Here is a 56,253-nt window from a genome sequence, read left to right on the forward strand (position 1 = left end):
TATTTTTCACAATTTGTTGAGGAGTCTCAGGGGCGGTACAGTTGCGATAAGGAGTGGAAGGACTCCTTTATTATATCAACCTCAATATGCAACATTTTGAATACTAAGATATCTGATCTTTGGGGATTGACTGATAAGGACGTAATGGCTTCTGATTTGCGTGATTATATAAAGAGTTATATTTCAAATGATATGGGTGAGAGTTCAGAGTTGTGTATGTTGTCCGACATAAATTATGAGCTCAGCAACGCATGTGAAAAAATTGACCATTTAGAAGACTATGCCTACCGCCCAAATATTTCTTGGGCAGCATCAAGGCTAGCAGCTTATAGTGCAGAAAAGGTAATGAAAAAAGGTGACTTATATGATGAAATAACTAGCAGGCTGATGGAAACGAAGCGAAAAAATATCATGCATGTAGAGAGATAGCTGTGTTCTGGTGTGGGGAAACAATCAAGGTATGGGGTCCAAAATTTAAGTTGGTTACCCCTTTCGATGATGGGCAAATTGATTGCGCCGCCTACACACTGCGCGTTGGGCCTGAGTGTTATGTAACGCCTGATCATTACAATAAAAGGGATGCAGGTAAGAAAATTTACCTAAAATATAATGATGATGAAGATAGGGCCGAGTCTGTAACTATACCATCAAATCAATTTGCATGGATTATGACTGAGGAATGCATAAACATTCCAAAGCATTTGATCGGTTTTATTTCTTTAAAGGCGGGAAAAAATTTGAAGGTTTAATTAACGTTTCCGGGTTTCATGTTGATCCTGGCTGGAATGGGCATCTAGTTTATGCGGTATACAACGCCGGTCCACGAGCTATTAGCCTGTCTCGCGGGGAAGATTTATTTTTGATATGGTTTGCTGAATTAGACCAATGTGAATATGATCCAAAGTATGTCAGGAAAGACGGAAAGATACAAAAAGGGCTTAAAAGTGAACTAATATCTGGAGTTTCTGACCCTACGTACTCTATGCAGCGTTTGTCTAGAGAAATAGACAAAGCACATAACAAAATTACGACAGTCTATGCGATTGGCGCGTTGTTCATTGTATTCATAACGATACTAAATGTTGTTATAATAAACTGGAATAAGATTCGCGGATTATTTAATGCCTGACTTACATATTCGGCACCACCGGGGCGCTAGCTTCTCATTCTGATCGAATCCTTAATGACGCGCTTTTCGGACACTCCTCAGAAGTTACCGCACTCAAACCACGTCCCCCAGAACCTCGGCCTGTTCCAGTTTCTTGATCTGGTCGCGGTATTTCGCGGCGTCTTCGAATTCGAGGTTTGAGGCGGCTTCGCGCATTTTCTTCTCGAGGTCCTTGATGACGGCCTGGAGGTTGTCGCCGGGTTTGTAGGCCTCGGCGTCCTCGGCCATGCCGGGGAGGGATTTTTTGACGGTGACGGAATCCTTCTCATAGACGCTGTCCATGATGTCGGCGATGTTGCGCTTGATGGATTGCGGGGTGATGCCGTGTTCGGCGTTGAATTCCTCCTGCTTCTCGCGCCGGCGCCCCGTTTCGGCCATGGCGCGCTCCATCGAGCCGGTGATGTTATCCGCGTAGAGGATGACCTTTGAGTCCACGTTGCGGGCGGCGCGGCCGATGGTCTGGACGAGGCTCGTCTCGGAGCGCAGGAAGCCCTCCTTGTCCGCGTCCAGGATGGCGACGAGGGCGCATTCGGGGATATCCAGCCCCTCGCGCAGCAGGTTGATGCCGACCAGCACGTCGAACGTGCCAAGGCGCAGGTCGCGGATGATCTCGATCCGCTCCACCGTATCGATGTCGGAGTGCATGTAGCGGACCTTCACGCCCTGCTCATGCATGTACTCGGTCAGGTCCTCGGCCATTTTCTTGGTGAGGACGGTGATGAGGGTGCGGTAGCCCTTCTCCGTGGTCTCCTTCACCTCCGCGATGACGTCGTCCACCTGTGAGAAGCCGTCCTTGGAGACGGGGCGGACCTCCACGGGCGGGTCGATGAGGCCGGTGGGGCGGATGACCTGTTCGGTGAAGACGCCGCCGGTCTGTTCCAGCTCCCACTTGCCCGGGGTGGCGGAGACCGAGAGGGTCTGCGGGCGCATGGCGTCCCACTCCTCGAATTTGAGCGGGCGGTTGTCGAGGCAGACGGGGAGGCGGAAGCCGTAATCGGCCAGCGTCTTCTTGCGGTTGAAGTCGCCCCGGTACATGGCGCCGATCTGCGGGATGGCGACGTGGGATTCGTCAACGAAAACCAGCGCGTCCTCCGGCAGATATTCGAAGAAGGTGGGGGGCGGCTCGCCCGGCTGGCGGCCGGTGAGATAGCGGGAATAGTTCTCGATGCCGGGGCAGGAGCCTGTGGCCTCGATCATCTCGATATCGAACTCGGTGCGTTGCTGAAGGCGCTGGGCCTCCAGCAGCTGGCCGTGCTGTTCGAACCAGGCGAGGCGCTCCTTCAGGTCGCGCTTCATCTGCTGGACGGCCTGGTTCAGGGTGGGGCGCGGGGTGACATAGTGGGAGTTGGCGTAGAGCTTCACGCCCTCCAGCTCCGTATACGCGCGGCCGGTCAGGGGGTCGAACTCGGAGATCTTGTCGATCTCGTCGCCGAAGAAATCGATGCGCCAGGCGCGGTCGTCCATATGGGCGGGCCAGACCTCCACCACGTCGCCGCGCACGCGGAAGGTGCCGCGGCCGAAGGCGGCGTCGTTGCGGGTGAATTGCAGGGCGACGAGGTGCTGGATCAGTTCGCGGGGGTCGATGCGGTCGCCCGCCTTCACCGTGCGCGCCATGCCGGCATATGTCTCCACCGCGCCGATGCCGTAGATGCAGGAGACCGAGGCGACGACGATGACGTCGTCCCGCTCCAGTATGGCGCGGGTGGCGGAGTGGCGCATGCGGTCGATGGCGTCGTTCCGGCTGGAGTCCTTCTCGATATAGGTGTCGGTGCGGGGGACGTAGGCTTCCGGCTGGTAATAGTCGTAATAGGAGACGAAATACTCGACCGCGTTGTCCGGGAAGAAGGACTTGAACTCGCCATAGAGCTGGGCGGCGAGGGTCTTGTTGGGGGCGAGGATGATGGCCGGGCGCTGCACCGCCTCGATCACCTTGGCCATGGTGAAGGTCTTGCCCGAGCCGGTGACGCCGAGGAGGACCTGGTCCTGCTCATGGGCGTTCACGCCGTCCACCAGCTCCTTGATGGCGGCGGGCTGGTCGCCCTTGGGCTCGAACTCGCTGACCACCTTGAAGCGCTTGCCGCCCTCCGATTTCTCGGGACGGGCGGGCTTGTGCGGGACCCAGCGGGCGGCCGGGTCGTCGAGCTGAAAGTCTTCGGACATGGCGGTGAAATTAAGGGCTGCGGGCCCGAATTTCGAGACTCCATCCTGCGCTTTGGTGTAAAATGCACGGCATCGGGAGCGTGGACGCCGCGCCATCCCGGCGCCGCGCCGCCCTCCCACGATAAAAGAGTGGGGAGTGAAGACATGATGCGTATTGCACTTTATGCGGGCGCCGCCGCCCTTTTGGCCGCCCCGGCAATGGCCAATCCGGAAGAGATGAAAGAGGACAAGGCCGCCGGCTGGACCGAGGCCGACGCCGAAACCTGGGCCGGCGACATCCTTGGCGAATGGGACGGCGAATATTCGCGCCTGGACAAGGAGTCCGGCGAGTGGGTGGACGGGACGGAGTCCGTATCCGTCGTCGACGCCGATGACGGCCTGGTCACGGTCACCGTGCACGCCGACGGCGCCGAGGCGCCGATGGGCAGCTGGACCATGAGCTACCACGAAGACGGCATGACGGTGGTCGATTCCGAAGGCGAGGAATCCATGTCCTGGCTACAGAGCTGGGATGTCAGCGAGGACGGCTGGACGATGGTCACCAAGGACAAGGGCGAAGAGTATTACTCCAAGGTCTGGCACGCCAAGACCGGCGATACGATGGAGCGGAAAGTGAAAGTCCGCCCGGCCGGGGACGAGGACGCCGAGTGGACGGAAGTCTACAAGGCCAGCTACACGCCCGCCGAATAGGCGCGGCAGACAGCGGGATCGGGCCGGGGCTTTTGAAAAGGCGCCGGCCCTTTTCTTTTGCGATATTGTGCGTGCGCCGCAACTTCGCGTTATGATCGGCGTTAACGGGGTGTTGATCATGAAGCGCGCGGCCACGCGCGCGGCAAGGGCGGGGACAAATGGCGACCAAGACTTTCATCACCATCATGGCCGCGGCCGGGGCGCTGGGCGCCTCCCAGGCGCCGGAGCTGGGCCAGCAATACACGCAGCGCGTCGGCGGGGCCGCGGACGAGCTGGAGGCCGTGGTGCAACGGTTCGACGCGGACGCCGCGCAGGGCGGGCTGGACCGCAACCAGGCGCTGGACGAATACAATACCGGCAGCAATTTCGTGCAGGGGCAGGGCGGCCGGATGCGGGAGACCGTGGCGCGCTACGAGTATCTGCGGAACCTCTATGCCGAGCTGCGCAATGCCGGACCGTTCGAGCGCACCTGGATCATCATGCGCCACCCGGACCGGGAGATCCTTGGCCGCACGGTGGAGGACTACAAGCCCGCCGTGCCGACCACCACGGACGGCGCGGCGCATGCCGGCGCCGGGGCGGGCGTGTTCGGCGCGATCGGGGCGTTTATCGCCTTCCTGTTCGGCGGGATGGGGCGTCGCAAACGCTACGCCTGACGCTGCGCCTTCAGATGGCGGCCAGCGGGGTCTCCCGCACCACGGTCTGATTGACCCGCCACCAGGCGGCGACGGCCAGGCGCGGATGGCGCGTCTCGGCGACTTCGTGCTCGGTCTCCTCCGACAGCATCAGCACGGCCGAGGCGAAGGCGGGGTCCACGGAGGCGGGCGTTTCGCCCTCATAGACAATCAGCTGGCCGCCCCAGTCCGTATCCCATTCCGGGTTCAGATAGAGGACCAGGGAGACGACGCGGTTGCGGGCGCCGCGGAAACTGTCGCGGTGGCGGCCATAATAGCCGCCCTCCGGATAGAAGGCGTAGCAGGCCTCGAACTCCAGCAGGCCCAGATAGAGGCGGCGGTTCAGCTCCAGCCGCAGGGCTTCGGCGCGGGAGAGGAAGGCGGATTGCGCCGGATCCCCGCCGTCAAGCCAGGCGAGGCGGCATTGGCGGACCGAGCGGTCGAGGGTGAAATCGCCCTCCCGCCCGACGCCGGCGGGCGCATCCTCTTCCGCCATGAAGCGGGCCAGCGCGTCTTCGCGAAGGGCGGCGCAAAGCTCCGCCCCGAACCAGCCATCGGCGCGCGCCCAGCCTTTTCCGGCCAGATCGTCGGCCATGGCGGCGAGGGCGTTATCGCCCGGCGGAATGGGTGCAATCGCGTTCATCGGCGCGCGGCTATGCGCCCGAACACGCCCCCGCGCAAGCGGTTTCAGCCTTCGCCGCCGCCCGATTTCCCGCCATCGGTCACCGGCATGGAGCCGGAATTGGCAGCGGAAGCGCCAAATTCCCGCGGATCCACGCCCGAGCCGTCCGGCGCGGAGAAATGGATGGTGCGGGTCGGGAAGGCGAAATCCAGGCCTTCATCGGCGAATTTCCGGAACAGCTTGAACGTGATCGCCTGATGCGTATTGCGGTATTTCACGAAGTCGGGGGAGAGCACGTAATAGACCGCCTGATAGATCAGGGCGCTGTCGCCGAAATCGATGAAGTGGGCGCGGTCGAACCGCACGTCTTCCTGAGACTCGATGGCCTCTTTCAGCATTTCCGGGATTTTCTCCGCCTTGTCGGGCGGGGTCTGATAGGTGACGCCGACATTGAAGAAAATGCGCCGTTCGCTCATCTGCCGGTAATTGCGGATCATGGTGTCGAGCAGTTTGGCGTTGGTGACGATCAGCAATTCCGCCGTCAGGGAGCGGATATGGGTGGTGCGCAGGCCGATCTTCTCGATCGTGCCCTCGGTGCCGTCGAAATCGATGAAGTCGCCGCGTTCGAACGGCTTGTCGAAGATGATCGAGAGCGCGGCGAACAGGTCCGAGAAAATGCCCTGCGCGGCGAGGCCGATGGCGAGGCCGCCGACGCCGAGACCGGCAAGCAGCGGGGTGATCTGGATGCCGGCGTTCTGCAGCAACAGCAGGAAGGTGAAGGCCACCACGACGACATTGATGATGACCGTGACGACCGAAATGGCGTTGGCGAGCGTTGTCGGGTCGCCTTCCTTCCCGACGCCGGCGCGGCGCTGGACAAAGGCCAGCGCGAATTTACGGATCCACAGCGCGGCCTGAATGATCAGGGCGATGCGGAAGATCACGGTCAGCGCGCCGGAGGCCGGGTCCGGCAGGCCAAGGAAGGGCGAGGCGGCGACCAGGCAGGCGATCAGGATGAAAAAGGAATGGGTCGAGTTGAGGACCCGGCCGATGATCTTGCGCCAGGCCAGATCGGGCACTTTCTTGCCGCCCTTCAACAGGCCCGCCACGACGGAGCGCAGCAGCCGAAGGATGACAAACGCCCCGACGGCGACGCCGATCACCAGCAGCTCTTCCTGACCGATGCCGGTCACCCAGTCGGTCAGGGAAACGCCGACTTCCTGAAGGCTTTCCGTGACATCGGTGAAGGTTTCCCCGGCGCTTTCAACCGGTTCGCCTTCCTGTCCGCCGGAATCATCCTGTTGCTGAGTGGGCATGGTCTGCATGGCGGCGTCCCCCGTGGAATAAAAAACGACCGCCAAGCTTGCGCATGGCGGCCGGGAAGTGAACCGTCCGTCCGATAAATTTCAGCGACGAACGGCGGGAAAGGGACGGTGGGAGATCAACCGTCCAAGTCGAAAAGGATACGCGTCTGGACGCCGCGCATCACCACGGGCGCGCCATCACGCACGCCGGGATTGTATTTCCAGCCCTCGACGGCGCGCTCCGCCGATTTTGCAAAGACTGCGTCCGTGCAGGCGGCGCGGATATTCATGGGCGCGCCATTCAGCCCGACATCGAAAACAAGATCGCAATGGCCTTCCTTACCCGCCTGGCTGGCGCGCGGGGGATAGGATGGCGGGATGCGCACTATGGGCTGCGGGTTCTGGTCGATTTGGATCGGGGCGGTCTCCATGCCGTCCAGAGTCATGTTGAAGGCTGGAATAATGCCCCGGACAGGAGCATCGGGCGGCGAAGGCTTTGTAGATGTGGAGACTTCTGCCGGAGCGGGAGCGGGCGGCGGATCTGTTTGCACCGGCGGCTCGCGCGGGCTTACAGGCTCGTCAGGCGGCGGTTTCTGGAAGATATCGACCTTCTCGCGCACTTCCGGTTCCTCCACCGGAATGGCCCCGATGGCGATGAGGCCGCGCATTCCGATGAAAAGGAGAATGGCTATGCCGGCCGCGGCCGGAACGCCCAAGGCGAAACGAAGCATGGCGGGCATAAGCGAATCCTCCCTGACCGGTTGTTGACGCGCACGTTAGCACACGTCATGCGGGAGGTCTTTGTGCGGCGCCGAAGGGTGGTGGCGCCAAATTAAGGGGGTCTATACCCTTCGCATAGGTAATTGACGCATCTTCCCCTTATGGCGATAAATGGCCCAAGGGGGGAAAAATGCCAACATTCGAAAAGGTACGCATTTCGCTCGCAAGGGCCGAGCGAACGCCAATGTATGGCGATCAGGAAAGCCAAAGACGAACACGTACAGAGTTCTTTGTAGACGCCTTCTCGGAGCGTCGCACCTTTCTGCCAAGTCGAGGCAAAACCAGTCTATCGTTTTTTCCGATTGAGGCTCCCGATGGGTATATCGCCGGGTTCTTCGCGCGGGAAATCCATCAAAGAGGTCGCAAAGGCCCCGATGAGGACGTTCGGGAAACCGATCTAGAGTCTTGGGAGATTGCGCTATTCGTCATGGATATAGCGATCGATCAGCAAGTGGCGTGGGTGGAAATCAACGGAGAGCTACCCGCTACAAAATCAATGCTTGAATCGTTCTTCAAGCATTTATCGCGAAATACGCCCTTCGCCGAATGGAAGGCCCATGTAAAATACATGGACTCAAACGGGCAGTACTGGACTGTCATTCGGGAATACAAACCCGCAATAACGCGGCTGTCTTTCACGTTTATTCCGCCCAATGCGCTTAGGGTAAGGCAAAGAGTCGCGGATTTCGTGAAGCTCGTTAACGATCAGGGTCACCCGGACCTACAGGAACACAGATATAAAGCTGGCGCTGGGCAAATGGATCCAGAGTCAGAGGTGTTGGCGGCTAGCGCGGACATTGCGATGGAGGGCGGCGGTGAAGCCAGGGTATATGCTGGTCGAAAGAAGGTTTACGATAGTGACGACGACCGAACGCGGAAGGACGTAGAGGACGACGAAATGCCGACCCCATCAAACCCTACATTCGTTCGGCGCGTGATTAGCCGACTATTCGGATCGTGATACGTTGGGTGATCATAATCGCCGCCGCGACCGTAGTCAGCGTGCTGACGGTTTGCCATCCTTCAGTGTTGGCCGGCAATAAATTTCTTGATGAGTTCGTTTCACATGAGATTCTAGCGCTTCTCATTGTCATTCTGACCATCACTCTGGCATCAATCGGAAATATCCATCTTACGCTTACGAGGATGGTTTCGCGATTTGAGAGCCGGGCCGAAGGCGAATTAGCAGCAAAGCCTGCGCGAGACGAAATCAATTCAAGTGGGTGGTCCCTACTTTACGCATTTGGCCTCTGCACGGTTGCCCTGCTGATAAAGGGTGGCGCGGAGTCCAATATTTACGCCCAGTCCGGCGTGAACGGTGTGGCGTTAGTCATTCTTCTGTTCAACCTGCTTGTGCTGAAAGACATATACGACACGGTATATGACCTAGTGAAAGAAGACGGTGCCGCAAATGAGCACGAAAAGAATGACGCTGCGTGAAGCGATTCAGAAGGATCGGATCAATGAGTTTGTCAATGAATACAAAAACGACCCCAAGGGCGATGCGGCGGCTCTAGAGGCTATTCTGCGTTCAATGGCTGGAAGTTCGTCAGAAGCTCCGAAAACATCGTCTCGGGACGGTTCCGACCATTAAAGCGGAATTCGAATTTCTTGGTATAGACGCCAAGATATTTCGGGCTGACGCTAGTGTGAGTGCCGCTGATTGAGCATGTCAGGTGGTGCCAGAAATTCTCGATAGCGTTCACCGAAACTGTTTCGTCTAGGCGATAACCGAAATACGCATATTCCATCGCGCCGTGGTTCACGCGGGCGTGGCGGTATCCGGCGGCGCTAAGGGCTGCTTAGCTGCGAAGTTCGTCAGTGTGAACGTTGCCGCCAATGCGGACGTTCTTCGTGACAAACGGCTCCAGGGTCGCCCGGCGCTGGTTCGGCACTACGGCAGTAATCAGTTCGCCGCCGCGCTCCAGAGCGCCCACAACGATCGTCTTGGCGGCGCTGCCACGGTTTTCCTTGCCGCGCTTTACACCGCCCACAAGGGTTTCGTCGATTTCGACATTCGTGCCGGGGCCGCCGATAGGGCCTTCGCTGTCAACGTCCGCCATATGTTCGCGGATCAGCCGCGCCATGCGCCAAGCCGTCTTGTAGGTCACGCCAAGCTGGCGCTCCAGCTCCTTGGCACTGACGCCGTGGCGCGTCGTGGTGAACAGGAGAATGGCGTAGAACCACAGTTGCAGGGGCGTGCGCGTCTTCTCGAAGGGCGTCCCGACCGTGGGGTGCAAGTGATGGCCGCACCACTGACAGGAATAAGCGCGTTCCGCCTTGATGCGAAACCACTTGGAAGCCCGCTCACACTTGGGACACTCGAAATCCTGTCCGAAGCGAACTTCGAACAGACGATTGAGGCAGCTTTCATCGTCAGGGAACTGGCGGAAAAACTGGGCGGTCGTAAGGGGCTTCGTGCTCATGCCCCATTGTACAGCAGATTAATTTACGTATGGCAAGGGTATAAACTCCGAAGGATCAACAATCTAACCCACTTTCTAAGAAACCGCCGAAGAATTCCGCAAGAAAATCGCTTCTATAGATGGAGCCCATATAGTGAACTACGAGGGCCGATAGAGGCGATGGGCCTTAATCAGTAAAACAAATCGCCGTCCCGGACGCGTGTGACGTAGGCCTTCACGTCGAAGCGGCGTTTCAGGGCGGCGTCGGTGAAGGGGCGGACCTTGCCGATGACGGCGCGCTCCTGAAACGGGCGGTCGTGGCGGCCGAAGGCCCAGGCGATGTTGGAGAAACTGTTGGGGTCGCGCCCGTCGAGGAAATATTTGTTGTTCAGATAGAGCGCGGTCTCGTGGGCGTATTCCGGCGTGTTGGTCCAGTCCATGATCCGCTTCACCCAGTACATGCGGACGTGATTATTGAGATAGCCGCGCTCCACCATCTCGGTCATCGCCGCGTTCCAGATATCGTCATGGGTGTCGGCGGCCTCCATCTCCTCCCGTGTATAGATATGGGGGCGGTCGTCGGGGCGGTGGGCTTTCAGCGTGGTTTGCGCCCAGTCCGGGACGGCGCCGGAATATTTGTCGTAGTCCGGGCAGTAATTCACGAAATTGATGGAAAGCTCGCGGCGGACGATCATCTCCTCCAGGAAGGATTTCAGGCCTTCGCTCTGCGGGGCGATGGCGTTCTTGCACTTCAGGGCGATCTCGACCGGGGAGAGATTGCCGAAATGGAGATAGGGGGAGAGGCGGGAGGCCGCGCCGTCATGCGGGACGGAGCGGCGGTCGGCGTAATCCTCCAGATTGTCGTCGATGAAGGTGTTGAGGAGGCGCTGGCCGGCTTCCTCGCCCGCGGTGAAATCGCTGACCGGTTTGACGGCGCGGTCGAGCTTGAGTTTCTCCAGCACGCCTTCCCAGTCTGACGCGTCCAGACCCTCCAGCTCGCCCAGCGTGAGGGAGGATTTGGACGGGGAGGGGATGCGCATTTCCTGTATGAAATCGTCGCGCCGGTCATTGATCTTGCGCCGGATGGTGCGGGCCGCGCTTTCCAGCTTGTCGGAGGCGGTCTCGACCGGGACGACAATGTCGGATTCCACCTGAATGGCCTGGACGCCGGCTTTCCCGCCGACCGTGCCGCGCCAGGCTTTCTGGTGCGCGGTGTAGCCGCGGTCACAGATGACGAGACAGGCGTCCTTGGCCAATTCCAGCGCCACATCGGCCGGGTGGCCGTGGCGCAGGACAAAGCGGATGCCCTTGTCCTTCAGGTTCGCGGCGACATCCGCCAGCCCCTGAAGCATGAAGGCGTAATGGCGGGCATTGGCCTCCGGGTAGTCGTCCATGACGCCGAAGCCCACGACCACCGGCTTTTCCAGCTTCTCGGCGCGGGCGACCGCCTCGGCCAGGGCGTGGTTATAGCGGGTGCGCATGGACGCCTGCATCCAGTACAGGACATAGGCGCCGTCCGCGTTCGCGGGCTTGTCGTTCAGGCTCTTGAGGCGTTCGTCTTCAACCATGGAAGGCGAAGATGGGTTTTGCCGCGCGCCTGTCCAGTTCGGAATTTCAGAATTGGCAGGGCTGGCCGATGGCGGCGAGGCCGTTGGCGAGATGATCGCCGAGAAGCGGCTCGTTCAGGAGGTAGTCGATGGTCGAGCCGTCTTCGCGTTCGGCGGCCTGTTTCTTGACCGCTTCGAACTCTTCGCCCTCGAAATCGCCGCGGCCGATCCAGAACAGGGCGACCAGCTCGCGCTGCTCCTCATGGTTCATGGCGCCGATTTCGGAACGGATGACGCTCTCGATGGAATCGGCGGGCGTTTCCTCCAGCGTCTCCTTGTAGGGAACGTCGCCGGCGTCGGTGTCGGAGGGGTTGGAGCCTTCGGTGATCGGCTCCTGCGATTTGCCGTCGAACTGGCGGACCTGAAGAATAAGGCCGCAGACGGTTTCGGGATTGAGTTCCATGATCTTGCCTCTCGCTCTGGCGTATCGGGGAGTTGCCCCCTTCAACGCGCGAGGCGGCGATCAGGTTCGCGCGGCGTCCAGCAGGCCGGCGATTTCGTCCTCCGTGGTCGCCCATGAGCAGACGAAACGGCAGACGCGGTCGCCGCCCAGCGGGTAGAAGGCCGCGCCCTCGCCCTGCAGCCGGTCGATCACCGGCTGCGGCAGGCGGGCGAAGACCAGATTGCCCTCGACCGGGTGGACGATTTCCGCGCCGTCGATGGCGGCAAAGCCCTCGGCGAGCGCCCGGGCGCTGGCGTTGGCGCGGGCGGCGAGGGTCAGCCAGAGGCCGTCCTTCAGCATTGCCAGCGCCTCGGCCGAGGTGAAGCGGGTCTTGGGCGGCATCAGGCCGGCGCGCTTGCGGCGGGCCTCCAGCTCTCCGAATTTCGCGGCGGTCTCACCGAACAGGATGACGATTTCGGCGCTGACGCCGCCATTCTTGGTGAAGCCGAGCGAGAGCGCGTCCACGCCGGCGCGCCAGCTCATCTCCGCCGGGGACGCGCCGGTGAAGGCCAGCGCATTGGCGAAGCGCGCGCCGTCCAGATGAACCGAAAGGCCGTCGGCTTTCGCGGCGTCGGCGCGGGCGGCGACGGCCTCCGCGCTATAGGCCGTGCCGAACTCGGTGAGGTTGGAAACGGAGAGGGCGAAGGCCGGGCACTCATGGACAAAGTCCGGGTTGCGATGATCCAGCGCCGCTTCCAGCGCGGGCATGGCGATGCGTCCATGGTCGCCTTCGAGAAGCTGCAGCTTGGCGCCGCCGGTGAAAAATTCCGGCGCGCCGCGCTCATGCTCGTGAATATGCGCCGCCTCATGGCAAAGCACAGCGCCATGGCCGGGGGTGAGGAGACTGAGCGCGAGCGCGTTGGAGCCGGTGCCGGACGTTACGACCGTGGCGGCGAGATCGCCGGTCTCGAAAATCTCCCGCAGGCGGGCGCGCAGGGCTTCGGTCAGCGCGTCATTGCCGTAGCTGGGCGCGGGACCGGCGTTCGCCTCCGCCATGGCGGCGAGGACATCCGGGTGCGCGGGGGCGGCTGTGTCAGAGGAAAAGTTCATGGGAGATAGAGCGATTTCTGGCTGCGTCGATGCGGCGGTTTCACATAATCCGGAGCGCATCCGGACTGCGTATAGGGACGCGGGTACGGGGGGAAAGCAACCCACCCAAGCAACGGAGTTTGATACAATGAAACGCATCTTCGCAGCCGCCGCCACCGCCGCCCTGCTGAGCGCCGGCGCGGCCCATGCCGACCATCACGGCGGCAAAGACAAGTCCGCCTCCATGGAAGAGAAGCAGAACATCGTCGACACGGCCGCCGCCACCGGCCAGTTCGAGACTCTGCTGGCCGCCGCGCAGGCCGCGGGCCTGGCCGAAACGCTGGCCATGGGCGGCCCGTTCACGGTGTTCGCGCCGACGGACGAGGCGTTCGCCGCGCTGCCGGACGGCACGGTTGAAGACCTGCTGAAGCCGGAGAACCAGGACCAGCTGCAGAGCACCCTTCTGCTGCACGTCGTGGACGGCAAGACGTGGTCCAAGGACCTGGACGGTCAGGAGCTGACGGTGACCGCCAAGAATGGCGGCGACCTGATGATTGACGGCACGGACGGCGTGACGGTCAACGGCATTGATGTCGTGAAGGCCGACGTGAAAGCCTCCAACGGTGTCATCCACGTCATCGACGAAGTGATCCTTCCGTAAGCCTTCCCCAAGCGCTTTTCCGGAAGGGCGCTGAAACGCCCGGGACCGTTAGCATCCCGGGCGTTTCTTTATGTCCGCTCCATCAGGAACCAGGTGAAGTCGTCGGCCGGGAAATTGGGGTCGCGGTGATAGACGAAGCCATAGTCGCGCAGCGCAAATTGCGGGTGCGCCTCCATGAATTCGCCGGCGAAGTCGCGCTTGAACAGGCGCTCCGAATGGCCGCGATAGCTGACCTCGACCGGGGCCGGATTGTAATACTCGCATATCACGGCGTAGCGCCCGGCGGCCTTTGCGATCTGGGCGTAGGCGTCCGGCAGCCGGTCCGGGTTGATGTGGATGAGGACCGTGCAGGTGAAGGCGAGGTCGGCTGGCTGGTCCGGGGCGGTGTCCAGCATGGAGCCTTCCAGCACGCGGGTCCGGTCCAGCTTGCGCAACTCTTCGGCGGCCTTGGCGTTGATTTCGACGCCGTTGAATTGCGCGTTCGGCAGCAGGGTTGAAAGGGCGCGCAGGTTCAGGCCGATATTGGCGCCGAACTCGGTGACGCTTTCCACGCCGGTGGTGGATTTAAGAATGCGGGTCCACAGGGCGGTGCGGGCGGCGACCAGTTCCGCGCCCTTGGAGCGGTCGACATAGGCGTCGCCGAAATCGCCGCGCCAGAAATCTTCCTGTTCGGTGCCCGCCATGACCTGTCCAACCCCGTTTTGATTCGCGTTGCGGTCATGATGCCTTGCGGCGCGCGGCGGGGCGAGCGGTGCGTGCGGGTTCGGGCTCCGGCTCCGCCCACACGATATAGCGCAGCGGGCCGGGCTGCATGGCGCCGAAGGGATAGCAGGTGACCAGCGCCAGACGCGGCGGCCCGCCGTCCGGATGAATGCCGGAGGCCTGATGATCCACCACCTCGAACCCTGTCACCTTGAACGCCTTCTGGCCGTCCCCGGTCTCCAGAACCAGCGTGTCGCCGGTCTTCAGGTCTTTCAGGAAGGCGAAATGGGAATCGCGGTGGGCGGCGATGACGCTGACGCCGGGGGTGCCGGGCTGCGGCGTCTGGCTGAGATGGGCCGGGCCGAACGCCATGGCCTCTCCGCCCGCTTCGGCCAGAACGACCGCGCTTTGTTTCAGGCGCGGAGCGGACAGGCGGGCGACCGGCCATGTATCGGCCCAGGGCCAGGGCTTAGCCGCCGTATGGCTTTGCACGGAGCGGTCCCAGGCCCGGTTCAGGAGCAGTTGTGCGACCTCCGCCTTGGCGGAGAGATACAGCCCCTGCCCGAACAGGGCTGCGCCCGCAGCGGCCAGAGCCGCTGCGAGCGCGAACGGGGCGATGCGCGTCAGGCGCACCGAACCCGTCCCCGCCATGCCGCGCCGGCCGCAAGGAAGGCGGCCAGCGCGATCAGCGCCAGCCCCGCCGTGAGACGAAGCGGGACAAGAAGCGCGCCTTGCGGCAACGGCATCCCGGCGGCCGGGGCGAGGTCAGCTTCCCCGGCTACAGGCGATGGCGCAGGAGGCGGCGCGGCATGAAGGGCGGCGTATTGCGGCGCATTGGCCTGAGCCTTGTACATGCGGCCCTGACCGAGGCTGTCGCCATAGACTTTCTCGAACTCCCAGCCGTCAGGCAGCATGGTCGGGACTTCCGCCGTCGTAAGCGTTTCGCCGTCCGGGCGGGCCGGAGTGACGTCGACCGCGACCAGCGATGTCAGACGGCTGACCAGCGAGTGGGCAAGGGCGGTTTCGAGGACGGCGGCGTCGATCACCTCGTAATCGGCGCGCGGCTCAAACCGCAGTTCCTCAATCGCGGCGATGCGGTCCCGCGCCCAGAGATTGGCGACGCCCTTACCGGGCACGGCCTGCGAGAGATCCAGCGTCTCCACCCAGTCGCGGCCGCGGAAATTGCCCGATACCTTGAGCGGCCCCGTCAGCTCGCCGTCCAGCATGGCCGTGAACGTGACCGGCTCGCCGGCATAGAGGTCCGGCAGCGGCGATGGCGAGATGGCGGTCAGTGCGCCGCCGGCGTCCAGCGCAAGGTCGGTCAGGGCCGGGTTTTCCAGCAGGGTCAGGAGTTCGGTGGTTTTCTCCGCCACTTCGTTCACGTCGCCGATATGCAGGAAGGTCCCGCGCCCGAACCGCGCCGCGCGCGTCATGAAGTAGGAGTTCGGGGCGGAGCCGATGCCGACCGTGAACAGGCGGGAGTTACCAAGGTCCGCCTTGATGGTCTCGAAGAGCTGCGCCTCGTTCCCGATGGCGCCGTCCGTCAGGAAGACGACCTGACGCAGGCGGCCGTCGCGCGGCGTGGTATCGGCGAGGGCCGCCTTGAGGGCCGGCAGCATTTCCGTGCCGCCGTCCGCGGTCAGCCTGTCCACGAAGCGTTGCGCATGGGCGATGGATTCCTCGGTCGCGGGAAGCGGCGCGGGGAAGATCTCCTCGAACGTGTCGTCGAAGCGCACAATGTTGAAGCTGTCGCGATGGGTCAGGCGCTCCAGCGCGAAAGAGAGCGCCTGCTTGGCCTGCGGCATGGACGGACCGGCCATGGAGCCGGAATTGTCGATAACGAAGATGACCTCGCGGGCCGGGGGCTCGGCGGAATGGCGAACGGGCGGGGCAATGACGCCCAGCAGGTAGGTTTCGCCGTCCCGCTCCTCTGTAAACAGCGAGGCCAGCGGGGCGTTGAGGTCCGCCGCGCGCCAGTTCAGCACGAAGTCGCGATTGGCCGGAATGGGGCCGCCGCCGAGCGTGACTTGCGCAGCCTCGCCATCGCGGCGGTCTTCTATCTTCACGTGATGATAGGGGCTGGTTACCTCGCCCAGCGCGAAGCCGGGTTTCAGGTCCACCTCGATATTGACGGGCAGGCGCACCTTGCCGTCCGGTTCGTCGTGCGGGAACAGGAAGGGCGGGGTGATGCGGCCGCGGTCCGGCACGGGATCCGACACTTGGAATTCCGGCGTCCCGTCATAGGAGACGCCGATAAAGGGCGTCGGCTCAGGGATATAGCGCGGACCCACGACCAGCGGCAGACGGAGCGACCAGGCGCCGTTCTTTAGACGGGCCGTGTCCTGATACTCGATCTGGATGACCACGGTTTCGCCCGGACCGATATTGGCGACCGAACTGGTGAATATGTTCGGGCGTTCCTGCTCCACCAGTCCGGCGCGCTGGCCGGCCTCGCGGGCTTCCTCATAGATGCGGCGGGCTTCCCGGCGCTCCTTGATCTTGCCTTCGATGAAGCGGTCGCCGATCTGCATTTTCAGGCGGTCGACGCCGGAATCCTCGGGCAGGGGGAAGACATAGACGCCCTCCACCCATTTGTCGGACGGGTTCTCGAAACGCTGGGTCACGCGGGCGCGGATGATCGGGCCGGTGACGTCAATGAAGACATCGGCGGCGACCTGCGGCGCTTCCAGGTATTCGCCGGGCGTATCGGTCTTGAGCAGGAGGGAGCCTGAGTCCGGGTCCCCCATGCGCACGAAGTCCTGCGCCCGGGCGGTGGGCGATAGCGTGATGAGCCATATGAAAAAAGCCGCGTAGCCCCAGTAAAAGAGCCAGCGGCGCGTTGTGTATTGGGCGGTTTTCATGTCGTCGTCCCCACGATCGTCGCCCCCCGGCGAGTGTTGAACCTGAGCCGGAAAAGGGGCGGGATGCGGAGCGCGCACGGGGCGATTTGTAGACAAATGCGGGCAAAAGGGCGCCGGGACGCGCTGCGGCCACTTCCGTTTTGACGCGGGCGCGGTTAGCGTCCGCGTTTCCTTCGCACCTGCGGAAAGGCGATTCCATGCCCAGCGTTCCGATTTCCGAAGCTCTCAAGCGCGTTCAGCCCTCCGCCACGCTGGCGGTGACCAACAAGGCGCGTGAAATGCGCGCGGCGGGGCATGACGTGATCGGCCTTGGCGCGGGCGAGCCGGACTTCGATACGCCGGATAATATCAAGGACGCAGCGATCGAGGCGATCCGCCGGGGCGAGACGAAATACACCAATACGGACGGCATCATCGAGCTGAAGCGCGCGATCGCCCAGAAATTCCGGCGCGAGAACGATCTGGAATACGGCAATGAACAGATCAGCGTGTCGCCCGGCGGCAAGGCGGTGATCTGGAACGCCTTTCTGGCGACGCTGAATCCGGGGGACGAGGTAATCGTGCCTGCGCCTTACTGGGTCAGCTATCCGGAGATGGCGCGGCTGGCCGGCGGCAAGCCGGTGATCGTATCGGCCGGCATCGAGGCCGGGTTCAAGATCAAGCCGGAGCAACTGGAAAAGGCGATCACCAAGAAGACGCGCTGGGTGGTCATCAATTCGCCGTCCAACCCGACCGGCGCGGCCTATACGCGGGACGAGCTGAAGGCGCTGGGCGACGTGCTGGCCAAGGCGCCGCATGTCTGGGTGATGACCGACGATATGTATGAGCACATCGTCTATGACAATTTCACCTTCGCCTCTCTGGCGGCTGCGTGCCCGGATATCTATGAGCGCACGCTGACCATCAACGGCGTTTCCAAGGCCTATTCCATGACGGGCTGGCGGATCGGCTATGCCGGCGGGCCGGCGGATCTGATCAAGGCGATGGGCAAGGCGCTGAGCCAGACCACGTCCAACGCCGCATCCATCTCGCAATGGGCGGCGGTGGAGGCGCTGACCGGGCCGCAGGACTTCATTCCGGAGCGGGCGGCCATATTCCAGGAACGGCGCGACCTGGTGGTCAACGGCCTGAACGATGCGGACGGGCTGGCCTGCCTGAAGCCGGAAGGGGCGTTCTACGCATTCCCCGACTGTTCATCGGCGCTGGGCAAGAAGGCGCCCAATGGCGATGTGCTGGAGGACGACATCGAGTTCTGCGCGGCGCTGCTGGATATAGAGAAAGTCGCGGCGGTGCCCGGCGCGGCGTTCGGCGCGCCGGGGCATTTCCGCGTTTCCTACGCTACCTCGACAGAGGTGCTGACCGAGGCGCTGGCGCGCATCAAGCGGTTCTGCGCGGCCCTGAAATAAGGGCTATTCCTCGTCCTCGACCGTGACTTCGTCGACATCCACATCGACATCGGGCGTTTCAACCTCCGGCGTTTCAAGCGCCGGGAGCTCGGTGCTGCCCGAAGGCTGGGTGGCGACGACATAGATAACGAAGGCGGCCGCCAGAACGGCGACCAGCGTGACGATGATAATGACGGTCCGGTTATTCATGGGGCGTCTCCCGGGGGTTGATTCCTCGCCTTCAAACGCCTGAGCGCGGGGGGCGTTCCTGCCGCGGAATTGATTCGTTTTTCTTGCGCGCGGCGCAAATGCCTGAAACGATAAATCCTCTTCTTGTGTGTTGGGCCGCGGCGGCCCGCCGCGAGCCCGGTGCGAAAACACGATCACGGGCGAAAGGCGGGTGAACCAATGGCTGACAGACTCTCTGAAACTCCCCGGGTTATTGCACTGACCGGACCTTACGGGTCCGGCAAAACCGCATTGATGGAAGCGATGCTGGCCGCGGCCGGCGCAACGGGGCGCCGGGGCGGCGTCGGCGACCAGAGCGCCGAGGCGAAAGAGCGCGCAATGTCGACGGAGACGAATTTCGCGCGGCTGGACTGGATGGGCGACGCCTACCGCATCATCGACACGCCCGGCTCCATAGAATTTTCCGCGGATGCGGAGCTGGCCCTGCCCGCCGCCGACATGGCGGTGGTGGTGTGCGAGCCGGACGCCGACAAGGCGGCGCTGCTGCATCCCGCGATGAAGCGGCTGGAGCGGCTGGGCGTGCCGCACATGCTGTTCGTGAACAAGATCGACCAGGCGCGGGGCAGCGTGCGCGGCCTGCTGGAATCCCTGCAGGCGGTCAGCGAAGCGCCGCTGGTGGCGCGGCAGATCCCGCTGCGGGACGGCGAATCCATTTCCGGCTTTATCGATCTGGCGCTGGAGCGGGCCTTCATCTATCGCCCCGACGGCCCCTCCGAACAGGCGGAGATTCCGGCAGGCGAGACCGAGCGGGAGGCCGATGCGCGCTTTCACATGCTGGAGCAGCTGGCCGATTTTGACGATCACCTGATGGAGGAATTGCTGAGCGATATCGAACCCTCCCGCGACGAGGTGTTCGGCGACCTGATCAAGGAAACAAGGGCCGGCCAGATTGTGCCGGTCCTTTTTGGTTCGGCGGCCAACGGGTTCGGCGTGCGGCGGCTGATGAAGGCGCTGCGGCACGAGACGCCGGACGTGGCCGAAACCGCCCGGCGCCTGGGCGCGGACGGCGCGGGCGGCGCGGCGGCCTATATCGCCAAGACGCTGCATGCCGGGCAGAGCGGCAAGCTGTCCATCGCGCGGGTTCTGGGCGGCGCGATAAAGGACGGCGCGACCCTGACCGGGCCGGATGGCGAAACCTCCCGCGTGGGCGGGATATTCGCGCTGCAGGGCGCGGAGACGGAGAAACTTTCCGAGGCGGGGACCGGAGACCTGGCCGCGCTGGGGCGGCTGGAGAATCTGAAAACCGGCGATCTGGCGGGCGAGGGGCAATCCCTGCACGCGCCGGCCGGGGAATTGCCGCAGCCGGTCTTCGCCCGCGCCATCGAGGCGGGCAGCCGGGATGACGAGGTGAAGCTGGGCACAGCCCTGAACAAGCTGGCCGAGGAAGACCCGTCCCTGTCCTTTGCGCCGGAGCCCGATACGGGTGAATTCCTGCTGCGCGGGCAGGGCGAGGTGCATCTGGCCGTGGCGGCGGCGCGGCTGAAGCGGAAATTCGGGCTGGAGGCGGTCACCCGGCCGCCGGCGACGCCCTACAAGGAGTCGATCCGCCGGTCCGCGACGATCCGCGGCAAGCACAAGAAGCAATCGGGCGGCCACGGCCAGTATGGCGACGTGGAAATCGCCTTCCGTCCGCTGGGCCGGGGCGAGGGCTTCCGGTTCGACGAAAAGATTTCCGGCGGCGTGGTGCCGAAGGGCTATTTCTCCGCCGTGGAGGCCGGGGTGCGGGACGCGATGGAGCGCGGGCCGCTGGGCTTTCCGGTGGTCGATATGGCGGCGACGCTGACCGACGGATCGCATCACAGCGTGGATTCGTCCGATCTCGCCTTCCGGCTGGCGGCCAGACAGGCCGCGCAGGCGGCGTTCGAGGAGGCGGGGCCTGTGCTGCTGGAGCCGGTCTACAAGGTGACGCTGTCGGCGCCGTCAGCCTCGACATCGCGGCTGACGTCCATCCTGTCGACGCGGCGCGGACAGATCATGGGGTTTGACGCGCGCGAGGGCTGGCCCGGCTGGGACGAGGTTCAGGCCTATCTGCCGCAATCGGAAATGGCCGACCTGATCATCGAGCTGCGCTCGGCGACGCAGGGCGTGGGCGCGTTCGAGGCGGAGTTCGCGCACATGGCGGAGCTGACCGGCAAGCTGGCCGATCAGGTCTCGCACCAGCAGCGGGCGGCCTAGGGCTCCGCGCGGGTCCAGGTCTGGCTTTTGCAGATGACGAAGACGCAGCCTTCCAGCTTCAGCGTCCCGTCGTCCTGCGGCAGGATATTGCCGCGATAGGTCTTGCCTTCGTCGGCCTTGTAGAGCTTGCCATCGCGCCAGTCGCCGTCGTCATCCTGCTCGAAACCCCAGAGCATGGTGATGCCCTCCAGCTTGCGGCTGCGCAGATCGGGGTCCGGGTTTTCGGCATCCAGGACAGGGGTGTCCGACTCCGCCTGCCGCTGCAGCCAGGACAGCTCTCCGCAGAGCTGGGCGTTGTTGTCGCCGCACTGGAAGAAGGTGACTTTCGCTTCGCCGTTTTCGGTCAGCCAAGTGGAGCCGAGCAGGGCGTCCTGGGCTAGAGCGGCGGAGGCGGCGCTGGCGGCGGCGAGAAGGCTGGCGAGCAGGGTTTTCATCATGGTGTTCTCTTTCTGGAACCGAAGCGGGCCAAGTCTAGTATTGTGGAGGCTGGACAGAAAACCGGACGCCGCAGCCACAAGCTTAGCTAACTGAGAATGGCTTGCATCATAAATTGAACTTATGAGCGGCATTCGCGTTTTGAGTCCCTGAAGCGCTTGAAGCGGGCGGCATAACGCCCATTTCAATGCGACGAGACAACGCCCAAGCGAGGAGATTTGAAACATGGATGTTGAGACTGGCATTTCGAAGGACAATCGCGAGAAGATGGCCGAGGCGCTGACCAAGCTGCTGGCCGACACCTATGTCCTTTACCTGAAGACGCACGCCTATCACTGGAACGTGACCGGCCCGCGCTTCAAGACGCTGCACGAGATGTTCGAAGAGCAGTATACGGAGCTGTGGGAAGCCACGGACGAGATCGCCGAGCGTATCCGCGCGCTGGGCTTCAATGCGCCGATGGGCTGGGAAGATTTCGCCAAGCGCACGTCGCTGAAGGAAGACAATGGCGTGCCGAGCGCCGACCAGATGGTGGTCAATCTGACCAAGGGTCATGAGACGGTCGCCAAGACGGCCAAGGACGTGGTCGCGCTGGCGGACGAGCTGGACGATGTGGCGTCCGACGACCTGGTGGCGCCGCGCGTGACCTATCACGAGAAGACCGCCTGGATGCTGCGCGCGACCGCTGAATAGGGCATCGCGCCGCCGGGCAATCATAGAGGGCCGTCCCAGCGGGGCGGCCCTTTTCTTATGCGTGGATTTTCGTCGGGACAAAAAAAGAGCCGGGCCCTGAAGGCCCGGCTCTGGAGTTCTATGCATACCTTGGGATGGGGAGGAGACGGGTATGCATGGTCCGTTACGATGGGGTCGTGAACGGGGCGGCGTGTGTGACGCCGTCGAGGGATCATATAGAGGACGTGATTCATTTTGTGCACCGCCGCATGAGCATATTGCCCATGCGAAAACGCATGGCTTAGCGGAGGCCGAAACGGCGGGCGGCGCGCAGGATGAAATCGCGGAAAACGATGAGCCTTTTCGAGCCTTTAAGCTCCTCCGGGTAGAGGAAATAGACATCGAAGCCGGGGCCTGACACCTCCGGCAGGACACGGGAAAGGCGCGCATCCGTGCGGGCGATATAGTCCGGCAAACCGGCGATTCCCGCGCCTGCGGCCGTGGCTTTCACCACGCCGAGAAGATTGTCGACGGTCAGGCTGGCCTGACGCGGCTTCTCGCCTTCTAGGCGCCCGACATAGGCCGCCCAGTCGGCCTGCTTCATCGGGGAGACGGCGTCCGCGCCATAGAGGATCAGCGGATGGTCATCCAGCGCGTCGATCGAGGAAATGGGGCCGTTGCGCGCGATATAGTCGTTCGAGGCATAGAGGCTCTGGCTGGCCTGGAAGAGTTTGCGCTGGATCAGGTCCGATTGCCGCGCTTCCCACGGGCGCAGGGCGACGTCGGCTTCGAACCGGGTCAGATCCAGCTCCCGGTCGTCCAGGATCAGGTGGAGCTTCACGTCCGGATAGGAGGCGACAAAATCCGGCAATTGTTCGCTGAGCCAGACCGCGCCAAGGCCGATGGTCGTGGTGACGCGCAGATCGCCGGAGGGCTGGTCGCGGGCGTCCCGCACCTTGGCCTCGGCCAGAGCGGCGGAGGCCGCCATGTCGTGCGCGATCTCGAACAGGCGCTCGCCCTGTTCGGTCATCAGCAGACCGCGGGCGTGGCGGTGGAACAGGGCAACGCCCAGATCGTCCTCAAGGGCCGCGATCTGGCGCGAGACGGCGGATTGGGAGACGTGCAGCGCTTCCGCCGCGGCGGTGAGGCTGCCGGCCTCCGCCGCGGCGTGAAACGTCTTCAGCTTGTCCCAGTCGATATGGTCCATGCCCAAGGCATAGCCGAATCGCGGGCCAAGGTCAGCGCCTGACCTAACGATTTACCGAAGCCATGCCCTGACTGTTGTATCGGGCGCCTTTCACGCGGTCCGCCAGCTGCCCCAGACGCGTAATCTCGTCATCGGAAAGACTGACCTTCTGCGCCGCCAGATTGGTTTCGACATGTTTGAATTTCGTCGTGCCCGGAATGGTCACGATGTCATCGCCGCGGGAAAGAACCCAGGCCAGCGCGACCTGCGCGGGCAGGACGCCGTGGCTGTCCGCGACCGCCTTGATCTCGTCGACCAGCTTCAGGTTCGCTTCGTAGTTTTCGGCTTCGAAGCGGGGCTGGGCGAGGGCGCGAAAATCGTCATCCCCCTTCGGTTTCTCCGACTGGTCGTACTTGCCGGTCAGCATGCCGCGTCCCAGCGGCGAATAGGCGACCAGCCCGACGCCCAGATCGCGCATGGCGGGGAGAATTTCGGATTCCAGGTCACGCGTGAAGATGGAATATTCGGACTGCACCGCCGCGATGGGGTGGACCGCATGGGCGCGGCGCAGGGTCTCCGCGGAGCATTCGGACAGGCCCAGAAAGCGCACCTTGCCCTCTTCGACCAGACGCGACATTTCGCCGACCGTATCTTCGATCGGAGTGTCCGGATCCATGCGGTGCAGATAGTAGAGGTCGATCGTGTCGACGCCCAGCCGCTTCAGGCTGCCCTCGCTGGCGCGGCGGACATTTTCCGGCGAGCCGTCGACCCCTTTGGGAAAGCCTGTTTCGGGATCCATGAGCGGCCCGAACTTGGTGGCGAGCGTCACCTTGTTCCGCCAATCATCCTTCAGCGCCTTGCCGACCAGTTCTTCATTATCGCCGCTGCCATACATTTCGGCGGTGTCGAGATGATCGACGCCGGCCTCGATAGCCTCACGGATCAGCTTCGCGCCATCCGCGTGATCCATGCCCGGACCGTAAGCCCATGACATGCCCATGCAGCCAAGGCACACAGGGGTGACGTTCAGATCAGATTTTCCGATGGTTCGTTTACTCATGGGGGACTCCTGAGGTTCGACGGGATAAACTATGAGTGAGTATTCACTCACAATAATGAGCAAACGCTCACACGTCAAGAATGCGCGCCTGGTTTCAATGTTTGCGCCAGCTGTCCCAGGCGGCCTGGGCGGCGGCGTTCACGTCTTCTTCCGTCCATTTCACGCCTTGCCGCTCCGCTTTCAGGAGGCCGGTAATGGGGGCGTAGAAGAGGGCGGCCAGCAATTCCGGGCGCATGGGCTTGACCTGCGGCGCGGCGGCCGGGTCTGACAGAAATTCGGTGAGCGTGGCGTTCATCTGCTCATGCGCCGCGCCGCCCTCCTTCAGAGAGAGGGAGGATTCGGCGAAACGGGCGCCGAAGACGCAGGCTTCGGGATCGGCGCTGAGAGCGCAATAAACGGCCAGCCACAGGGACTTGAAGCGGGCTTCCGGGCTGTCGGACGTGTCATAGGCGGCAAGAGCGCTTTCAAAGACCTCCCGCTTGTACTGGCGGTATGCCTCGATCAGCAGGTCATCCTTGCCTTTGAAATGCCGGTAGAGCGTGCCTTCGGCAAACCCGGCCCGCGCGGCGATGGCCGCGGTGGTGGTGGCGGAGAAACCGTCCTCCGCCACGATTTCCAGCGCGGCGCGCATCAGTTTTTCACGGGTCGTATGAAGGCGCGTGAGCATACGCTCACAATGCCGGGCGCGCGCCGCGCCGTCCAGTGGGGGCGGCTTACTCCGCCGCTTCGGCGGTGGTGACGCGCAGCGTGTGGATGAATTTCTCCGCTTCCAGCGCCGCCATGCAGCCCATGCCGGCGGCCGTCACGGCCTGGCGATAGGTTTCGTCCGTCACGTCGCCCGCGGCGAAAACGCCGGCGATATCGGTGGCCGTCGAGTCCGGCGCAGTGATGATGTAGCCGTTATCCTTCATCGCCACCTTGCCGGTGAAAAGCTCCGTCGCCGGGGCGTGGCCGATGGCGATGAAGACGCCGTCCGCCGCGTGGTCGGTGATGTCGCCGGTCTTCACGTTCTTGATGCGCACGCCGGTGACGCCGCGCGGATCCTCGTCGCCGGTGACTTCCTCCAGCGCGCTGTCCCACATCACCTCGACCTTCTCGTGGTCGAACAGGCGATCCTGCAGGATCTTCTCGGCGCGCAGGGAGTCGCGGCGATGGACCAGCGTCACCTTGGAGGCAAAATTGGTCAGGAACAGCGCTTCCTCGACGGCGGTGTTGCCGCCGCCGACCACGAAGACTTCCTTGCCGCGATAGAAAAACCCGTCGCAGGTGGCGCAGGCGGAGACGCCAAAGCCCTGGAAGTGTTCCTCTGACGGCAGGCCCAGCCATTTCGCCTGGGCGCCGGTGGCGATGATGACGGAATCGGCGGTCCATTCCTGTCCGCTATCAGTCTTTGCGCGGAACGGATGGCTGTGAAGGTCCACCTCGGTCACGGTGTCATTGACCATTTCGGTGCCGACATGTTCGGCCTGTTCGCGCATCTGCTCCATCAGCCAGGGGCCCTGGATGACGTCGGCGAAGCCGGGATAGTTCTCCACGTCCGTGGTGATGGTCAGCTGTCCGCCGGGCTGCAGGCCGGTGATGATGACCGGGTCCAGCATGGCGCGCGCCGCATAGATGGCGGCGGTGTAGCCGGCGGCGCCGGAGCCGATGATGAGAACTTTCGCGTGTCGTGCGTCGGACATGGTTGTAGCGAATCCGTTGTCAGAAAACCGTTCGTCCTGACTTAAAGACTGTTGCCCGCGGTTCAAGCCTTCGCGGCGGCGGGGTCACTCAGCCGTGAAGCTTAGTGATAGCTGCCGCCGGACGGGGTGATGATCAGGTCCTTGAGAAGGCTGGACAGCCGCGTGGTGTCCGGGCCGCCCTCCATCAGGCCTTCCAGGCGGTCGATCACGGCGTCGTCCACGCGCGGGGCGGAGCCGTTTTCGGACACGCAGATAATGCCTTCGACGCCGGACGGCTCGACCATTTCGCTGGGGGCGTAGAGCGCCTCGCGCAGGCGTTCGCCTTCGCGCAGGCCGGAGATTTTCAGTTCGATATCGCGCCCCGGCTCCATGCCGTGCAGGCGGATCAGCTGGTTGGCGAGGTCGATGATGCGGATCGGCTTGCCCATTTCCAGCACGAAGATGCCGTCCGCCGCCTCGCGCGCCGCATTGAGCGTCGCCGATTGCAGGACCAGCTGGACCGCCTCATGAATGGTCATGAAATAGCGTTCCATCTCCGGGTGGGTGACGGTGACCGGCCCGCCCATCTCTATCTGGCGGTTGAAGTGGGGCACGACCGAGCCGGTGGAGCCCAGAACATTGCCGAAGCGCACGGTGGTGAAACAAGTCTTCCGCGCCATTGAGGAGCCGGCCAGGTGCTTCACATATAGCTCTGCCAGACGCTTGGTGGAGCCCAGCACGCTTTCGGGCTGAACCGCCTTGTCGGTGGAGATCAGCACCATGTGTTCGGCGCCGACCGATATGGAGGCCTGCGCCACGTTGCGGGTGCCGAACAGATTGGTGCGCACGCCCTCCAGCGGGTGGCGCTCAACGATGGGGACGTGTTTCAGGGCGGCGGCGTGGAACACGATGTCTGGCTGGATGGCCGCGAACTGGTCATGCAGATAGCCGAGATCGCGGATGTCGCAGAGCACGTCCAGGCTGTCGATGCCGGGATAATCCTCGCGGATCGACTGCAGGATGTTGTGCAGCGCGTATTCGGAATGATCCAGCAGCACCAGCTGGCCGCAGCCGAGCGCGGCGACCTGGCGGCAGATTTCCGCGCCGATGGAGCCGCCGGCGCCGGTGACCAGCACCCGCTTGCCCTTCACCAGATCGCGCACGGAGTCGAAATCGATGGAGACGGGCTGGCGCACCAGCAGGTCTTCCAGGGCGACTTCCTTGACCCGCACGCGCTGGGTCTCGTTGATCGACTCGATCTCCGGCAGGCGGGCGAGGGTGAGTTTCAACTGGCTGGCGGTCTTCAGCAGGCCGCGGACCTCGTCAGTGTCACGAACCATGCTGGAAATGACCAGCATGCTGGGGCGCTCGCCCCGGCGGTCCAGCGATTTGATGGCGGATTCCAGATCATCGGAAGAGCCGACAACCTCGATCCCGTGAATGCGCTGGCCCAGATGGCGGTAATCGTGCGTCGCCAGACCGACGACGCGGCGATTGCCGCGCGGGCCATAGCGCATCTGGCGCAGGAAAGGCTCGGCCTCGGCCACGCTGGCCATGATCAGCATCCGGTCGCGGGGATCGTCCTCGTCGCGCCGCAGATGGGAGAAGGAGAAGCTGTCCTGCCGCATCAACCGGGAGACCAGCCGCGCGCCGATAGACACGATCATGTAGAGCGCGCAGGCCAGCAGCGTCATGCGGTAGGGGAAATCCGAAAGCGCCGCCGCGAAAAAGGCGACCAGCGCCAGGCAGCTGAGGATCACCGACAGGAACACCTGTCCGAAATCGACGATGGAAATAAACCGCCAGACGATGCGGTGCGTCTGCAGCAGCAGCGCAAAGACAGCGGAGACGGCGGCGAAGAAGATCAGGTCGAAGGGATAGATATTCTCGACGGTCGCGCCGAGGCCCAGAACAAGATCAGGCTGGATAAGGGCGTGAGCGACAAACAAGGCGCCAAAGGCCGCCAGAGATTCGAAGCCAATCTTCAAATGGCGGCGTGCGCCGATCAATTTGTCTATCATGCTCCGATCGCCCCCACGACAGATGCCCCGCGCTTATAAAAGCGCAAGCGGGGCCAGGGTTCAAACCAAATCACTAAAAACATCAAGCGCTTTCAGAGGCGTGCTCGCTCTGCTTTAACACCCCGGTTGAGGGTTTTGAGCTGGATTCGGCGTTCGCGGCGACTGGCCTATACCCGCAAATAAGAAGATTCAACAACATAGAGGCGTAGCCACGCACCATGGATCGGTCATTTCACACGCGGCGGCGCGTTCTGGTTACAGGCGGAGCGGGCTTTCTGGGATCGCATCTGTGCGAGCGGCTGCTGGAGGCCGGGGCGGAGGTGATCTGCGCCGATAATTTCTTCACCGGCGCGCGCGCTAATATCGAGCACCTTCTGGACAATCCGCGCTTCGAGCTGATGCGCCACGACGTGACGTTTCCGCTCTATGTGGAGGTGGACGAGATTTTCAATCTGGCCTGCCCGGCCTCGCCCGTTCACTACCAGCACGACCCTGTCCAGACGACGAAGACCAGCGTGCACGGCGCCATCAACATGCTGGGGCTGGCCAAGCGGACCAACGCGAAAATCCTCCAGGCCTCGACCAGCGAGGTCTATGGCGATCCGGAAGTGCATCCCCAGACCGAGGATTACTGGGGCCATGTGAACCCGATCGGGATCCGGTCCTGCTATGACGAGGGCAAGCGCTGCGCGGAGACGCTGTTCTTCGACTATCGCCGTCAGCACGGCCTGCCGATCAAGGTGGCGCGGATATTCAACACTTACGGGCCGCGCATGCACCCCAATGACGGACGGGTGGTCTCCAATTTCATCGTGCAGGCGCTGAACGACGCGCCGATCACCTTGTTTGGCGACGGGGAGCAGACGCGCTCCTTCTGCTATGTCGACGACCTGATCGCGGGCCTGACGGGCCTGATGGAGACGGACGAAGCCGTGACCGGCCCGTTCAATCTGGGCAATCCGCATGAAGTGTCCGTGCGAACGCTGGCCGAACAGATTATCGAGATGACCGGATCGAAGTCGCAGCTGGAGCACCGGCCGATGCCGGAGGACGATCCGCGCCAGCGCCGTCCCGATATTTCACAGGCCGAAAGCGTTCTGGGCTGGCGTCCCTCGGTGGAGCTGCGCGAAGGGCTGGTTCAGACCATCGCCTATTTCGACGCGCTGCTGAGCGGTCAGGCGCGCTAGCGGCGCGGCCCATGAAACGCGCTTTCGATATCGCCGCGGCGGCCTGCGCCCTGATCGTGCTGGCGCCGGTTCTGGCGGTGATTGCCGTGATCGTGCGGCTGGAAACGCCGGGGCCGGCCATTCACTGGTCGCGCCGGGCGGGACGGAACGGCGCGCTGTTCGCCATGCCGAAATTCCGCACCATGCGGATCGACACGCCGGACGTCGCCACGCATTTGCTGGAGAACCCGGCGCAATGGGTGACGCCGGCGGGGCGGGTGCTGCGCAAGACCAGCCTGGATGAATTGCCCCAGCTCTGGCCGATCCTGATCGGCGCGATGAGCTTCGTGGGGCCGCGCCCGGCCCTTCATAACCAGCAGGACCTGATTGCCTTGCGCGCGGAGGCGGGCGTGGACCGGCTGCGCCCCGGCCTGACCGGCTGGGCACAGGTAAAGGGGCGCGACGGGTTATCGATTGAGGAAAAAGTGGCGCTGGACCGGGATTATCTGGCCCGGCGCAGCTTCGTCTTCGATATGAAAATATTGCTGATGACCGCCGCGGCCGTTTTCCGGTCCGACGGCGTCGCGCACTAGGCTCGGAATTCGGTGATCAGGGCGTCGAGGTCCGGGCGGGGACGCTCAAGCGGTGTTTCGGTGGCCGTGCCCATATAGACGAAACCGGCGATGCGTTCGTCCTGCGTCAGGCCCAGCGCGTCCAGAACGCGGCGGTCGAAGGCGTACCATTCGGTCAGCCATTGCGCGGCGAAGCCGCTTGCCGACGCCGCGATGATCATGTTCTGGCAGACCGCGCCGGAACACAGAACCTGCTCCCATTCCGGGGTCTTGCCGTCATCCTTTACAGAGGAAACGACCGCGACCACGACCGGGGCGCGGGTGAAGCGCGCGCCTTCGAAATCGATACGTTCCTGCGGGAAATCGGGATGGTCGGCGCGGCTGGCCCCGGCCAGCGCCTCGCCGGCTTTCGCGCGGGCCTCGCCCTGCAGGACGATGAAGCGGAACGGCGCCAGTTTGCGGTGGTCGGGCACGCGGGCGGCGGCGGTGAGGATCGTGCGCAGCTGGCCGGCGTCCGGTCCCGGCTCGCTCATTGACCCGGCGACGGTCGAGCGGCGGGTCAGCAACAGCTCCAGCGTCTCGTCGGAAGCGCGGCAGGGGGCCAGTTCCTGGCCCTGTTCAGGCGTCGCTACGGCGGTGTTCGGCATGCCCTCTTTTCTCCTCGAATTGCGTTGCGTGATGCAAATGGCTCGCAACAAGGAGAAAATAAAGGGGCGGCGGGCGGTTTGTCTGCGTCTAGTACACCGGGATGCGGCAATCATAGGCCGCGCCGCGGGTCGTCCAGATATTGTCGGAGCCGTAGGGCGCGGCGTAGGAGCGGTCCTGATTGCGCGCCCAGCCGGCCAGTTCGCCTTCGCTCCATAACAGGGCCGGACGGCGGCCATTATAGGTGATGCGGGCGCTGGATGAGAATTCGCACCGGCCGGACGGCGGCGCGCCGACATAAAGGCCCGCCACCCGGTTATTGGTGATCACATAGCTGGAGGCGCGGATATCGCCGGGATAGCTGGAGCGCAGCAGCAGGCCGACATCATTGAGCTGCAGCGTGCTGTCCAGCAGCACCACCCCGGGGGAGGCGGCGAAGCGGTCGCCGGTCTGTGCGATGTCCAGACCGACGCCGTTGCGCTGAAACAGCGTTTCCTCGACCACCGTATTGGACTTGGCGCGCAGGCCGACCGGGAAGCCGGCGATCTCGCTTTCCTTCACGCTGGCGTCGCCGCCCGCGACGCAGACGCCATATCCGCCCCAGTCGCAGGGCGAGCGTTCAATAATTTCTGACGGGCGGACGGGCAGGGTCTCCGGATAGGCGTAGCCCGTCTCCGCCGGACCGACCAGCACGGCGCCGGAAACTTCCAGATCGCCTTCGATCAGGCGCACACCGCCGCCATGAGAGGTGCGCAGATCCATCTCCACATTTTCCAGTCGCACGAAGCCCTGACGGATTTCGATGCACGGGCTGGTCGAGGTTCCGGGCGCGCTCTCGGACGAGGGCGTAATCAATCCGCCGGAAACAAAACCCGACGGGCCGCCGGCCAGAACCGGCTGCACAGGCTGCCCCCGGGGCCTTTCGGCGCCGCCGCGCGGGGCAAAACGGACATTGGAGATGAACAGCGCCGGGGCATTGGTGCGGGTCGGCGGATTGAAGGCCAGACACGCCGCGCCGCGCGGCTGGATAATGATGGAGCCGTAGGGGCCCAGACCCTCAATGGTCAGTGATTTGTCGATATCCAGAGGCTGGTCGAGATAATATGTACCCGGCTTGACCACGATGCGCCCGCCATCAATGGCGTAGGCGATGGCGGCCTGAAGATCGCCGAACGCGCCGATGCTCTGGGTTCCGCCGGGTTCGACCAGAACATGGTTGGGGTCGGAGATCACGACCGGGGCGGGCGGCGGCCGGTGACCATGGCCGTGCGGCTTTTTCCGGCGCGGCTCGCCATAGCCGTAGCGGTCGCGGTCCAGCGCCGCGTCATAGGCGCAATGCTCGTAATATTTGCCGTAGCGATGCTCGCCCGTGCACTTGGCGTCCGGCACGGCGTAATAGTCCAGCCGGTCCTGCGCGGCGGCGGGAGCGGGCGCGGCGGCGAGCGCGGCCAGAGCGGCCAGCGGCGCGGCAAGGGCGAAGATTGGGCGGGTCATCGGCGGATCGGACCTCTGCAGTCACCAGAACTCATATAGGGGTCGAGCGCGGTCCGGAGCCGGGCGATATCCTCCCGCAGATGGGCGAGCGGTTCGCCCGGATAGGAGTCGGCGCGCTTGAAATATTCGCAGGTCTCGGCCAGCAGGGCCTGTTGCTGTGGCTCGGTCGCCGCCTCCGGCAGCTTGTATTTGTAGGTGAGCAGGGCGAGGCCCAGATTGGCGCGCCCGGAAACCTTGAAACGGCGGTCCACTTCCGGCCCGGCCTGCCGCGCGGCGGCGCGCAGATAGTTCTCCGCCCGGTTCAGGTCCGGCGCAACGCCCACGCCCGACATGTACATCATGCCCAGCACCAGGGAGGAATGCGGACTGCCGCGGCTGAGATGGCAACTGGCGGCCCCGCGCGGCAGGAAATCGTCATCGGCCAGGCTGCCATGGGCGGCGGTCTGGATGATGCGCACCCGCAGATCGGGCGACAGCTCGCCATTGCCGGCCAGACCTTCGCATTCCTGGAAGCTGCGCACGGCGGCGCGGGTCTGCGGCCCGATTTTCCCGTCCACGGTCCCGCGCAGATGGCCCAGATCGATCAGGGCGATCTGCAGGTCATCGACGTCAATTTCGTCGGCGCGCAGCGCCGCCTCCAGAATGGGCAGGGAGCCGCCGCGCCGGGAAATCGAAAGCTGCTGGGCGTATTGCCGCGCCAGCGCCGCCTCGCGGGAGGAGAGACGGGGATAGAGTTCCTGCCACCGCGCCTCCGCGATATCGGACCCGAACCCGTCAAATTCGGCGGCCGCGATGAAATAGGCGCCCGCGCGGACAAGGTCGCGCTCCAGCGCGCAGCCGGCCATGTGCATGTCGCCGACGATGATATAGCCGGAAACCCCCAGCCCTTTGAACTGATCGGTCAGCCTGTGGCGCGCGGCGTCCAGCTGGCTGGAGGAAAGCTGCGGCGTGATGGCGTCCAGATAGGTGGCGGCGCGGTCGCGCTGGAAGCGGTGCTCGAAATCCAGCTCGCCGACGGTCACGGAGCATTTCCCGATGCCCGCCCAGACATAAGCCTCGGTCAAATCGCGCGTATCGGCGCCGCCGGGCGCGTTGCCCGTGTAGTAATCGACCAGCCGCAGCGTCGCCGTCAGGTCGCCGCCCATGGCGTTGCGGGCGGTTTGCAGGCGGCACTCGGCCTGTGACAGGGAACAGCCCAGCGCCGCGTCCAGCGGCGGATCGGACGGCCGCGGCCAGAGCCGGTCCCGTCCGTGCATCATCCAGTAAGCCGCCGCGGCCAGCAGGGTCACGATGAGAAGTACGGCAAAGATCGCGGCGGCGTTGCGCCACGCCGGATCCGTGTCGGGATAATCGCTGTCAGTCACACTTCCCCCTGGCGGCCCCCGCGCATCGCCGGCTTTCAGGGCGGGCAAGGCGGGATCAACTCTGAGCGGGACGTGAATTCTTCACCGTCTGCTAGAGTTAACGATCAGTTAAGATCAACTTTCAGGGGAAAATCAATCGCGGTTTCGCGACAATTTAGAGGTTATCCACGTTATTCTGGCTTCGGACTACCATCCGCCGCCCAGCGCCCGGTAAAGACTGACGGACGCTGTCAGGCGTTGCTGGCGCGCCTGGACGAGACTGTCCTGAGCCGTCAGCAGGTTCTGCTGCGCGTCGAGGACGGAGATCAGATCGTCCGCGCCCGCCTGATAGCGAACCTCGGCGATCTCGAACGCGCGTCCGGCTTCCTCGGCCGCCTGGCGCAGATCCTCTTCCTGCCGTTCCGCCGCCTCCAGCGAGACGAGGGAATCTTCCACGTCGCGCAGGGAGTTCAGGATGGTCTGGCGATAATTCGCCGCCAGTTCCAGATATTGCGCGCGAACCTGTTGCAGGCCGCCCTCAAGACGGCCGGCGGCAAAGATCGGCTGCAGGAGTCCCGCGGTCAGCTGGCTGACCAGGTCGGAGGAATTGGTCAGGTCCTGGGCGGTCAGGCTGGCGCCCAGATCAATGGTCGGGAAGAACGCGGCGCGGGCCGCGTCGATATTGGCTTCCGCGGCGGCCAGCTGGGCTTCGGCCGCCAGAAGGTCCGGCCGGCGCAGCAGCAGGTCGGACGGCAGGCCCGTTTCGATGGCCGGGGTGGTGATGGCGGTCAGATCGCCCTGCGGCGCGGCAAACGCTTCCGGCGTTTCGCCCAGCAGCACGGCGAGCGCGTGCTCGGTCTGGCGGGCGGACTGGACCAGCGGGCGCAGACGGGCGCGGGCGGAAGCCACGGCGCTGCGCTGACGCGCCAGGTCGAAGCCGGACACCGCGCCGGCGTCATATTGCGTCTCGACCAGCTCCAGTATCCGCTCGGTCGCGTCGATATTGGCCTGCGCCACTTCGATCCGGTCGCGCAGCGCCAGCAGGGTGAAATAGGACGCGGCGACATCGGACTGCACCGTCAGGGCCAGCGCCTGCTGGTTGAAGATGGTGGCGGCAAGCTGCGACTCGGCGGAGCGCGCCTGGGCGCGGTTGCGGCCGAACAGGTCCAGCTCATAGGACGCGGAGACGCCGGCGGAGACGCTTTCGCTGGGCTGGAAGCTGGAGACGCCCGAGCCCGAGCCATCACGCAGGCTGGCATTCACGGACCCGTTGATCGAGGGCAGCAGCGGCGCCCGCGCGATTTGCAGCGCGCCGCGCGCCTGCTCCACCCGTTGCAGGCTGGCCTCGATCGACTCGTTGGAGTTCATCGCCTCGCTGACAAGGCCATTCAGGGAGGGTTCGCCAAAGCCGGTCCACCAGGCCGGATCGGGCTTGGCCGCCTCGACGTCCGCCGCGTATTTGTAATCGGCGGGAATATTAACCTCGTCGGTGTCGACGGGCTGGAAAGTCGTGCAGGCCGACACGCTGAACGCGGCGGCAAGAACCAGAGGGACGGCTTTGGAAAACATGAATGCTACTCCGAGGCGAGAGCTATGACCGGATCGAGGCGGGCCGCCTTGCGAGCCGGCAGATAACCGAAAATCAGACCAGTAATCAGCGCGCTGGAAAACGCCAACAGGGCGGGAGGTAGGGTCAGAACCGTCGTAATGCCAGCCCCGTTTAACGCAATTGCGACACAAATTCCGATTCCGACCCCGATTACGCCCCCCAGGGCGCCCACGACAAGGGCCTCGGTGTTGAACTGGATCATAATGTCGGACATGCGCGCGCCGGTCGCCATGCGGATGCCGATTTCGCGCGTTCGCTCGGACACGCTGACCAGCATGATATTCATCACGCCAATGCCCCCGACCAGCAGCGAAATGGCGGCGACCGAGCCCAGAAGCATGGTGAAGCTGGCTTGCGAATCCTCGATCGAGGTGATCAGCGCGCCGGCGTTGAAGAAGCGGAAATCCTCCTGCCCGTGGCGCTGGATCAGCATTTGCCGGGCCGCTTCCTCCGTCTCGCTGATGGCGGAGGTGTCGGCGACCTGCAGCGTGATCCCGTTCAGGAATTGCTGACCGAACAGGCGCATGAAGCCTGTGGTTATGGGAATAATCGCGATGTCGTCCTGATCGGAGCCGAAACTGCTGGCGCCGCGGGCTTCCAGAACGCCTGTAATCTCGAACGGCGCGCCGCCGACCAGCACGAATTTTCCGATCGGGTTTTCATCGGGATAGAGCGTTTCGGCCACCGTGGAGCCGACCACCGCGACCGAGGCGTAGCGGCTGACATCGTCGTCGGTGAAGAAGGCGCCGTTCGCCACTGGCCAGTTGCGCGCCTCGTCATAGTCGGCGCTCGTCCCCAGAATGCTGGTCTGGTAGTCGGTGGCGCCGGCGCGCAGCGTGGCGCGGCTGTTCCGCTCCGGCACCGCGTAGGCAATGTTGCCGATTTCGGTCAGCGCTCCGGCGTCTTCAATCGTCAGGGTGGCGATATCGCTGCCGCGTCCGCGCGTATTGGGCGCGCCGGGACGAACGAAGAGAAGGTCGGGGCCAAGGGTCTCGAACCGCGCCAGCACGTCCTGACGGCTGCCTTCGCCAATCGCCAGCATCGCCACAACCGCCGCCACGCCGATCACCACTCCCAGCAGGGTCAGGGCCGTGCGGAACAGGTTCACGCGCAGCGAACGGAACGCCATCTTCACGGCTTCGCCAACCTGGGCCAGCGGCGTCGAGCCGCGGCTGAGCGCGACATCGCCGCCGACCGGGGCGGAGGGCGCGTCCGCCGCCCCGGTGTCGGAGACGATATGGCCGTCATGGATTTCGATCTGGCGGTGGGCGCGGGCGGCGACTTCCGGGTCGTGGGTGATCAGGATGACGGTGCGGCCCTGGCCGTGCAGATCTTCCAGCAGGCTCAGAAGATCGCCGCTGGAGCGGCTGTCCAGCGCGCCGGTCGGCTCGTCGGCAAGAATGACTTCCGGGTCGTTCATCAGGGCGCGGGCGACCGAAACCCGCTGCTGCTGGCCGCCCGATAGCTCCGACGGGCGGTGGTGCACGCGGTCTTCGAGGCCGAGGTCCGAGAGCAGGTCCAGCGCTCGCTCCTCGCGCTCCTCATATTTGCGGCCCGCATAGACGGCGGGAATTTCCACGTTCTCCAGCGCGCTGACCGTGGTCAGAAGATTGTAGCGCTGGAAGACAAAGCCGAACGTGTCGCGGCGCAGCGCGGCCAGTTCGTCCGCGTCCATGTCCGATACGTCCAGGCCGCGCACCCGGTACTGGCCGGCGGTGGGCCGGTCCAGACAGCCCAGAAGATTCATCAGGGTCGACTTGCCGGAGCCGGACTGGCCCATGATGGCGACGAACTCGCCCTCCCGTATGGTCAGGGAGACGCCGTCCAGCGCGCGGACCTCGTTCTCTCCCGCATTATAAACGCGGGAGACATCCGTGATTTCGATGAGGGGCGCGCTCACCGGCCGAACCGCCGCCCGCCGCCCGGCGGCCCTCCCTCGGGCCGCGCCGGCATGGCGCCGCCGATGACCACCTGCTCGCCCTCTGTCAGGCCGGATACGATTTCCGTCTCCGTGCGGGTGCTCAGGCCCACCTGAACGGGGCGGGGCCGGGGGCCGTCATCGGTCATCACCATGACCATCTTGCGCGCTGCGCCGCCGCTTCCCTGATCATCGCCGCCGCGCGCCGCCGCCGCGCCTTCGCCGCGGGCGGGCGCATCGCGCACCGCCATGGCGGGGACTTTCAACACGTCACTGGCCTCGCCCAGCAGGAAGAAGACCTGCGCGCTCATGTCCGGCAGCAGGGCCTGGCCTTCATTGGCGACATCCATCAGCGCCTTGTAGAGCACCACGTCATTGACGATTTCCGGCTGCGGCAGGACCTGACGCACCGTCGCCTCCCACCGCCGGTCCGGCTCGCCCAGCGTGTTGAAATAGGCGGGCATGCCGGCGCGCACGCGGCTGACATCGGCCTCTGAGACATCCGCCTCGACCGTCATCACGGACAGGTCCGCGATGCGCAGGATGGTCGGCGTGGTCTGGTTGGCGTTCAGCGTCTGGCCTTCCAGCGCCGTCAGGGACACCACCGTGCCGTCCATCGGGGCGTAGATGCGCGTGTAGTCCAGATTGGCGCGATCACCCTGCAGGGTGGATTCCACGCCGTCGATCTGGGCGGCCAGCTGGACCAGCTTGGCCTGCGCGACTTTCAGCGCGGCGGCGGTTGAATCCAGCTCCTGTCCGCTGATGGCGTTGGCCTCGAACAGCGATTGCGCGCGCGCTTCCTCGGACCGCGCCAGTTGGAGCTGGGCCTGTTGTTCCTCGTAGGAGGCGCGCAACTGCCTCAGCTGCGCCTCGCTGGCGTCGACGCGGGACTCCAGAACGGTCGGGTCGATCTCGGCCAGCAGATCACCCTTCGTCACTGAATCCCCGGCCTCGACGGCCAGGTTTTCCAGCTGGCCGGACACCTGCGCGCCGACATCGACATAGAATTTCGGCTGAATGGAGCCGAGCGCGGAGATCGACGATTCCATGTCGCCGCGCGTGACGTCCGCGGTGCGGTACTCCGGCGCTTCCTCGCCCCCGCGCAGCCAGAACCACCATACCGCGGCGGCCGCGATAACAACGGCGCCGGAAATCAGGGCCCAGCGGCGAATGCGGCGCGCGCGCCGTCTGGAGTTCGTGTTCGACATCAAGCGTAACCGTTTCCCAAAGCGTTTCGAATGCGTCTAACGGGCATGGCGGGCCATTCCGTCGCCGTAATAACAGTAGAACAGGCGAGAAATGAACGGGAACTGAGCGAATTGCCGCTCCGGTCCCGCGCGCTTGGCGCCGTTCGCGCGCTGATCTAGGACCATGGCATTCGGATCGGCAACGCGGACGGGAATATCGCATGGGCGGCGTGGTGATTATTGGCGGCGGGCAGGGCGGCTATCAATGCGCGGCCAGCCTGCGCGCGGACGGTTATGAGGGCGCCGTCACGCTGGTGGGGGACGAGCCGTATCTGCCCTATCAGCGGCCGCCGCTTTCCAAGGAATATCTCTCCGGCGCCAAGGATGACGAAAGCCTGTGGTTCCGACCCGCCGCCTTCTATGAGCAGCAGAACATAGACATCATCACCGGCGTCCGGGCGCAGCGGATTGTTCGCGCGGAAAAGACCGTCGCGCTCAGCGACGGGCGGACATTGCCCTACGACCATCTGGTTCTGGCGACCGGCGCGCGCGTCCGCACCCTGCCCGTGGAGGGCGCGGATCTGGACGGGGTGGTCAGCCTGCGCGGACTGGACGACGCCCGGGACCTGAAGGACCGGTTCGAGCGCGCCTCCTCCTGCGCGGTGATTGGCGGCGGCTATATCGGGCTTGAGGTCGCGGCGGCGGCCTGCAAGGCCGGGCTGCCCGTGACGGTGATCGAGGCGGAGGACCGGGTCCTGTCCCGCGTCGCCCCGCCCGAAATCTCAAACTATTTCGAACGCCTGCACATGAATCGCGGCGTGGTGATGAATCTGGGAACCACGGTCACGCGGATCACGGGCGAGGGCGGCAAGGCCCGCGGAATGGAACTGGCGGATGGCCGCACGCGCGAGGCGGACCTGATCATCATCGGTATTGGCGTGACGCCGAACACGGACCTGGCGGAGGAAGCGGGGCTGGCGGTCGATGACGGCATCGTGGTGGACGCCATGCTGCAGACCGGAGACCGGGCGATCTTCGCCATTGGCGATTGCGCGAAATTCCCCTGCCGCGCGGCCGGGTGCGATGCGCGGCTGGAATCCGTGCAGAACGCCGCCGATCAGGGCCGCGCCGTGGCCCGGACGATCTGCGGCAAGGGCGCGCCCTATGCCGATATTCCGTGGTTCTGGACCATCCAGTTCGACGTGCGGCTACAGACGGCCGGAATACCGGCCGGCTTCGACCGCGCTGTCGAGCGCGGCGACCCGGAGGCCGACGCTTTTTCCATTTTCTATTACCGGGATGACGCTCTGATCGCCGTGGATTCGGTGAACCAGCCGGCCGATCACATGGCCGCGCGCATGATGCTGACCAAGGGCCTCACGCCGCCGCCGGCGCTGGCGGGGGATGAAAAATCCGATTTGCGCGGCTGGCTGAAGGAAGCGGGCTAGATTTTGGCCGGTTTGGCCGCGGAGGGCGTGCGGCCCTGCGTGACCATGCGAACCGCTTCGGGCTTGATGTTCAGGAAGCCAACGCCGTCGCAATCCTTGCAATCAAGATCCGCGCTTGCGCCGGCGCCATTGCATTGCGGACAGGGCATGGTGATGGGGGACATGTCGCGAGGCTCCTTACCCTCCGCTCCGGTTATAAGCGAGGGGTGGATTGCGGCAAGCGGAATTAACCGCGCCGCGAATGACGTTTTTGTGTTCAGGACTTCACGATCAGCCAGCGGTAAACGCCAATGATATTGATAACCGTCAGCACGGCGTTCTGCAGGATCAGCGGCGGCATGTCGTCCAGATAACCCGCCACCATCCAGCTGACCGAAGAGACCAGGAAAACCAGAAAGCCGATTCCGGTTATCTTCGGACCCAGCTTCATGGCCACGGCGATGGCCGCGCAAATCCCCGTGCCGGTCGCCAGCCAGCGTGCAATTTCAACCAGCTCCAATGGATAGTCTCCTTGATTGGGCGCTTGCCAGGAAGCCCTAACGTGCGGCGGGCCGTTTTTATCCCGGCGATCGGCGCCTATATGCCTCTGGAATTCAAGAAGAGGTCGCTGATGCCCGCCGAAACGAAAACCGAAACCTATGCCCGCCTGAAACGCGAAATCGATGCGGTTCTGGAGGGCGAGCGCAACCAGACGGCGCGCTACACGACCGCCGCCTGCCTGCTGAGCGAGGCGTTCGATCACTATTACTGGACCGGGTTTTACGTCGTCGATCCGGAGGATCCTGCGCAGCTGGTGGTCGGTCCCTATCAGGGCACGCTGGGCTGCCTGCGCATTCCGGTCGGCAAAGGCGTGTGCGGAACGGCGGCGGAGCGGCGCGAGACGGTGATTGTCGCCGATGTCGAGGCCTTTCCGGGCCATATCGCCTGCGACTCCCGCACGCGGTCGGAGATCGTCACCCCCGTCATGGACGCTGGAGGACGCGTGGCCGCGGTGCTGGATGTCGATTCCACGGACCCAGACGCCTTTGACGCGGAAGACCGCGCCGGACTGGAGGCGATCTGCGCGGGCCTGCTGAACGCCTGACTTTCGGGCTAGGCTTTCCGCGTGAGCGAGTCGCGAACCATAGTCCTGAACGGCCGGGAATTGCCCTATACGCTGAAGCGCAGCGCGCGGCGGCGGACCATAGGGTTCCAGATTGACCAGCATGGCCTGTCCGTCCGCGCGCCGGACCATGTCAGGGTCGGACGGATCGAACGCGCCCTGCGCCAGCGGGAAAGCTGGATCACAGAAAAGCTGACCGCCTGGCGGGCGCGTCCGCAGCGCCCCGCACCAGCCTTCGCGACTGGCGACGCCCTGCCCTTTCTGGGGCGGGAGCTGGGCCTGCGCGTGATTGATCTGGACAAGGGCGTGCGCACGCAGGTGGAGCGCGACGGCGATGTGCTGACCGTCCGCGTCGATCCGGATCTGGCCGGCGAATTGCGCGCCGCGACGGTCAAACGCGCCCTGACGCGTTGGTACAAACGCCAGGCCGAACAGGTCTATGCGCCGCTTCTGGCCGGGCACGCCCGCGCTCTTGGAAAGCCCGCGCCCAAGCTCATCGTCCGGCAGCAGGAGCGACGCTGGGGCAGTTGCGATTCCAGCGGCGTGATCCGCATGAACTGGCGGCTGATCGGGGCGGAAGAACGCCTGATAGACTATGTCTGCGCGCATGAGGCGGCGCATCTGGTCGAGTCCAATCACTCTGCGGCGTTCTGGCGCGTGGTGGCGGGACTGACCCCCGATTACCGCGACCGGGAAAAGCAGTTGCGGGAACAGCAATTTCTCATCGTGCCGTTTTGAAAAAGCCTTTAAGGCGGCGCAGGAATACGTCTGTGCCACCCCGCGATTGTAATTTTTTTGTCAAATTTTAGAAAAACCCCGGAATTCAGGCCGGTCATCAAGCATATGTTTACGCGCGCCCGTCATTCTCCCGCGCGGTTTGGGAGAGGAAAATGGTGCTTAAACGGACTCTGGTCGAGGCAGATCGGGCGGCGAAGCAGTGGTCGATTTCGACGACTCTGCAAAGCCAGCATCTCCGATATGTCTATATCACCGCATGGGCCTTGCCCGTTGCGGCGGCCGCCGGCTGGCTCCCTGCGCTGGTCTGGTTTGTTTTCACCATCCTGTTCGGCCTGTTTCGCGGCCATGTCGAAAAAGGCATAGGCCGGCGAAAGGACGGGCGAAACACGCAGGGCGTATTCGGCGAATGGTACACCGCCATCGCCGCCGCGACGAGCGCGGTCTGGGCGATATCGCCCATCATGGTCTGGTTGTCGGGCCATCCCGCGGGAAAGCCCGCAGCCCTGGCTCTGGTCGCCGCCGGTTTCTTCCTGGTCATCACGCAGTTTCGCGGATCGCCAAAACGCGCCATCTGGGTGTCCAGCCCTTACGCTCTGTCAGCCGTGGTCCTGGGGCTTCTGACGTTCCGCGGCATGGAGATGGTGTTGTATTTCGCCGCGCTGGCGGCGCTGGCGCTGACCATCGGTCATACAATCTTCCATCTGCATCTCTCTCATCGCCGGATCATCGAGTCGCAGCTTGAACAGGACCGGCTGATCGGCGAGTTGCGCAAGGCGCGCGACGCCGCGGAGTCGGCGAACCGCGCGAAGTCGTCCTTCCTGGCCATGGTCAGCCATGAAATCCGCACTCCGCTGAACGGCGTTCTGGGCGGCGCGCAATTGCTGGAAGCCAGCGAACTGGACGACTCCCAACACAAGCTTGTGAAAATGCTGAAGTCCTCCGGGTCTTCGCTTCTGGGCATCCTGAACGACGTGCTGGACCTGTCGAAGATCGAAGCGGAAGGCATGACGCTGGAATCGATCGAGATCGACCTGCCGGAGCTTCTGGCCGGCGCGTGCGAGATGTGGCGGCCGATGGCCGAAGAGAAGGCGCTGACTCTGACCCTCGAGGCGGGAGAACTGCCAACCCGCATTGTCGGCGATCCGACGCGCATCAATCAGGTTCTCAATAATCTGCTGTCCAACGCCATCAAGTTTACCGAAAGCGGCGGCGTGGTTATCCGGGCTGGTGCGGAGGCGCTGGACGGCGGCAAGGCCAAAGTCAGCCTGGCCATATCCGATAGCGGGCCGGGCATTACCACCGACGTGCAGCAGCGCCTGTTCCAGCCCTTCACCCAGGCCGATGACTCCATCACCCGCCGCTTTGGCGGCACGGGGCTGGGCCTGACTATTTGCCGCCGTCTGGCGCGCCTGATGAATGGCGAGATCGACGTGGAATCGACGCCGGGCGAGGGCGCGACCTTTACCCTCAGCATCGTTTCCGCGGTCGTGGAATGGGACGGCGAAACCCGGGCCGCGGGCGCCTGCGCGACGGCGGTGACGGATTCCGACGCCTCCCTCTCCGTTCTGGTGGCCGAGGACAACCCGGTGAACCAGCAAGTGATCGAGGCTTTCCTCAAAGGCGCCAATCATACGCTGTCCATCGCCCAGAACGGCGAAAAGGCGGTGGAGGCGGCCTCCGTCGAACGCTTTGACGTGATCCTGATGGATGTGCACATGCCGGTAATGGACGGCCTGCAGGCGGCGCGTGAAATCCGCAATGGCGGCGGCAGCAACGCGGCCACGCCGATTGTCATGCTGTCCGCCTCCGCCATGCCCGAGGAACAGCGCGCGGGCATGGAGGCGGGCGCCAACGCCTATCTGACCAAGCCGATCGAGCCGGAGAAACTGTTCGCCACGCTGGGCAAGGTCACGAACGGGGCGTCCCCGCTGGCCAAGGCGGGATAGATACCGGCGGGCCGCGCCGCCGCTAACCCTGATTGCTTCGGATCGTCCGGCTCGTTAGAAGGCGCTCTTTCCGCGCCTTTTCACGTGATCGGGACGATTCATGGCCTCCTACCAGTACATTTTCCAGATGCACCAGATGTCCAAGACCTACGGGTCCAAGAAGGTTCTTGACGGCATCTCGCTCAGCTTCTTCCCCGACGCCAAGATCGGCGTTGTCGGCACCAACGGTTCGGGTAAATCCACCCTGCTGCGCATCATGGCGGGCGTGGATACCGAGTTTAACGGCGAGGCGCGCATCGCGGAGGGCGCGACCGCCGGCTATCTGCCTCAGGAGCCCGAGCTCGACCCCTCCAAGACGGTCTGGGAGAATGTCATCGAGGGATCGGCCGACAAGCAGCTATTCGACGAATACAACGCCATCTCCATGCAGCTCGCCGAGGATTACACCGATGAGCTGATGGAGAAGATGACGGCGTTGCAGGAGGACATCGACGCCAAGGACGCCTGGGACATCGATTCCAAGATCGAGATGGCGATGGAGGCCCTGCGCTGCCCGGACCCGGACGCCGATGTGACGCGTCTGTCGGGCGGGGAGCGCCGCCGCGTGGCGCTGTGCCGGCTGCTGCTGGCCAAGCCGGACCTGATCCTGCTGGACGAACCGACCAACCATCTGGACGCTGAATCGGTGGCGTGGCTGGAGCATTTCCTGGTCGATTATCCGGGCTCGGTCATTCTGGTGACCCATGACCGCTATTTCCTGGACAATATTACGGGCTGGACGCTGGAGCTGGATCGCGGCCACGGCGTGCCTTACGAGGGCAATTATTCCGCCTGGCTGGAACAGAAACAGAAGCGCATGGTGCAGGAAGGGCGCGAGAAGGAAGCCCGCACCAAGCAGCTGGAGCGCGAACTGGACTGGATCCGGTCTTCGCCCAAGGCCCGCCAGACCAAATCCAAGGCGCGGATCAGCGCCTATGAGGAATTGCGCAACAAGGCGGACAAGGAAGCGGTCACAACCGCGCAGATCCAGATTCCGTCCGGGCCGCGCCTTGGCGATCTGGTGGTCGAGGCCGAGAACCTCAAAAAAGGCTTTGGCGACCGACTGCTGATCGACAATCTGGATTTCAAACTGCCGCCGGGCGGCATTGTCGGCGTGATCGGGCCGAACGGGGCGGGCAAGACGACGCTGTTCCGCATGATGACCGGGCAGGATGAGCCGGACGAGGGGTCGCTTCGCGTCGGTGAAACGGTGAAGCTGGGCTATGTGGACCAGTCGCGCGACGCGCTGGATCCGGCCAAGACGGTCTGGGAAGAGATCTCCGGCGGCAATGACATCATCGACTTGGCGGGCCGCGAAGTGCAGTCGCGCGGCTATGTTTCCTGGTTCAACTTCAAGGGCGGCGATCAGCAGAAGCCGGTCGGCAAGCTGTCCGGCGGGGAGCGCAACCGCGTGCACCTGGCCAAGACGCTGAAGTCCGGCGCCAACCTGCTGCTGCTTGACGAACCGACCAATGACCTGGACGTGGAAACGCTGAGCGCCCTGGAAACCGCGCTAGAAGACTATGCTGGCTGTGCCGTTATCATCAGCCATGACCGCTTCTTCCTGGACCGCATCGCCACCCATATCCTGGCCTTCGAGGGCGACAGCCATGTCGAGTGGTTCGAGGGCAATTTCCAGGACTATGAAGAAGACAAGAAGCGGCGCCTGGGCCCCGCGGCGGAAATCCCCAAGCGCCTGAAATTCCAGAAATTCAGCCGGTAAGGCGGCGCGCGCGATGATCCTCTACGGCGACTCTGGCAGCGGCAATTGCCTCAAGCCCAGATGGGTCGCCGATTATCTCGGCCGCGATTATGAATGGCGCGAGGTCGACGTCACGTCGGGCTACACGAAAAGCGCAGAGTTTCTGGCGATCAATCCGGCCGGGCAGGTTCCCTGCCTGGTCTTCGCGGACGGCGGCGGGCATCTGGCGCAGTCCAACGCCATCATGCTGTTCCTGGCGGAAGGCTCTGACCTGATCCCGGCCGATGCGTTCGCCCGCGCCAAGATGTTCGAATGGCTGTTCTGGGAACAATACAGCCACGAACCGGCCATTGCGGTGCGGCGCTTCCAGAAGAAATATCTCGGCAAGCCCGATAGCGAGATCGACTCCGCCCTGATGAAGAAGGGCGAGGCGGCGCTGAGCCTGATGGAAGGCCAGCTGGGCAAACACGATTATTTCGCGCCGGCCTCGCTCAGCCTCGCCGACATCGCGCTGGCCGCCTATACGCGGGTCGCGCCGGAGGGCGGGTTTGATCTTGAACCCTATCCGAAAATCCGCGACTGGCTGACCCGCGTGGAACGCAAGCTCGGCCTGGACCCGGCCTAGCCTGCCCGCTGCCCGCCGCCCGCCGCCCGGTGGGCGCTCAGCGGTCGTGCATGCCCTTGCCATCGAGGATGCGTGGCCGGTGTTTCTCGATCCGCGCCGTCCGCGTTTCGGATTTCCGGGCGCCGGAGAAATGCAGGATATAGCCGCGTTGGCGGCCGGGCGTCAGCGCCTCGAACGCGGCTCTGAAATCGGGATCCTCATCGAAGCAATCGACAAGCTCGTCAGGCAGTTCAGGCTCCGGCGCGGCGTCCAGCTCAAGGCCTGCTTTCTCGGCCTCGATCGCCGCTTTCACGAAGCCCTGGATCGCGCCTTTCCGTCCGGAGACGTCTTCGGTGCTGGTAAAGTGCAGGCGCCGCCCGTGGCGGGAATTGGGGCCGGGCGCATGCAGCAGGCCGCCGGGATCGTCCAGAAGCGCGCCCTTGAAGAACATAAGCGCCAGATGGTCTTTCATGCGCTGGATAATGGCGATGTTGCCGCCTTCGAAGCTGTAACAGGGCTTTCCCCATTTAAGCTCTTCGGTCAGCCCGCACTCGAGGAGGATTTGGCGCAGCGTGTCAGCCTCGCCTTTCCATCGCTCCGCCTGTTGAAAGGATTTGTCGAGCTGGGTGTTCCTGGCGGCCATGTTTCAAGTCCCTGGCAAATGGTGCTCCGGGCACCGCAGCACAGGGAAAAGGCGGCGGGCAAGGTCCGACTGCCGCGCCGAAGGATTCAGGGCCGCTCCGGCGTTTCCGGGCGGGCGCCGTAGCGGTGCTCGATCTCCACTTCGCGGCGCTCATGCGCGATGTGGTCGATATTCATGATCTCGTCGGACCGCGCCTGCTCATAGGCCCGCCGGTCCTTCATGTAACCGTCTTCATCCTCGGGCCGGGCGGCGACAGTCTGGGCTTCATCCATCGTGTCGACAGCGTTGACCCCCATCTTGGCGGCCGACAGCGCCCCGGGCAGGCGAACCGGGTTCATCAGCCCGTCTACCACGCCGCCTGAAAAGTCGCGGACATTGGTGGAGCCGCCCAGCGGCGCAACCATGTAGGGGCCGGGGGCTGTGCCCCATTTGCCCATGGTCTGGCCGAAATCCTCGCGCCGCTCATGCAGGTGGATGGCGTCGGCGACATCGAAAATGCCCAGCACGCCCACCGTGGAATTGATTGCAAAGCGCGAGGCCGCCACCCCGACCGTCGCCGGTTCGGCCTGCAACGCGCCGTTCAGGGCGTTGGTCGGTTCGCCCAGATTGGAAAACACGTTCTTGATGTGGTGCACGGTGTTGTTCGTGCCCGATTCCGCGTCATCGGACATGGTGCCGTCCACGCGATTGGCCACGGGCGCGACCACCCGCTCCGAAACGGTCTCGTTCAGGCCGTGAATCGGCCGGTTTACCCGCTCCAGCGGGTCGCCATAGGCGACGTCATGCTGTGTGGACGAGGCGCAAGCCGTCGCCCCGCACATGGCGGCGGCGCAGCATAACAGCGATATCGAACGGGACTGTCTCATGGCTCCATACTTCAAACGCGCCAACGGCGGGAAAGGCGCCGGAGACGACTGATATTGCAGATTATCACATGCAGATCGGGGCCGAAAAATGACCACTGAACAGGTGTTTTATCCCACGATCTGGGCTTGCGCGATAATCATATAAAGATATCTTTATATCCCTAGACGCAACAAGGACCGGAATGGACCGTTTGATCGCCACATTGCGCGCCGCCGGAGAGCCAACGCGCCTGCGCATCCTCGCCCTCCTGGGCCGGGGAGAGCTGACGGTGAGCGAAATCGTCCAGATTCTGGGCCAGAGCCAGCCGCGCGTCAGCCGCCATATCAAGCTGCTGTCGGAAGCCGGTCTGGTTCACCGCATCCCGGAAGGCGCCTGGGTTTTCTATCGCCTGTCCGACGCGGACAGCCCCTCCCGCCGCCTGGTGGATGCGGTTACCGCGAACCTGCCGGAAGAGGACGCCGTCCTGCGGCGGGATCTGGAGCGGCTGGAGATGGTCAAGGCGCATCGCGCCGAAAATGCCGACCGCTATTTCGAGCAGGTCGCCGACGACTGGGACCGCATTCGCGCGCTGCATCTTTCCGAAGACGCCGTAGAAGACGCCATGCGCGCCCTGACCGGCAACCGGAACTTCAATTACATGGTGGATATCGGCACCGGCACCGGCCGCGTGCTGGAGCTGTTCGCCAGCCAGATCAAGCGCGGCGTCGGCGTCGATATCAATCGCGACATGCTCAGCGTCGCGCGCGCGAACCTGAGCCGCGCCGAGGCGGGCCATGTCTCGATCCAGCAGGCCGACCTTTACGCCCTGCCGTTCGAGGACAATTCGGCCGACCTGGTGACCATTCACCAGGTGCTTCACTATCTTTACGACCCCGGTCACGCCCTGACCGAAGCGGCCCGCGTCATGACGCCGGGCGGCATCTTGCTGATCGTCGATTTCGCGCCGCATCAACTTGAATTCCTGCGCACCGAGCACCAGCACCGGCGTCTCGGCTTTTCCGATCAGGAAATCAGCGAATGGAGCAAGGCCGCGGGCCTTATTCCGATGAAGAAAAAGTCCCTGCGGCCGACGGGCTCGGGCGAACGCCTGACCGTCAAACTCTGGACATTCAAAGCCTCGGCCGACGCCGAGATGGAGACTGCTTAATGACTGACCTTGGACCTGTCGCCCTCGCCGCCGTCGAGGATCGCGGACGGCCCGACGTATCCTTCGAGTTCTTTCCGCCCAAGACCGACAAGGCGGAGGAGCGTCTGTGGGACGCGATCCGCAAGCTGGAAACGCTCAATCCGCGTTTCGTGTCGGTGACCTATGGCGCCGGCGGCTCCACCCGCGACCGCACGCACCGCACGGTGAAGCGGATCAAGGACGAGACAACGCTGACGCCCGCCGCCCATCTGACCTGCGTCGACGCCTCGAAAGACGAAGTGGACGCGGTGGTGAAGGATTACTGGGAGGCCGGTATCCGCCACATCGTCGCCCTGCGCGGCGACCCGGCGGGCGGCATCGACGACAAGTTCGTCGCCCATCCGGAAGGCTACAAGAACGCCACGGAGCTGGTGAAGGGAATCAAGGCGATTGGCGATTTCGAGGTCAGCGTCGCGGCCTATCCGGAAGTGCATCCGGAATCGCCGCACATGGATCACGAGATCGACGTCCTGAAGCAGAAGATCGACGCCGGGGCTGACCGGGCGATCACGCAGTTCTTCTTCGACGCCGAATGCTTCATCCAGTTCCATGACCGCTGCCGCAAGGCCGGTATCGAGATTCCCATCGTGCCGGGCGTGATGCTGCAGCCCAATTTCAACGGCCTGAAGAAGATGGCCGGCATGTGCGGGGCCAAGATCCCGGACTGGTACGACACGCTTTATGAGGGCCTCGACGAGGACAAGGACACGCGCCAGCTCCTGGCCGCCTCCATCGCGGCGGAGTTCTGCGCCACCCTGCAGGCCGAGGGCTTCAACGAATTTCACTTCTACACGCTGAACCGCGCTGACCTGGCCTACGCGACTTGCCGCGTGCTGGGGATGAAGCAGCAGGTCCAGCGGCGACCCATGAAGGAGGCCGCAGAATGAACCGCAAGGAACGCATCGAAAAATTCCGCGAAATCGCGAAAGAACGCATCCTGATCTTCGATGGCGCCTGGGGCACCATGATTCAGGATTACGGCTTCATTGAAGACGATTTCCGCAACGACAAGTTCGCCGATCACCCCTGCGACCTGAAGGGCAATAACGACATCCTGTCGATTTCCCGCCCCGAGGCGCTGAAGGAAATCGCGCGCGCCTATATGGAGGCCGGCGCCGATATCATCCTGACCAACACGTTCAGCGCGACCGAGATCAGCCAGGCTGACTATGAGTGCGAACCGCATGTTCACGAGATCAATCTGAACGCCGCGAAGATCAATCGCGAAGCGGCCGACAAGATGACCGAGGAAACCCCGGACAAGCCGCGTTTCGTCGCCGGCTCCATCGGGCCGACCAACAAGACGCTGTCCCTGTCGCCGGACGTGAACAAGCCGGAATATCGCGAAATTTCGTTCGACTATCTGAAAGACGTCTACAAGGCGCAGGCCCGGGCGCTGGCCGAGGGCGAGGTCGATTTCTTCGTTGTCGAGACGATCTTCGACACGCTGAACGCCAAGGCCGCCATCGCCGCGATCATGGAGCTGGAAGAGGAAACGGGCGATCACATCCCGACCGTCCTGTCCGGCACCATCACCGACAAGTCCGGCCGCACCCTGTCCGGTCAGACGGTGGAGGCGTTCTGGCATTCGATCCGTCACGTCAAACCGTTGATGGTCGGGCTGAACTGCGCGCTGGGCGCCGAGGACATGGAGCCCTTCCTGGCCGACCTGTCGCGCGCCGCGGACTGTCTGGTCCACGCCTATCCCAATGCTGGCCTGCCTAACGAAATGGGCGAGTATGACGAGTCGCCCGAGGCGATGTCCGAACAGCTTGGCCGCTGGGCCAAGCGCGGCCTGATCAACGCGATTGGCGGGTGCTGCGGCACAACGCCGGACCATATCCGCGCCATCGCGGAGGCGGTCGGCGGACACTCGACGCGCAGCCTTCCGGAGAAGGAAGTCGCCATGCGTCTGTCGGGGCTGGAGCCGTTCACGGCGGCGGCCTGATCGCGACGTTCGCGGGACGCCAAGGACTTTCACACGAGACCCTCAAAGGGGGCTTCGACCATGAGCCAATCGGCTTCGAGTTTCATCAATATCGGCGAGCGGACCAACGTCACCGGCTCCGCGCGCTTCCGCAAGCTTATCGAGAACGAGGACTATGACACGGCGCTGGAAGTCGCCCGCCAGCAGGTGGAGAACGGCGCACAGATCATCGATGTGAACATGGACGCCGGCCTTCTGGATTCAGAGGCCGCCATGGCGCATTTCCTCAAGCTGATCGCCTCCGAACCGGACATTGCCCGCGTTCCGATCATGATCGACTCGTCCAAATGGACAGTGATCGAGGCCGGCCTGAAATGCGTTCAGGGTAAGGCCATCGTGAACTCCATCTCCATGAAGGAGGGCGAGGAAGGCTTCATCGAGGAAGCCCGAAAATGCCTGCGCTACGGCGCGGCGGTCGTGGTCATGGCGTTTGACGAGGAAGGTCAGGCCGACACGAAGGAACGCAAGGTCGAGATCTGCCAGCGGGCCTACAAGATCCTGACCGAACAGGTCGGCTTCCCGCCCGAAGACATTATTTTCGACCCGAACATCTTCGCGGTCGCCACCGGGATCGAGGAGCATAACGACTACGCCAACGCCTTCATTCAGGCGGCCAAGGAGATCAAGCAAACCTGTCCGCACGCCCATATCTCGGGCGGCGTTTCCAATATCTCCTTCTCCTTCCGCGGCAACGAACCAGTGCGCCGGGCCATGCACTCGGTCTTCCTCAAGCACGCCATCGAGGCGGGCATGGATATGGGCATCGTCAATGCCGGCCAGCTCGACATCTATGACGATATCGATCCCAAGCTGCGGGAGCTTTGCGAGGACGTGATCCTCAACCGCCATGAGGACGCGACCGAAAACCTGCTGGAAGCGGCGGAGGAATATCGCGATGCCGGCGGCGGGCAGAAGGACGACAAGAAGAATCTGGAATGGCGCGAATGGCCGGTCGAAAAACGGCTGGAGCATGCGCTGGTCCGCGGCATCAATGAATATGTCGTCGAGGACACAGAGGAAGCGCGCCAGAACGCAGAGCGCCCCCTGCACGTCATCGAAGGACCGCTGATGGACGGCATGAACGTCGTCGGCGACCTGTTCGGCGCGGGCAAGATGTTCCTGCCGCAGGTCGTGAAATCGGCGCGCGTGATGAAACAGGCCGTCGCCCATCTGACGCCCTTCATGGAGAAGGAGCGCGAGGAGCTGGGCCTGGCCGAGGAGCCGAAGGGCCGCGTCGTGCTGGCTACGGTCAAAGGCGACGTGCACGATATCGGCAAGAATATCGTCGGCGTCGTGCTGCAATGTAACGGCTACGAAATCACCGATCTGGGCGTCATGGTGCCGTCCGAGAAAATCCTGAAAACGGCGAAGGAAATCGGCGCCGACATCATCGGCCTGTCCGGCCTGATTACGCCGAGTCTCGACGAGATGGTGAATGTCGCCGCGGACATGGAGCGGGAAGGCTATGACCTGCCGCTGCTGATCGGCGGGGCCACGACCTCCCGCACCCATACAGCGGTGAAGATCGAACCGGCCTACAAGGCGGGCCCGACCATTCACGTCATCGACGCCAGCCGCGCCGTGGGCGTCGTGTCCACGCTGCTGTCGCAAGACGACCGGCAGAAATATATCGACGACATCGCCGCCGATTACGACAAGACGCGCGAGGTTCATGCCCGCTCCAAAGGCAAGCGCAAGCGCCTCAGTCTTGAAGAGGCGCGCAACCGCAAATTCGATATCCAGTGGGATCACTATGATCCGCCCGCGCCGAAAAAGCCGGGCGTGCACGTGATCGACGACCTGAAGATCGCCGATCTGCGCCCCATCATCGACTGGACGCCCTTCTTCGCCGCCTGGGACATCAAGGGCCGCTATCCCGATATCCTGAAAGACGAGGACAAGGGCGAAGCCGCGCGCAACCTGATGAAGGACGCGGAGGAAATGCTCGACCGCATGGAGGAAGAGGAGTGGCTGAAGCTGAAAGGCGTCGCCGCCATCTGGCCCGCCAATGCGGACGAAAACGACGACATCCAGATCTACGCCAGCGACGACGAACGGGACGAGGCCATCGCCACGTTCCACGGTCTGCGCCAGCAGGCCGACAAGGGCGAGGGCAAGGCCTCCCGCTGCCTGTCGGACTATGTTGCGCCCAAATCCAGCGGCAAGACGGACTGGATTGGCGGCTTCTGCGTCACCGCCGGGCATGGCGAACTGGAGTCGGCGAAGAAATACGAAGACGCCAATGACGACTACAACGCCCTTCTGGTGAAGTCGCTGGCCGACCGTCTGGCCGAAGCCTTCGCGGAATACATGCATATGCGCATCCGCAAGGAGTTCTGGGGCTATGCCGCGGACGAGGACTTCGATGTCAGCGAGCTGATCAAGGAAGCCTATCAGGGCATCCGCCCCGCGCCGGGCTATCCCGCCCAGCCGGAGCACACGGAAAAGGGCACGCTGTTCGACCTGCTGGGCGCCACCGACAAGGTGGGCGTGGAGCTGACCGAAAGCTACGCCATGAACCCGCCGGCCAGCGTCTCGGGCCTGTATTTCTCGCACCCCGATGCGCGCTATTTCTCGGTCGGCAAGCTCAGCCGCGACCAGGTCGAGGATTACGCGAAGCGGAAAGGCTGGGAGCTTGAGAAAGCCGAGCGTTGGCTCGGCTCCAATCTCGACTATGATCCCCACGCCGACGAACAACCGGCGGCGCAAGCGGCGGAGTAGATTATGCGCTCATTCCTTCTCGCCATAACGCTTCTGGCTGCGCCCTCCGCGACGCTGGCCGGGTCGGCTGAAGATATCGAAGCGGTCATTACCGGGCAGCAGGCGGCATGGAATGAGGGCGATATCGACGCCTTCATGACCGGCTACTGGAACAGCGAGGATCTGCGCTTCGCCAGCGGCGGCGACGTGACGACGGGCTGGGCGGAAACGCTGGCCCGCTACCATGCCCGCTATGACACGCCGGAGAAGATGGGCCGGCTGGAATTTACCGATCTGGATATCGATCTGCTGGGCGAGGACGCGGCCACGGCCTTTGGCCGTTGGACCGTGGTGCGGGAGGGCGATGATCCGACCGGCCTTTTCACCCTGATTTTCCGCCGCATCGATGGCGACTGGGTGATCGTCCACGACCATACCAGCGCCGCCGACTGAGGCGGTGCGGCGTTTTGCGGCGGGGTCCTGGGCCGCAAAACGCGTCATACCGGCTTCCGAAAGCGCGCGGATGGCGGGGCTTCCCCTGCCTGTCTGGTTGACCCCTGTCAGCCGCGCCCGCGAATATCAGGATGAAAAAGGGCGATTCTGCTTCGATGTGGATGTTGGCCTGCCCGGGATCGGGCGGCTGGTTCACTATCAAGGCTGGCTGAGCCAGGTCTCGGAAGGCGGCAAATGAGCGCGACGAATTTTGTTTTTGGCTGGCTGGAATGGGGCGCGCTGCCCGATCTCCACATCCCGGCGATCCGCGCCAAGGTGGATACGGGCGCAAAAACCAGCGCCCTGCACGCCGACGAGGTCGAGGAATTCAAAAAGGACGGCAAGGACTGGGTGCGTTTTGTCACCCGTCCGGTCACCCGGCGGCCCAAGATTTTCATCCAGTGCGAAGCGCCGGTGTTCGATAAACGGGTCGTCATCAGCTCAAACGGCGTCGCCGAAGAGCGTGTCGTGATCCGCACCCGGGTGAATATCGGCAAGCATAGCTGGCTGGCGGACGTGACCCTGACCAATCGCGACACCATGCGCTACCGCATGTTGCTGGGGCGCCGGGCCATGGCGGGGCACGCCCTAGTCGATCCGGGTGAGAGTTTCGTCCAGAAACGGCTCAGCTATTCGGTCTATAAGGAGCTGCTGGAAGACCCGGCCCACCCGGCCACGTTCGAAGGATAGGGTCAGGCCGGGGCCGCCGGGACGGCGAATAACCGCACCTTAAGCGCGGAAATCAGTCCCCACGCGCTGCCCCAAAGGTCCCGCGGCAGCAGGAACAGTCCGCCCAGAACGCCCAAATAGACCATCGATTCCGCCATTTCGTCGACCACGAACAGCGCCAGATAGTCGTATCCGAATATGCGGGCGGCAAATTGGGTCATAACAGACGCCGCGAACAGGCCGTTAAAGGCCATCAGCGCGGGCAGGGCGCGGGGACGCGCGAAGGCGATCAGCGCATTGGCGGCCACGAAAAACGTCCCGAAAACCGCCATTCCGATCAGCTTTGAATAGCTGATCAGGATATCCAGATTGTGGATGCTCAACTCGTCATGGGCGTTGACCGCGGCAATGGATTCCGGGGTCTCGAACAGCAACAGTTCCTGTCCCCAGTTCAGTTCCTCGCCCAGCAGCAAAAGGAAAAACGCCGCGCCGGGCAGCCAAAGCCAGTGCTTTTTACGGAACGCCGTGACCAGGCACAGGATCGCGCAGACCAGAAGCGTGGCGTGCTGAATGTGCTCGAACCAGTTTTCGCTGAAATTCATGCCGTGAACGGCGTCCAGTCCGCCAATGCAGACCGCCGCGGCGGAAAGCAGTACAGCGCCGATCGAAGCCATCAAACCCGCGCTGCCAAGGGGCGTCATGCCGAGTGTCGTTTTCATAACGGATTTATGAAAGCACGCAGCGTGCCAAACGTGATTTACGAAGGGTTAGCGGGCCTTCCGCGATAAGGGCGGGTCATGACCGACGCCGTTCATCCATCGCGCCCCGCGCCATCTCCGCTGTTCGGCGATCCGCGCGACGCCGCGTTCAGCGCCATGCTGCGCACGCTGGAAATGGCGGCGTTGCTGACGATCATGCTGATCCTGTCGTCGGCGCCGATGGGCATGATTATCAAGCTGCAGGGCGGCGCCTCGCCGCTGCTGCCGCTCAGCTGGGCGGCGATCTGGGGTGCGGCGCTGGCGCTGGTGCTGCTGCGGCCGCAATCCACGCTGAACGGCGCGCTCGCCTCCTGGCCGCTGCTTCTGTTGCTGTTATGGGCCTATGCCAGCATCAGCTGGTCCGTTTCGGCGCAGGATTCCCTGATCCAGAGCGTCACGGTCACCGCCGGGGCGGTGGGCGCGTTCGCCGCCGCGGGCATCTATTCCTGGCGGCGCATGATTGAAATTGCCCTCTGGATGTATGCCGGGCTGGCGGTGTTCACCGTGTTGCTGGCGCTGGGCATGCCTTCGCTTGGCGTGATGCAGGAAACCCATATCGGGGCCTGGGCCGGCCCCTGGATTGAAAAGAACTCGACCGGCCGGCACATGGCCATTGCCATCACGTTTGCCATGGCGCGGTTCGCGCACGATCCGAAAACGCGGATCTCCAGCGGCGTGCTGGCCTTCCTTTTCCTGGCGGTGTTGCTGCTGTCCACGTCCAAGACCGCGCTTCTCACCGCCATTCTGGGCGTCGGGATGGTGATCGCGGTGTGGATTATCCGCCGCGGGGCGGCGCTGGCGCTGGTGGCGCTCTATGGCGGCCTGATCGCGGCGGTGGCCGCGGGGGCCGCCGCCTTCATATTCCGCGAACAGCTGGTCCAGCTGATGGGCCGTGACCTGACCCTGACGGGCCGCACCGATATCTGGGAGTCGGTCTGGTGGCGGATCAAGGAGCGCCCGATACTGGGCTACGGGTTCGAGGCGTTCTGGGAGGGGGATAACCCCACCGCGCCCTATAACTGGGTGGTGCAGCAGGCGGGTTTCCGGCCCAATAACGCGCACAGCTCCTGGCTGGAGCTATGGCTGATGCTGGGCCTGCCGGGGCTGATCCTGCAGGGCGCCTATATGCTGTGGGGCCTGATCGCGGCGGTGTTGACCCTGATGCGGTCCAACGGCGCTTATCTGGCGCTGCCCTATCTGCTGACCACGCTGCTGGCCTCCAATGTGGAGTCGCTGCTGTTCTCGCCCAGCGCGCTGGAATGGTTCTTCGTGGTGATGATCACCTCCAAATGCGTGATCGACTGGCGCAAATCAGGCTGAGCCGTAGCCGCCGCCGCCCGGCGTCTCGATGACCAGCCGGTCGCCTTGTGACACCTCGATCCGGAAGCGCCCTTCAAGCTCTTCCGTCTCGCCGCCGGCCCGGATAACGCGCTGCTTGCCCAGCGCTGCGTCCTTCCCGCCATCAAGCCCGCGCGGCGGCACCGCGCGA

55 protein-coding genes and 2 pseudogenes (2 of these 57 only partly in view) are annotated in these 56,253 nt (G+C 63.7%); 27 read left to right on the plus strand and 30 right to left on the minus strand.

Features of this window, described 5'->3' with window-relative positions; translation table 11 throughout:
- The 3 genes in view from L338_RS17215 to L338_RS17220 are tightly spaced (at most 2 nt apart) and all read left to right on the plus strand, a layout consistent with a single transcriptional unit that may run on beyond the window.
- Positions 1–429: the 3' portion of a hypothetical protein gene (locus tag L338_RS17215; RefSeq protein ID WP_152485767.1), read on the plus strand. 153 nt of this gene lie to the left of the window's left edge; 429 of the gene's 582 nt are visible here — the last part of the coding sequence; its start codon lies off the left edge, out of view; the stop codon is at positions 427–429.
- A 2-nt stretch (positions 430–431) separates the two neighbouring features.
- Positions 432–749: a dCTP deaminase domain-containing protein gene (locus L338_RS18165; RefSeq protein WP_422110940.1), complete on the plus strand. Its 318-nt coding sequence runs from the start codon at positions 432–434 to the stop codon at positions 747–749.
- Positions 680–1,129 carry a dCTP deaminase/dUTPase family protein gene (locus L338_RS17220; RefSeq protein ID WP_152485768.1) on the plus strand — a complete coding sequence of 150 codons (450 nt, stop codon included), beginning with the start codon at positions 680–682 and terminating at the stop codon, positions 1,127–1,129. The genes L338_RS18165 and L338_RS17220 overlap by 70 nt, the downstream gene beginning before the upstream one ends.
- 93 nt (positions 1,130–1,222) lie before the next feature.
- Here L338_RS17220 and uvrB read toward each other — a convergent pair whose 3' ends face one another.
- Entirely contained in the window at positions 1,223–3,328 is a 2,106-nt protein-coding gene (gene uvrB, locus L338_RS00580; RefSeq protein WP_033310185.1) for an excinuclease ABC subunit UvrB, read from the minus strand.
- A 144-nt stretch (positions 3,329–3,472) separates the two neighbouring features.
- Between uvrB and L338_RS00585 the strand changes: the two genes are divergently transcribed.
- Together L338_RS00585 and L338_RS00590 are read left to right on the plus strand one after the other, a co-directional pair.
- On the plus strand, positions 3,473–4,018 hold the full coding sequence (locus tag L338_RS00585) for a hypothetical protein (RefSeq protein ID WP_022696411.1): 546 nt from the start codon (positions 3,473–3,475) through the stop codon (positions 4,016–4,018).
- Between the two features lie 158 nt (positions 4,019–4,176).
- Entirely contained in the window at positions 4,177–4,674 is a 498-nt protein-coding gene (locus tag L338_RS00590; RefSeq protein ID WP_022696412.1) for a DUF2937 family protein, read from the plus strand.
- Positions 4,675–4,684: 10 nt separating this feature from the next.
- Here the strand turns inward: L338_RS00590 and L338_RS00595 are convergent, their stop codons facing one another.
- The 3 genes from L338_RS00595 to L338_RS16105 form a co-directional block, all read right to left on the minus strand.
- On the minus strand, positions 4,685–5,335 hold the full coding sequence (locus L338_RS00595; RefSeq protein WP_022696413.1) for a 2OG-Fe(II) oxygenase: 651 nt from the start codon (positions 5,333–5,335) through the stop codon (positions 4,685–4,687).
- 44 nt (positions 5,336–5,379) lie between these two features.
- Positions 5,380–6,639 (minus strand): mechanosensitive ion channel family protein, encoded by a 1,260-nt coding sequence (locus L338_RS00600; RefSeq protein WP_152485769.1) that lies wholly within the window; start codon positions 6,637–6,639, stop codon positions 5,380–5,382.
- A gap of 116 nt (positions 6,640–6,755) precedes the next feature.
- The gene (locus L338_RS16105; RefSeq protein ID WP_022696415.1) at positions 6,756–7,358 is read right to left on the minus strand and encodes an energy transducer TonB; all 603 of its coding nucleotides are present in this window, start codon (positions 7,356–7,358) and stop codon (positions 6,756–6,758) included.
- A 170-nt stretch (positions 7,359–7,528) separates the two neighbouring features.
- Between L338_RS16105 and L338_RS00610 the strand changes: the two genes are divergently transcribed.
- The 3 genes from L338_RS00610 to L338_RS17680 are packed head-to-tail and all read left to right on the plus strand — an operon-like array spanning position 7,529 to position 8,992.
- Positions 7,529–8,359, plus strand: a complete 831-nt coding sequence (locus tag L338_RS00610) for a hypothetical protein (protein WP_152485770.1) — start codon at positions 7,529–7,531, stop codon at positions 8,357–8,359.
- A gap of 8 nt (positions 8,360–8,367) precedes the next feature.
- On the plus strand, positions 8,368–8,838 hold the full coding sequence (locus L338_RS00615) for a hypothetical protein (RefSeq protein WP_152485771.1): 471 nt from the start codon (positions 8,368–8,370) through the stop codon (positions 8,836–8,838).
- Positions 8,825–8,992, plus strand: a complete 168-nt coding sequence (locus tag L338_RS17680) for a hypothetical protein (RefSeq protein WP_162471381.1) — start codon at positions 8,825–8,827, stop codon at positions 8,990–8,992. Before L338_RS00615 ends, L338_RS17680 begins: the two co-directional genes overlap by 14 nt.
- Here the strand turns inward: L338_RS17680 and L338_RS00620 are convergent.
- From L338_RS00620 to L338_RS00635, 4 genes and pseudogenes are all read right to left on the minus strand, one after another.
- A pseudogene (locus L338_RS00620) lies at positions 8,919–9,824 on the minus strand (IS1595 family transposase). The gene L338_RS17680 and the pseudogene L338_RS00620 overlap by 74 nt on opposite strands.
- A 170-nt stretch (positions 9,825–9,994) precedes the next feature.
- Positions 9,995–11,371: a deoxyribodipyrimidine photo-lyase gene (locus tag L338_RS00625; RefSeq protein ID WP_022696418.1), complete on the minus strand. Its 1,377-nt coding sequence runs from the start codon at positions 11,369–11,371 to the stop codon at positions 9,995–9,997.
- A 46-nt stretch (positions 11,372–11,417) separates the two neighbouring features.
- Entirely contained in the window at positions 11,418–11,813 is a 396-nt protein-coding gene (locus tag L338_RS00630; protein ID WP_022696419.1) for a DUF3775 domain-containing protein, read from the minus strand.
- 60 nt (positions 11,814–11,873) lie between these two features.
- Positions 11,874–12,902 (minus strand): threonine aldolase family protein, encoded by a 1,029-nt coding sequence (locus tag L338_RS00635; protein WP_022696420.1) that lies wholly within the window; start codon positions 12,900–12,902, stop codon positions 11,874–11,876.
- 127 nt (positions 12,903–13,029) lie between these two features.
- On the opposite strand from L338_RS00635, the gene L338_RS00640 reads away from it, so the two are divergent.
- Positions 13,030–13,542 (plus strand): fasciclin domain-containing protein, encoded by a 513-nt coding sequence (locus L338_RS00640; RefSeq protein ID WP_027068141.1) that lies wholly within the window; start codon positions 13,030–13,032, stop codon positions 13,540–13,542.
- A 68-nt stretch (positions 13,543–13,610) separates the two neighbouring features.
- Here the strand turns inward: L338_RS00640 and L338_RS00645 are convergent, their stop codons facing one another.
- The 3 genes from L338_RS00645 to L338_RS00655 are packed head-to-tail and all read right to left on the minus strand — an operon-like array spanning position 13,611 to position 17,105.
- Positions 13,611–14,225 (minus strand): pseudaminic acid biosynthesis-associated methylase, encoded by a 615-nt coding sequence (locus L338_RS00645; RefSeq protein WP_022696421.1) that lies wholly within the window; start codon positions 14,223–14,225, stop codon positions 13,611–13,613.
- Positions 14,226–14,259: 34 nt separating this feature from the next.
- A complete protein-coding gene (locus tag L338_RS00650) occupies positions 14,260–14,895 on the minus strand; it encodes a class GN sortase (RefSeq protein WP_051122660.1) in 636 nt (211 codons plus the stop codon).
- Positions 14,868–17,105 carry a marine proteobacterial sortase target protein gene (locus L338_RS00655; RefSeq protein ID WP_022696422.1) on the minus strand — a complete coding sequence of 746 codons (2,238 nt, stop codon included), beginning with the start codon at positions 17,103–17,105 and terminating at the stop codon, positions 14,868–14,870. Before L338_RS00655 ends, L338_RS00650 begins: the two co-directional genes overlap by 28 nt.
- 197 nt (positions 17,106–17,302) lie before the next feature.
- On the opposite strand from L338_RS00655, the gene L338_RS00660 reads away from it, so the two are divergent.
- Positions 17,303–18,511 carry a pyridoxal phosphate-dependent aminotransferase gene (locus tag L338_RS00660; protein WP_022696423.1) on the plus strand — a complete coding sequence of 403 codons (1,209 nt, stop codon included), beginning with the start codon at positions 17,303–17,305 and terminating at the stop codon, positions 18,509–18,511.
- Between the two features lie 3 nt (positions 18,512–18,514).
- Here L338_RS00660 and L338_RS00665 read toward each other — a convergent pair whose 3' ends face one another.
- A complete protein-coding gene (locus tag L338_RS00665; protein WP_022696424.1) occupies positions 18,515–18,700 on the minus strand; it encodes a hypothetical protein in 186 nt (61 codons plus the stop codon).
- Positions 18,701–18,898: 198 nt separating this feature from the next.
- Between L338_RS00665 and L338_RS00670 the strand changes: the two genes are divergently transcribed.
- A complete protein-coding gene (locus L338_RS00670; RefSeq protein WP_022696425.1) occupies positions 18,899–20,914 on the plus strand; it encodes an elongation factor G in 2,016 nt (671 codons plus the stop codon).
- On the opposite strand, the gene L338_RS17490 is transcribed toward L338_RS00670, so the two are convergent.
- Entirely contained in the window at positions 20,911–21,351 is a 441-nt protein-coding gene (locus L338_RS17490) for a DUF2147 domain-containing protein (RefSeq protein ID WP_022696426.1), read from the minus strand. The genes L338_RS00670 and L338_RS17490 overlap by 4 nt on opposite strands.
- Before the next feature lie 223 nt (positions 21,352–21,574).
- Between L338_RS17490 and L338_RS00680 the strand changes: the two genes are divergently transcribed.
- Positions 21,575–22,042: a Dps family protein gene (locus tag L338_RS00680; RefSeq protein ID WP_022696427.1), complete on the plus strand. Its 468-nt coding sequence runs from the start codon at positions 21,575–21,577 to the stop codon at positions 22,040–22,042.
- A gap of 280 nt (positions 22,043–22,322) precedes the next feature.
- On the opposite strand, the gene L338_RS00685 is transcribed toward L338_RS00680, so the two are convergent.
- The 5 genes from L338_RS00685 to L338_RS00705 form a co-directional block, all read right to left on the minus strand.
- Positions 22,323–23,228, minus strand: a complete 906-nt coding sequence (locus L338_RS00685) for a LysR family transcriptional regulator (protein WP_022696428.1) — start codon at positions 23,226–23,228, stop codon at positions 22,323–22,325.
- Positions 23,229–23,271: 43 nt separating this feature from the next.
- Positions 23,272–24,267 (minus strand): aldo/keto reductase, encoded by a 996-nt coding sequence (locus L338_RS00690; protein ID WP_022696429.1) that lies wholly within the window; start codon positions 24,265–24,267, stop codon positions 23,272–23,274.
- Positions 24,268–24,361: 94 nt separating this feature from the next.
- A complete protein-coding gene (locus tag L338_RS00695; RefSeq protein WP_022696430.1) occupies positions 24,362–24,934 on the minus strand; it encodes a TetR/AcrR family transcriptional regulator in 573 nt (190 codons plus the stop codon).
- Between the two features lie 46 nt (positions 24,935–24,980).
- A complete protein-coding gene (trxB, locus tag L338_RS00700; protein WP_022696431.1) occupies positions 24,981–25,949 on the minus strand; it encodes a thioredoxin-disulfide reductase in 969 nt (322 codons plus the stop codon).
- Positions 25,950–26,050: 101 nt separating this feature from the next.
- Positions 26,051–27,949: a nucleoside-diphosphate sugar epimerase/dehydratase gene (locus L338_RS00705; RefSeq protein ID WP_022696432.1), complete on the minus strand. Its 1,899-nt coding sequence runs from the start codon at positions 27,947–27,949 to the stop codon at positions 26,051–26,053.
- Between the two features lie 218 nt (positions 27,950–28,167).
- Here L338_RS00705 and L338_RS00710 point away from each other — a divergent pair, with 218 nt between their 5' ends.
- Positions 28,168–29,136 carry a UDP-glucuronic acid decarboxylase family protein gene (locus tag L338_RS00710; protein ID WP_022696433.1) on the plus strand — a complete coding sequence of 323 codons (969 nt, stop codon included), beginning with the start codon at positions 28,168–28,170 and terminating at the stop codon, positions 29,134–29,136.
- An 11-nt stretch (positions 29,137–29,147) separates the two neighbouring features.
- Entirely contained in the window at positions 29,148–29,708 is a 561-nt protein-coding gene (locus L338_RS00715; RefSeq protein ID WP_022696434.1) for a sugar transferase, read from the plus strand.
- On the opposite strand, the gene L338_RS00720 is transcribed toward L338_RS00715, so the two are convergent.
- The 6 genes from L338_RS00720 to L338_RS00745 form a co-directional block, all read right to left on the minus strand.
- A complete protein-coding gene (locus tag L338_RS00720) occupies positions 29,705–30,334 on the minus strand; it encodes a nitroreductase family protein (protein ID WP_022696435.1) in 630 nt (209 codons plus the stop codon). The two genes, L338_RS00715 and L338_RS00720, sit on opposite strands and share 4 nt — an antisense overlap.
- Positions 30,335–30,422: 88 nt before the next feature.
- Entirely contained in the window at positions 30,423–31,826 is a 1,404-nt protein-coding gene (locus tag L338_RS00725; RefSeq protein WP_022696436.1) for a hypothetical protein, read from the minus strand.
- Positions 31,823–33,190, minus strand: coding sequence for a peptidoglycan-binding protein (locus L338_RS00730; RefSeq protein WP_022696437.1), 1,368 nt, complete (start codon positions 33,188–33,190; stop codon positions 31,823–31,825). The genes L338_RS00725 and L338_RS00730 overlap by 4 nt, the downstream gene beginning before the upstream one ends.
- A gap of 186 nt (positions 33,191–33,376) precedes the next feature.
- On the minus strand, positions 33,377–34,738 hold the full coding sequence (locus L338_RS00735; RefSeq protein WP_022696438.1) for an efflux transporter outer membrane subunit: 1,362 nt from the start codon (positions 34,736–34,738) through the stop codon (positions 33,377–33,379).
- 5 nt (positions 34,739–34,743) lie between these two features.
- On the minus strand, positions 34,744–36,678 hold the full coding sequence (locus L338_RS00740; RefSeq protein ID WP_022696439.1) for a MacB family efflux pump subunit: 1,935 nt from the start codon (positions 36,676–36,678) through the stop codon (positions 34,744–34,746).
- Complete coding sequence (locus L338_RS00745) at positions 36,675–37,904, minus strand: efflux RND transporter periplasmic adaptor subunit (RefSeq protein WP_022696440.1); 1,230 nt, start codon at positions 37,902–37,904, stop codon at positions 36,675–36,677. The genes L338_RS00740 and L338_RS00745 overlap by 4 nt, the downstream gene beginning before the upstream one ends.
- A 200-nt stretch (positions 37,905–38,104) precedes the next feature.
- Here L338_RS00745 and L338_RS00750 point away from each other — a divergent pair, with 200 nt between their 5' ends.
- Positions 38,105–39,331: an NAD(P)/FAD-dependent oxidoreductase gene (locus L338_RS00750; RefSeq protein WP_022696442.1), complete on the plus strand. Its 1,227-nt coding sequence runs from the start codon at positions 38,105–38,107 to the stop codon at positions 39,329–39,331.
- Here L338_RS00750 and L338_RS17495 read toward each other — a convergent pair.
- On the minus strand, positions 39,328–39,495 hold the full coding sequence (locus tag L338_RS17495) for a hypothetical protein (RefSeq protein ID WP_022696443.1): 168 nt from the start codon (positions 39,493–39,495) through the stop codon (positions 39,328–39,330). The two genes, L338_RS00750 and L338_RS17495, sit on opposite strands and share 4 nt — an antisense overlap.
- Positions 39,496–39,587: 92 nt before the next feature.
- Complete coding sequence (locus L338_RS00755; protein ID WP_022696444.1) at positions 39,588–39,830, minus strand: hypothetical protein; 243 nt, start codon at positions 39,828–39,830, stop codon at positions 39,588–39,590.
- Between the two features lie 111 nt (positions 39,831–39,941).
- Between L338_RS00755 and L338_RS00760 the strand changes: the two genes are divergently transcribed.
- The 5 genes from L338_RS00760 to L338_RS00780 all read left to right on the plus strand — a co-directional run bounded on the left by L338_RS00760 (position 39,942) and on the right by L338_RS00780 (position 45,483).
- A complete protein-coding gene (locus tag L338_RS00760; protein ID WP_033310248.1) occupies positions 39,942–40,415 on the plus strand; it encodes a GAF domain-containing protein in 474 nt (157 codons plus the stop codon).
- A gap of 21 nt (positions 40,416–40,436) precedes the next feature.
- A complete protein-coding gene (locus tag L338_RS00765) occupies positions 40,437–41,171 on the plus strand; it encodes a M48 family metallopeptidase (RefSeq protein WP_022696446.1) in 735 nt (244 codons plus the stop codon).
- 152 nt (positions 41,172–41,323) lie between these two features.
- On the plus strand, positions 41,324–43,117 hold the full coding sequence (locus L338_RS00770) for an ATP-binding protein (protein WP_051122662.1): 1,794 nt from the start codon (positions 41,324–41,326) through the stop codon (positions 43,115–43,117).
- A 100-nt stretch (positions 43,118–43,217) separates the two neighbouring features.
- The gene (ettA, locus tag L338_RS00775; RefSeq protein ID WP_022696447.1) at positions 43,218–44,879 is read left to right on the plus strand and encodes an energy-dependent translational throttle protein EttA; all 1,662 of its coding nucleotides are present in this window, start codon (positions 43,218–43,220) and stop codon (positions 44,877–44,879) included.
- Between the two features lie 13 nt (positions 44,880–44,892).
- Entirely contained in the window at positions 44,893–45,483 is a 591-nt protein-coding gene (locus L338_RS00780) for a glutathione S-transferase family protein (protein WP_022696448.1), read from the plus strand.
- Positions 45,484–45,520: 37 nt separating this feature from the next.
- Here L338_RS00780 and L338_RS00785 read toward each other — a convergent pair whose 3' ends face one another.
- Both L338_RS00785 and L338_RS00790 read right to left on the minus strand, forming a co-directional pair.
- A complete protein-coding gene (locus L338_RS00785) occupies positions 45,521–46,105 on the minus strand; it encodes a YdeI/OmpD-associated family protein (protein ID WP_022696449.1) in 585 nt (194 codons plus the stop codon).
- A gap of 86 nt (positions 46,106–46,191) precedes the next feature.
- Complete coding sequence (locus L338_RS00790) at positions 46,192–46,971, minus strand: MlaA family lipoprotein (RefSeq protein ID WP_081639408.1); 780 nt, start codon at positions 46,969–46,971, stop codon at positions 46,192–46,194.
- 182 nt (positions 46,972–47,153) lie between these two features.
- Between L338_RS00790 and L338_RS00795 the strand changes: the two genes are divergently transcribed.
- From L338_RS00795 to L338_RS00820, 6 genes and pseudogenes are all read left to right on the plus strand, one after another.
- Positions 47,154–48,119, plus strand: coding sequence for an ArsR/SmtB family transcription factor (locus tag L338_RS00795; RefSeq protein ID WP_022696452.1), 966 nt, complete (start codon positions 47,154–47,156; stop codon positions 48,117–48,119).
- Positions 48,119–49,045 carry a methylenetetrahydrofolate reductase [NAD(P)H] gene (gene metF, locus L338_RS00800; protein WP_022696453.1) on the plus strand — a complete coding sequence of 309 codons (927 nt, stop codon included), beginning with the start codon at positions 48,119–48,121 and terminating at the stop codon, positions 49,043–49,045. The genes L338_RS00795 and metF overlap by 1 nt, the downstream gene beginning before the upstream one ends.
- Positions 49,042–52,866 (plus strand): annotated as a pseudogene (gene metH / locus L338_RS00810) (methionine synthase). Before metF ends, metH begins: the two are co-directional and overlap by 4 nt.
- 3 nt (positions 52,867–52,869) lie before the next feature.
- On the plus strand, positions 52,870–53,298 hold the full coding sequence (locus tag L338_RS00815) for a YybH family protein (protein ID WP_022696454.1): 429 nt from the start codon (positions 52,870–52,872) through the stop codon (positions 53,296–53,298).
- Positions 53,299–53,368: 70 nt separating this feature from the next.
- A complete protein-coding gene (locus L338_RS16845; protein ID WP_081639409.1) occupies positions 53,369–53,536 on the plus strand; it encodes a DUF4166 domain-containing protein in 168 nt (55 codons plus the stop codon).
- Positions 53,533–54,027: an ATP-dependent zinc protease family protein gene (locus tag L338_RS00820; RefSeq protein ID WP_022696456.1), complete on the plus strand. Its 495-nt coding sequence runs from the start codon at positions 53,533–53,535 to the stop codon at positions 54,025–54,027. Before L338_RS16845 ends, L338_RS00820 begins: the two co-directional genes overlap by 4 nt.
- 2 nt (positions 54,028–54,029) lie before the next feature.
- On the opposite strand, the gene L338_RS00825 is transcribed toward L338_RS00820, so the two are convergent.
- Positions 54,030–54,725: a hypothetical protein gene (locus L338_RS00825; protein WP_152485772.1), complete on the minus strand. Its 696-nt coding sequence runs from the start codon at positions 54,723–54,725 to the stop codon at positions 54,030–54,032.
- A gap of 78 nt (positions 54,726–54,803) precedes the next feature.
- Between L338_RS00825 and L338_RS00835 the strand changes: the two genes are divergently transcribed.
- Entirely contained in the window at positions 54,804–56,084 is a 1,281-nt protein-coding gene (locus tag L338_RS00835; RefSeq protein ID WP_022696458.1) for an O-antigen ligase family protein, read from the plus strand.
- On the opposite strand, the gene L338_RS00840 is transcribed toward L338_RS00835, so the two are convergent.
- Positions 56,076–56,253: the end of a hydantoinase B/oxoprolinase family protein gene (locus L338_RS00840; protein ID WP_022696459.1), read on the minus strand. It continues 3,416 nt past the right edge of the window; 178 of the gene's 3,594 nt are visible here — the last part of the coding sequence; its start codon lies beyond the right edge, outside the window; it ends in the stop codon at positions 56,076–56,078. The two genes, L338_RS00835 and L338_RS00840, sit on opposite strands and share 9 nt — an antisense overlap.

Origin of the sequence: Euryhalocaulis caribicus, from assembly GCF_000412185.1 — a bacterium.
Taxonomy (GTDB): Bacteria; Pseudomonadota; Alphaproteobacteria; order Caulobacterales; family Maricaulaceae; genus Euryhalocaulis; species Euryhalocaulis caribicus.

Coding starts and splice junctions, on each gene's coding strand:
- L338_RS16105 (WP_022696415.1), bottom strand. CDS start 7,358: ATGCCCGCCATGCTTCGTTTCGCCTTGGGCGTTCCGGCCGCGGCCGGC.
- L338_RS17495 (WP_022696443.1), bottom strand. CDS start 39,495: ATGTCCCCCATCACCATGCCCTGTCCGCAATGCAATGGCGCCGGCGCA.
- metF (WP_022696453.1), top strand. CDS start 48,119: ATGACTGACCTTGGACCTGTCGCCCTCGCCGCCGTCGAGGATCGCGGA.
- L338_RS00715 (WP_022696434.1), top strand. CDS start 29,148: ATGAAACGCGCTTTCGATATCGCCGCGGCGGCCTGCGCCCTGATCGTG.
- L338_RS00795 (WP_022696452.1), top strand. CDS start 47,154: ATGGACCGTTTGATCGCCACATTGCGCGCCGCCGGAGAGCCAACGCGC.
- L338_RS00645 (WP_022696421.1), bottom strand. CDS start 14,225: ATGGCGGGCACCGAACAGGAAGATTTCTGGCGCGGCGATTTCGGCGAC.
- L338_RS00685 (WP_022696428.1), bottom strand. CDS start 23,228: ATGGACCATATCGACTGGGACAAGCTGAAGACGTTTCACGCCGCGGCG.
- L338_RS00820 (WP_022696456.1), top strand. CDS start 53,533: ATGAGCGCGACGAATTTTGTTTTTGGCTGGCTGGAATGGGGCGCGCTG.
- L338_RS00590 (WP_022696412.1), top strand. CDS start 4,177: ATGGCGACCAAGACTTTCATCACCATCATGGCCGCGGCCGGGGCGCTG.
- L338_RS00745 (WP_022696440.1), bottom strand. CDS start 37,904: ATGTCGAACACGAACTCCAGACGGCGCGCGCGCCGCATTCGCCGCTGG.
- L338_RS00655 (WP_022696422.1), bottom strand. CDS start 17,105: ATGAAAACCGCCCAATACACAACGCGCCGCTGGCTCTTTTACTGGGGC.
- L338_RS00660 (WP_022696423.1), top strand. CDS start 17,303: ATGCCCAGCGTTCCGATTTCCGAAGCTCTCAAGCGCGTTCAGCCCTCC.
- L338_RS00650 (WP_051122660.1), bottom strand. CDS start 14,895: ATGGCGGGGACGGGTTCGGTGCGCCTGACGCGCATCGCCCCGTTCGCG.
- L338_RS00680 (WP_022696427.1), top strand. CDS start 21,575: ATGGATGTTGAGACTGGCATTTCGAAGGACAATCGCGAGAAGATGGCC.
- L338_RS00780 (WP_022696448.1), top strand. CDS start 44,893: ATGATCCTCTACGGCGACTCTGGCAGCGGCAATTGCCTCAAGCCCAGA.
- L338_RS00610 (WP_152485770.1), top strand. CDS start 7,529: ATGCCAACATTCGAAAAGGTACGCATTTCGCTCGCAAGGGCCGAGCGA.
- L338_RS16845 (WP_081639409.1), top strand. CDS start 53,369: ATGGCGGGGCTTCCCCTGCCTGTCTGGTTGACCCCTGTCAGCCGCGCC.
- L338_RS00585 (WP_022696411.1), top strand. CDS start 3,473: ATGATGCGTATTGCACTTTATGCGGGCGCCGCCGCCCTTTTGGCCGCC.
- L338_RS00670 (WP_022696425.1), top strand. CDS start 18,899: ATGGCTGACAGACTCTCTGAAACTCCCCGGGTTATTGCACTGACCGGA.
- ettA (WP_022696447.1), top strand. CDS start 43,218: ATGGCCTCCTACCAGTACATTTTCCAGATGCACCAGATGTCCAAGACC.
- L338_RS00710 (WP_022696433.1), top strand. CDS start 28,168: ATGGATCGGTCATTTCACACGCGGCGGCGCGTTCTGGTTACAGGCGGA.
- L338_RS00720 (WP_022696435.1), bottom strand. CDS start 30,334: ATGCCGAACACCGCCGTAGCGACGCCTGAACAGGGCCAGGAACTGGCC.
- L338_RS00835 (WP_022696458.1), top strand. CDS start 54,804: ATGACCGACGCCGTTCATCCATCGCGCCCCGCGCCATCTCCGCTGTTC.
- L338_RS00635 (WP_022696420.1), bottom strand. CDS start 12,902: ATGAACTTTTCCTCTGACACAGCCGCCCCCGCGCACCCGGATGTCCTC.
- L338_RS00630 (WP_022696419.1), bottom strand. CDS start 11,813: ATGGAACTCAATCCCGAAACCGTCTGCGGCCTTATTCTTCAGGTCCGC.
- L338_RS00750 (WP_022696442.1), top strand. CDS start 38,105: ATGGGCGGCGTGGTGATTATTGGCGGCGGGCAGGGCGGCTATCAATGC.
- L338_RS00760 (WP_033310248.1), top strand. CDS start 39,942: ATGCCCGCCGAAACGAAAACCGAAACCTATGCCCGCCTGAAACGCGAA.
- L338_RS00815 (WP_022696454.1), top strand. CDS start 52,870: ATGCGCTCATTCCTTCTCGCCATAACGCTTCTGGCTGCGCCCTCCGCG.
- L338_RS00705 (WP_022696432.1), bottom strand. CDS start 27,949: ATGATAGACAAATTGATCGGCGCACGCCGCCATTTGAAGATTGGCTTC.
- L338_RS00770 (WP_051122662.1), top strand. CDS start 41,324: ATGGTGCTTAAACGGACTCTGGTCGAGGCAGATCGGGCGGCGAAGCAG.
- L338_RS17680 (WP_162471381.1), top strand. CDS start 8,825: ATGACGCTGCGTGAAGCGATTCAGAAGGATCGGATCAATGAGTTTGTC.
- L338_RS17490 (WP_022696426.1), bottom strand. CDS start 21,351: ATGATGAAAACCCTGCTCGCCAGCCTTCTCGCCGCCGCCAGCGCCGCC.
- L338_RS00600 (WP_152485769.1), bottom strand. CDS start 6,639: ATGCAGACCATGCCCACTCAGCAACAGGATGATTCCGGCGGACAGGAA.
- L338_RS00735 (WP_022696438.1), bottom strand. CDS start 34,738: ATGTTTTCCAAAGCCGTCCCTCTGGTTCTTGCCGCCGCGTTCAGCGTG.
- L338_RS00640 (WP_027068141.1), top strand. CDS start 13,030: ATGAAACGCATCTTCGCAGCCGCCGCCACCGCCGCCCTGCTGAGCGCC.
- uvrB (WP_033310185.1), bottom strand. CDS start 3,328: ATGTCCGAAGACTTTCAGCTCGACGACCCGGCCGCCCGCTGGGTCCCG.
- L338_RS00825 (WP_152485772.1), bottom strand. CDS start 54,725: ATGAAAACGACACTCGGCATGACGCCCCTTGGCAGCGCGGGTTTGATG.
- L338_RS00725 (WP_022696436.1), bottom strand. CDS start 31,826: ATGACCCGCCCAATCTTCGCCCTTGCCGCGCCGCTGGCCGCTCTGGCC.
- L338_RS00790 (WP_081639408.1), bottom strand. CDS start 46,971: ATGAGACAGTCCCGTTCGATATCGCTGTTATGCTGCGCCGCCGCCATG.
- L338_RS17220 (WP_152485768.1), top strand. CDS start 680: ATGCATAAACATTCCAAAGCATTTGATCGGTTTTATTTCTTTAAAGGC.
- L338_RS00785 (WP_022696449.1), bottom strand. CDS start 46,105: ATGGCCGCCAGGAACACCCAGCTCGACAAATCCTTTCAACAGGCGGAG.
- L338_RS00690 (WP_022696429.1), bottom strand. CDS start 24,267: ATGAGTAAACGAACCATCGGAAAATCTGATCTGAACGTCACCCCTGTG.
- L338_RS00595 (WP_022696413.1), bottom strand. CDS start 5,335: ATGAACGCGATTGCACCCATTCCGCCGGGCGATAACGCCCTCGCCGCC.
- L338_RS00695 (WP_022696430.1), bottom strand. CDS start 24,934: ATGCTCACGCGCCTTCATACGACCCGTGAAAAACTGATGCGCGCCGCG.
- L338_RS00665 (WP_022696424.1), bottom strand. CDS start 18,700: ATGAATAACCGGACCGTCATTATCATCGTCACGCTGGTCGCCGTTCTG.
- trxB (WP_022696431.1), bottom strand. CDS start 25,949: ATGTCCGACGCACGACACGCGAAAGTTCTCATCATCGGCTCCGGCGCC.
- L338_RS00625 (WP_022696418.1), bottom strand. CDS start 11,371: ATGGTTGAAGACGAACGCCTCAAGAGCCTGAACGACAAGCCCGCGAAC.